The 55,442-nt window shown below is 69.9% G+C and carries 56 protein-coding genes and 2 rRNA genes (1 of these 58 running past the window's edge); 16 read left to right on the top strand and 42 right to left on the bottom strand.

What is annotated here, in order from left to right; genetic code table 11:
* A protein-coding gene (locus ABZW60_RS36365) for an MFS transporter (protein WP_355484770.1) crosses the window boundary here: on the bottom strand, positions 1–77 show its 5' portion. The gene continues 1,489 nt to the left of window position 1, outside the view; 77 of the gene's 1,566 nt are visible here — the first part of the coding sequence; its start codon is at positions 75–77; the stop codon falls past the left edge of the window.
* A gap of 94 nt (positions 78–171) precedes the next feature.
* Between ABZW60_RS36365 and ABZW60_RS36360 the strand changes: the two genes are divergently transcribed.
* Together ABZW60_RS36360 and ABZW60_RS36355 are read left to right on the top strand one after the other, a co-directional pair.
* Complete coding sequence (locus ABZW60_RS36360; RefSeq protein ID WP_355484768.1) at positions 172–603, top strand: MarR family transcriptional regulator; 432 nt, start codon at positions 172–174, stop codon at positions 601–603.
* Positions 604–606: 3 nt separating this feature from the next.
* Complete coding sequence (locus tag ABZW60_RS36355; RefSeq protein ID WP_355484766.1) at positions 607–1,755, top strand: pyridoxal phosphate-dependent aminotransferase; 1,149 nt, start codon at positions 607–609, stop codon at positions 1,753–1,755.
* Position 1,756: 1 nt separating this feature from the next.
* On the opposite strand, the gene ABZW60_RS36350 is transcribed toward ABZW60_RS36355, so the two are convergent.
* From ABZW60_RS36350 to ABZW60_RS36335, 4 genes are all read right to left on the bottom strand, one after another.
* Positions 1,757–2,107, bottom strand: a complete 351-nt coding sequence (locus ABZW60_RS36350) for an ArsC/Spx/MgsR family protein (protein ID WP_355484764.1) — start codon at positions 2,105–2,107, stop codon at positions 1,757–1,759.
* Between the two features lie 14 nt (positions 2,108–2,121).
* Complete coding sequence (locus tag ABZW60_RS36345; RefSeq protein WP_355484762.1) at positions 2,122–2,586, bottom strand: hypothetical protein; 465 nt, start codon at positions 2,584–2,586, stop codon at positions 2,122–2,124.
* A 95-nt stretch (positions 2,587–2,681) separates the two neighbouring features.
* Positions 2,682–5,303 carry a hypothetical protein gene (locus ABZW60_RS36340; RefSeq protein WP_355484760.1) on the bottom strand — a complete coding sequence of 874 codons (2,622 nt, stop codon included), beginning with the start codon at positions 5,301–5,303 and terminating at the stop codon, positions 2,682–2,684.
* Entirely contained in the window at positions 5,300–5,899 is a 600-nt protein-coding gene (locus ABZW60_RS36335) for a hypothetical protein (protein WP_355484759.1), read from the bottom strand. Before ABZW60_RS36335 ends, ABZW60_RS36340 begins: the two co-directional genes overlap by 4 nt.
* 254 nt (positions 5,900–6,153) lie before the next feature.
* Between ABZW60_RS36335 and ABZW60_RS36330 the strand changes: the two genes are divergently transcribed.
* Positions 6,154–6,597, top strand: a complete 444-nt coding sequence (locus tag ABZW60_RS36330) for a GNAT family N-acetyltransferase (RefSeq protein ID WP_355484757.1) — start codon at positions 6,154–6,156, stop codon at positions 6,595–6,597.
* Here ABZW60_RS36330 and ABZW60_RS36325 read toward each other — a convergent pair.
* The 5 genes from ABZW60_RS36325 to ABZW60_RS36305 form a co-directional block, all read right to left on the bottom strand.
* Positions 6,594–7,142, bottom strand: coding sequence for a hypothetical protein (locus tag ABZW60_RS36325; protein ID WP_355484755.1), 549 nt, complete (start codon positions 7,140–7,142; stop codon positions 6,594–6,596). The two genes, ABZW60_RS36330 and ABZW60_RS36325, sit on opposite strands and share 4 nt — an antisense overlap.
* Positions 7,143–7,217: 75 nt before the next feature.
* The gene (clpB, locus tag ABZW60_RS36320) at positions 7,218–9,797 is read right to left on the bottom strand and encodes an ATP-dependent chaperone ClpB (RefSeq protein WP_355484754.1); all 2,580 of its coding nucleotides are present in this window, start codon (positions 9,795–9,797) and stop codon (positions 7,218–7,220) included.
* A 169-nt stretch (positions 9,798–9,966) separates the two neighbouring features.
* Positions 9,967–10,473 (bottom strand): universal stress protein, encoded by a 507-nt coding sequence (locus ABZW60_RS36315; protein WP_355484752.1) that lies wholly within the window; start codon positions 10,471–10,473, stop codon positions 9,967–9,969.
* 11 nt (positions 10,474–10,484) lie between these two features.
* Positions 10,485–11,861: an MFS transporter gene (locus tag ABZW60_RS36310; protein WP_355484750.1), complete on the bottom strand. Its 1,377-nt coding sequence runs from the start codon at positions 11,859–11,861 to the stop codon at positions 10,485–10,487.
* Positions 11,858–12,337: an SRPBCC domain-containing protein gene (locus ABZW60_RS36305; protein WP_355484749.1), complete on the bottom strand. Its 480-nt coding sequence runs from the start codon at positions 12,335–12,337 to the stop codon at positions 11,858–11,860. The genes ABZW60_RS36310 and ABZW60_RS36305 overlap by 4 nt, the downstream gene beginning before the upstream one ends.
* Positions 12,338–12,510: 173 nt before the next feature.
* Between ABZW60_RS36305 and ABZW60_RS36300 the strand changes: the two genes are divergently transcribed.
* Positions 12,511–13,539, top strand: a complete 1,029-nt coding sequence (locus tag ABZW60_RS36300) for a LacI family DNA-binding transcriptional regulator (protein ID WP_355484748.1) — start codon at positions 12,511–12,513, stop codon at positions 13,537–13,539.
* 18 nt (positions 13,540–13,557) lie between these two features.
* Here ABZW60_RS36300 and ABZW60_RS36295 read toward each other — a convergent pair whose 3' ends face one another.
* The 5 genes from ABZW60_RS36295 to dnaK form a co-directional block, all read right to left on the bottom strand.
* On the bottom strand, positions 13,558–14,094 hold the full coding sequence (locus tag ABZW60_RS36295; RefSeq protein WP_355484746.1) for a GNAT family N-acetyltransferase: 537 nt from the start codon (positions 14,092–14,094) through the stop codon (positions 13,558–13,560).
* A 216-nt stretch (positions 14,095–14,310) separates the two neighbouring features.
* Positions 14,311–14,766 carry a helix-turn-helix transcriptional regulator gene (locus ABZW60_RS36290; RefSeq protein WP_355484745.1) on the bottom strand — a complete coding sequence of 152 codons (456 nt, stop codon included), beginning with the start codon at positions 14,764–14,766 and terminating at the stop codon, positions 14,311–14,313.
* On the bottom strand, positions 14,766–15,929 hold the full coding sequence (gene dnaJ / locus ABZW60_RS36285) for a molecular chaperone DnaJ (RefSeq protein WP_355484743.1): 1,164 nt from the start codon (positions 15,927–15,929) through the stop codon (positions 14,766–14,768). The genes ABZW60_RS36290 and dnaJ overlap by 1 nt, the downstream gene beginning before the upstream one ends.
* Positions 15,930–15,956: 27 nt before the next feature.
* Positions 15,957–16,652 carry a nucleotide exchange factor GrpE gene (gene grpE, locus ABZW60_RS36280; RefSeq protein WP_355484741.1) on the bottom strand — a complete coding sequence of 232 codons (696 nt, stop codon included), beginning with the start codon at positions 16,650–16,652 and terminating at the stop codon, positions 15,957–15,959.
* Positions 16,649–18,511 carry a molecular chaperone DnaK gene (dnaK, locus tag ABZW60_RS36275; protein ID WP_355484739.1) on the bottom strand — a complete coding sequence of 621 codons (1,863 nt, stop codon included), beginning with the start codon at positions 18,509–18,511 and terminating at the stop codon, positions 16,649–16,651. Before dnaK ends, grpE begins: the two co-directional genes overlap by 4 nt.
* A gap of 232 nt (positions 18,512–18,743) precedes the next feature.
* Between dnaK and ABZW60_RS36270 the strand changes: the two genes are divergently transcribed.
* A complete protein-coding gene (locus ABZW60_RS36270; protein WP_355484737.1) occupies positions 18,744–19,211 on the top strand; it encodes a GNAT family N-acetyltransferase in 468 nt (155 codons plus the stop codon).
* Here the strand turns inward: ABZW60_RS36270 and ABZW60_RS36265 are convergent, their stop codons facing one another.
* Complete coding sequence (locus ABZW60_RS36265) at positions 19,212–19,646, bottom strand: phosphoribosyltransferase family protein (RefSeq protein WP_355484735.1); 435 nt, start codon at positions 19,644–19,646, stop codon at positions 19,212–19,214. It lies immediately after the preceding gene.
* Positions 19,647–19,945: 299 nt separating this feature from the next.
* Here ABZW60_RS36265 and ABZW60_RS36260 point away from each other — a divergent pair, with 299 nt between their 5' ends.
* Positions 19,946–20,821, top strand: a complete 876-nt coding sequence (locus tag ABZW60_RS36260; RefSeq protein WP_355484733.1) for a type IV toxin-antitoxin system AbiEi family antitoxin domain-containing protein — start codon at positions 19,946–19,948, stop codon at positions 20,819–20,821.
* Between the two features lie 60 nt (positions 20,822–20,881).
* Here ABZW60_RS36260 and hutI read toward each other — a convergent pair whose 3' ends face one another.
* From hutI to hutH, 9 genes are all read right to left on the bottom strand, one after another.
* The gene (hutI, locus tag ABZW60_RS36255) at positions 20,882–22,045 is read right to left on the bottom strand and encodes an imidazolonepropionase (protein ID WP_355484731.1); all 1,164 of its coding nucleotides are present in this window, start codon (positions 22,043–22,045) and stop codon (positions 20,882–20,884) included.
* The gene (locus ABZW60_RS36250; RefSeq protein WP_355484730.1) at positions 22,042–23,352 is read right to left on the bottom strand and encodes a formimidoylglutamate deiminase; all 1,311 of its coding nucleotides are present in this window, start codon (positions 23,350–23,352) and stop codon (positions 22,042–22,044) included. The genes hutI and ABZW60_RS36250 overlap by 4 nt, the downstream gene beginning before the upstream one ends.
* Positions 23,349–24,536 (bottom strand): allantoate amidohydrolase, encoded by a 1,188-nt coding sequence (locus ABZW60_RS36245; protein WP_355484728.1) that lies wholly within the window; start codon positions 24,534–24,536, stop codon positions 23,349–23,351. Before ABZW60_RS36245 ends, ABZW60_RS36250 begins: the two co-directional genes overlap by 4 nt.
* Positions 24,533–25,456, bottom strand: a complete 924-nt coding sequence (locus ABZW60_RS36240) for an ABC transporter substrate-binding protein (protein WP_355484727.1) — start codon at positions 25,454–25,456, stop codon at positions 24,533–24,535. The genes ABZW60_RS36245 and ABZW60_RS36240 overlap by 4 nt, the downstream gene beginning before the upstream one ends.
* A gap of 79 nt (positions 25,457–25,535) precedes the next feature.
* Positions 25,536–26,186 (bottom strand): ABC transporter permease, encoded by a 651-nt coding sequence (locus tag ABZW60_RS36235; RefSeq protein ID WP_355484726.1) that lies wholly within the window; start codon positions 26,184–26,186, stop codon positions 25,536–25,538.
* Between the two features lies 1 nt (position 26,187).
* Entirely contained in the window at positions 26,188–26,844 is a 657-nt protein-coding gene (locus tag ABZW60_RS36230; RefSeq protein ID WP_355484724.1) for an ABC transporter permease, read from the bottom strand.
* A complete protein-coding gene (locus ABZW60_RS36225; RefSeq protein ID WP_355484723.1) occupies positions 26,841–27,839 on the bottom strand; it encodes an ABC transporter ATP-binding protein in 999 nt (332 codons plus the stop codon). Before ABZW60_RS36225 ends, ABZW60_RS36230 begins: the two co-directional genes overlap by 4 nt.
* Positions 27,840–27,977: 138 nt before the next feature.
* Positions 27,978–29,633: a urocanate hydratase gene (hutU, locus tag ABZW60_RS36220; RefSeq protein ID WP_355484721.1), complete on the bottom strand. Its 1,656-nt coding sequence runs from the start codon at positions 29,631–29,633 to the stop codon at positions 27,978–27,980.
* A 16-nt stretch (positions 29,634–29,649) separates the two neighbouring features.
* Positions 29,650–31,191, bottom strand: coding sequence for a histidine ammonia-lyase (gene hutH / locus ABZW60_RS36215; RefSeq protein ID WP_355484719.1), 1,542 nt, complete (start codon positions 31,189–31,191; stop codon positions 29,650–29,652).
* Between the two features lie 107 nt (positions 31,192–31,298).
* Here hutH and ABZW60_RS36210 point away from each other — a divergent pair, with 107 nt between their 5' ends.
* The 3 genes from ABZW60_RS36210 to ABZW60_RS36200 are packed head-to-tail and all read left to right on the top strand — an operon-like array spanning position 31,299 to position 33,157.
* Entirely contained in the window at positions 31,299–32,195 is an 897-nt protein-coding gene (locus ABZW60_RS36210; RefSeq protein WP_355484717.1) for a GNAT family N-acetyltransferase, read from the top strand.
* Positions 32,192–32,383 carry a hypothetical protein gene (locus ABZW60_RS36205; protein ID WP_355484715.1) on the top strand — a complete coding sequence of 64 codons (192 nt, stop codon included), beginning with the start codon at positions 32,192–32,194 and terminating at the stop codon, positions 32,381–32,383. Before ABZW60_RS36210 ends, ABZW60_RS36205 begins: the two co-directional genes overlap by 4 nt.
* A 15-nt stretch (positions 32,384–32,398) precedes the next feature.
* On the top strand, positions 32,399–33,157 hold the full coding sequence (locus tag ABZW60_RS36200; RefSeq protein WP_355484713.1) for an IclR family transcriptional regulator: 759 nt from the start codon (positions 32,399–32,401) through the stop codon (positions 33,155–33,157).
* Positions 33,158–33,654: 497 nt separating this feature from the next.
* On the opposite strand, the gene rpsN is transcribed toward ABZW60_RS36200, so the two are convergent.
* Both rpsN and rpmG read right to left on the bottom strand, forming a co-directional pair.
* Complete coding sequence (gene rpsN, locus ABZW60_RS36195; protein ID WP_355484711.1) at positions 33,655–33,960, bottom strand: 30S ribosomal protein S14; 306 nt, start codon at positions 33,958–33,960, stop codon at positions 33,655–33,657.
* Positions 33,960–34,127 carry a 50S ribosomal protein L33 gene (rpmG, locus tag ABZW60_RS36190; protein ID WP_355484709.1) on the bottom strand — a complete coding sequence of 56 codons (168 nt, stop codon included), beginning with the start codon at positions 34,125–34,127 and terminating at the stop codon, positions 33,960–33,962. The genes rpsN and rpmG overlap by 1 nt, the downstream gene beginning before the upstream one ends.
* Positions 34,128–34,230: 103 nt before the next feature.
* On the opposite strand from rpmG, the gene ABZW60_RS36185 reads away from it, so the two are divergent.
* Complete coding sequence (locus tag ABZW60_RS36185) at positions 34,231–35,304, top strand: GTP-binding protein (protein WP_355484708.1); 1,074 nt, start codon at positions 34,231–34,233, stop codon at positions 35,302–35,304.
* Entirely contained in the window at positions 35,301–35,546 is a 246-nt protein-coding gene (locus ABZW60_RS36180; protein WP_355484706.1) for a type B 50S ribosomal protein L31, read from the top strand. Before ABZW60_RS36185 ends, ABZW60_RS36180 begins: the two co-directional genes overlap by 4 nt.
* A gap of 61 nt (positions 35,547–35,607) precedes the next feature.
* On the opposite strand, the gene ABZW60_RS36175 is transcribed toward ABZW60_RS36180, so the two are convergent.
* On the bottom strand, positions 35,608–35,979 hold the full coding sequence (locus tag ABZW60_RS36175; protein WP_355484704.1) for a nuclear transport factor 2 family protein: 372 nt from the start codon (positions 35,977–35,979) through the stop codon (positions 35,608–35,610).
* A gap of 179 nt (positions 35,980–36,158) precedes the next feature.
* Between ABZW60_RS36175 and ABZW60_RS36170 the strand changes: the two genes are divergently transcribed.
* The gene (locus tag ABZW60_RS36170; RefSeq protein ID WP_355484702.1) at positions 36,159–37,580 is read left to right on the top strand and encodes an aromatic amino acid lyase; all 1,422 of its coding nucleotides are present in this window, start codon (positions 36,159–36,161) and stop codon (positions 37,578–37,580) included.
* On the opposite strand, the gene ABZW60_RS36165 is transcribed toward ABZW60_RS36170, so the two are convergent.
* From ABZW60_RS36165 to kdpF, 7 genes are all read right to left on the bottom strand, one after another.
* On the bottom strand, positions 37,577–38,419 hold the full coding sequence (locus ABZW60_RS36165; RefSeq protein ID WP_355484700.1) for a hypothetical protein: 843 nt from the start codon (positions 38,417–38,419) through the stop codon (positions 37,577–37,579). The two genes, ABZW60_RS36170 and ABZW60_RS36165, sit on opposite strands and share 4 nt — an antisense overlap.
* Positions 38,420–38,468: 49 nt before the next feature.
* Positions 38,469–39,146, bottom strand: coding sequence for a response regulator (locus ABZW60_RS36160; protein ID WP_134012015.1), 678 nt, complete (start codon positions 39,144–39,146; stop codon positions 38,469–38,471).
* Positions 39,143–41,710 carry a DUF4118 domain-containing protein gene (locus ABZW60_RS36155; protein WP_355484698.1) on the bottom strand — a complete coding sequence of 856 codons (2,568 nt, stop codon included), beginning with the start codon at positions 41,708–41,710 and terminating at the stop codon, positions 39,143–39,145. The genes ABZW60_RS36160 and ABZW60_RS36155 overlap by 4 nt, the downstream gene beginning before the upstream one ends.
* Before the next feature lie 12 nt (positions 41,711–41,722).
* The gene (gene kdpC / locus ABZW60_RS36150) at positions 41,723–42,340 is read right to left on the bottom strand and encodes a K(+)-transporting ATPase subunit C (RefSeq protein WP_355484697.1); all 618 of its coding nucleotides are present in this window, start codon (positions 42,338–42,340) and stop codon (positions 41,723–41,725) included.
* Positions 42,341–42,353: 13 nt separating this feature from the next.
* Positions 42,354–44,369: a potassium-transporting ATPase subunit KdpB gene (kdpB, locus tag ABZW60_RS36145; protein ID WP_355485053.1), complete on the bottom strand. Its 2,016-nt coding sequence runs from the start codon at positions 44,367–44,369 to the stop codon at positions 42,354–42,356.
* Between the two features lie 71 nt (positions 44,370–44,440).
* Entirely contained in the window at positions 44,441–46,102 is a 1,662-nt protein-coding gene (gene kdpA / locus ABZW60_RS36140; RefSeq protein ID WP_355484695.1) for a potassium-transporting ATPase subunit KdpA, read from the bottom strand.
* Positions 46,102–46,191, bottom strand: coding sequence for a K(+)-transporting ATPase subunit F (kdpF, locus tag ABZW60_RS36135; RefSeq protein ID WP_137256202.1), 90 nt, complete (start codon positions 46,189–46,191; stop codon positions 46,102–46,104). Before kdpF ends, kdpA begins: the two co-directional genes overlap by 1 nt.
* 248 nt (positions 46,192–46,439) lie before the next feature.
* On the opposite strand from kdpF, the gene ABZW60_RS36130 reads away from it, so the two are divergent.
* Complete coding sequence (locus ABZW60_RS36130; RefSeq protein WP_355484693.1) at positions 46,440–47,060, top strand: hypothetical protein; 621 nt, start codon at positions 46,440–46,442, stop codon at positions 47,058–47,060.
* Here the strand turns inward: ABZW60_RS36130 and ABZW60_RS36125 are convergent.
* Positions 47,057–47,863: a PhzF family phenazine biosynthesis protein gene (locus ABZW60_RS36125; protein ID WP_355484691.1), complete on the bottom strand. Its 807-nt coding sequence runs from the start codon at positions 47,861–47,863 to the stop codon at positions 47,057–47,059. The genes ABZW60_RS36130 and ABZW60_RS36125 overlap by 4 nt on opposite strands.
* Positions 47,864–47,989: 126 nt before the next feature.
* Between ABZW60_RS36125 and ABZW60_RS36120 the strand changes: the two genes are divergently transcribed.
* On the top strand, positions 47,990–49,087 hold the full coding sequence (locus ABZW60_RS36120) for a TIGR03118 family protein (RefSeq protein ID WP_355484689.1): 1,098 nt from the start codon (positions 47,990–47,992) through the stop codon (positions 49,085–49,087).
* Here ABZW60_RS36120 and ABZW60_RS36115 read toward each other — a convergent pair.
* Entirely contained in the window at positions 49,077–49,955 is an 879-nt protein-coding gene (locus ABZW60_RS36115; protein ID WP_355484688.1) for a bifunctional helix-turn-helix transcriptional regulator/GNAT family N-acetyltransferase, read from the bottom strand. The genes ABZW60_RS36120 and ABZW60_RS36115 overlap by 11 nt on opposite strands.
* A 28-nt stretch (positions 49,956–49,983) precedes the next feature.
* A complete protein-coding gene (locus tag ABZW60_RS36110) occupies positions 49,984–50,787 on the bottom strand; it encodes a class I SAM-dependent methyltransferase (protein ID WP_355484686.1) in 804 nt (267 codons plus the stop codon).
* A 74-nt stretch (positions 50,788–50,861) separates the two neighbouring features.
* Here ABZW60_RS36110 and ABZW60_RS36105 point away from each other — a divergent pair, with 74 nt between their 5' ends.
* Positions 50,862–51,494 carry a TetR/AcrR family transcriptional regulator gene (locus tag ABZW60_RS36105; protein ID WP_355484684.1) on the top strand — a complete coding sequence of 211 codons (633 nt, stop codon included), beginning with the start codon at positions 50,862–50,864 and terminating at the stop codon, positions 51,492–51,494.
* Between the two features lie 47 nt (positions 51,495–51,541).
* On the opposite strand, the gene ABZW60_RS36100 is transcribed toward ABZW60_RS36105, so the two are convergent.
* Positions 51,542–52,102 (bottom strand): cysteine dioxygenase family protein, encoded by a 561-nt coding sequence (locus tag ABZW60_RS36100; protein ID WP_355484682.1) that lies wholly within the window; start codon positions 52,100–52,102, stop codon positions 51,542–51,544.
* Positions 52,099–53,001, bottom strand: a complete 903-nt coding sequence (locus ABZW60_RS36095) for an amidohydrolase family protein (protein WP_355484680.1) — start codon at positions 52,999–53,001, stop codon at positions 52,099–52,101. The genes ABZW60_RS36100 and ABZW60_RS36095 overlap by 4 nt, the downstream gene beginning before the upstream one ends.
* A 116-nt stretch (positions 53,002–53,117) precedes the next feature.
* Between ABZW60_RS36095 and ABZW60_RS36090 the strand changes: the two genes are divergently transcribed.
* A complete protein-coding gene (locus ABZW60_RS36090; RefSeq protein ID WP_355484679.1) occupies positions 53,118–54,125 on the top strand; it encodes a LacI family DNA-binding transcriptional regulator in 1,008 nt (335 codons plus the stop codon).
* A 978-nt stretch (positions 54,126–55,103) separates the two neighbouring features.
* On the opposite strand, the gene rrf is transcribed toward ABZW60_RS36090, so the two are convergent.
* Positions 55,104–55,221: ribosomal RNA gene (gene rrf, locus ABZW60_RS36085) — 5S ribosomal RNA — on the bottom strand.
* 141 nt (positions 55,222–55,362) lie between these two features.
* Positions 55,363–55,442, bottom strand: a 23S ribosomal RNA gene (locus tag ABZW60_RS36080); the annotation flags it as partial.

The following is a 55,442-nucleotide window of genomic DNA, read 5'->3' as shown; positions in this document are numbered from 1 at the left end:
AGCACGGCCGACACGACCAGGATCGCGAGGATGCGGCGCTGATGGATTGAACCTTGTGGGGGGTCGATCGCAGACACGAAGTCTCCTATGATTGACAGGACCCTGACGAGGTTTCCCATCGTGCACCGATTGACAGGAACCTGTCAATCTCCTTTTCGGCAGAATGTGGGCATGGATCCGAACGACGAGACCGGCTGTGTGACGTTCCTGGTGCGGCATGCCTGGTTGAGCATGCGGTCCGCGCTCGCGGTCGCGCTCGACGAGCACGGGCTGTCGGTCCAGCAGTACGGCACGCTGCTGTGCGTCCGGGAGTCGCCCGGCCTCACCGTGGCCGAGGTCGGCCGCGTGGTCGGAACCACCCGGCAGTCCGCGAACGAGCTGATCACCGGGATGGAGCGCGCCGGCCTGGTCGAGCGGCGCCCGAACCCGAAGGACCGCCGTACCCAGCAGGTGCACCTGACCCCCGGCGGCGAACGCCGGCTCGCCGAGGCTGCCCCGGCGATCCGCAAGGTCGAGGAGGAGCTCGAGGCCTCCTTCACCGCGAGCGACCGCGCCACCGCGCGCGCCTGGCTTGCGCACATGGTCACGGCGGTCGAGGGTTAGACGATGCGCGCACACGCTGAGCGGTTGGACGGGCTGGGGACGACGATCTTCGCGGAGATGTCCGCGAAGGCGCTGGCGACCGGGTCGGTCAATCTCGGGCAGGGTTTCCCGGACCGCGACGGCCCGGACTCGCTGCTCGAGGACGCGATCGCCGCGATCCGCGCGGGCGCGAACCAGTACGCACCGGCGCGCGGGGTGCCCGCGCTGCGGCAGGCGATCGCCGACCACCAGCAGCGTTTCTACGACCTGGTGTACGACCCGGACACGCAGATCCTGGTCACCACCGGCGCGACGGAAGCCGTCGCCGCCGCCCTGCTCGCCTTCGTCGAGCCCGGCGACGAGGTGATCGCGCTTGAGCCGTACTACGACTCGTACGCGGCCGGCATCGCGTTCGCCGGCGGCCGGCGCGTACCGGTGACGCTGCGCGCGCCGTCGTACCGGCTGGATCTCGACGAGCTGCGCGCCGCGGTGACGCCGCGGACGAAGGTGCTGCTGATCAACTCACCGCACAACCCGACCGGCACGGTCCTCACCGACGACGAGCTGCGCGGCATCCGTGACGTCGCGGTCGAGCACGACCTGGTCGTCATCACCGACGAGGTCTACGAACACCTGGTGTACGACGGCACGCACCGGCCGCTGGCGTCGTACGACGGCATGGCGGACCGGACCGTGTCGATCAGCAGCGCCGGGAAGACGTTCGCGGTCACCGGCTGGAAGATCGGGTGGGTCACCGGTTCGCCGACGGTGGTGACCGCCGTGACGACGGCCAAGCAGTTCCTCACCTTCACCTCCGGCTCCCCGTTCCAGCCCGCCGTCGCGAACGCGCTTGCCCTGGGCAACGACTACTACGACGCGCTGCGCGCCGACCTCCGCTCCCGCCGCGACCTCCTGGCCGACGGCCTCGCCGACCTGGGCTTCGAGGTCCACCGCCCGGCCGGCACCTACTTCGTCACCACCGACATCCGCCCCCTCGGCCACACCGACGGCATCGACTTCTGCCGCATGCTCCCCGAACGAGCCGGCGTCGTCGCCATCCCCCACCAGGTCTTCTACGACAACACCGAAGCCGGCCGCCCCCTGGTCCGCTGGGCCTTCTGCAAGCAGCCCGACGTACTGCAAGAGGCCCTGAACCGCCTGCGCAAACTCTGAATCAGGAAAGGAACCTGGCGAGCGTTTCCGGGTCGCGGGCGATGGCGGTGGTCCGGTCGTCGGCGGTGATGATGGGGCGCTGGATGAGGATGGGGTCGGCGACCATCGCGGCGATCCATTCGGTGCGGTGCGCCGGGTCGCGAGGCAGGGTTTCGAGCGGCTTCGCGGCCTGCTCGTTGTGGCGGACGACGTCCCAGGGTTCGAGGTTGAGGCGGGTCAGGACGGTCGCGAGTTCCTCGGCTGTGGGCGGGTCGTCGAGGTAGCGCCGCACGGTGTAGTCGATGCCTGCCTCGTCGAAGGCGTTGGTGGCCGCCCGGCATTTCGAGCAGGCAGGGTTGATCCAGATCTCCACGGGGTCTCCCGGCGTCAGCGGTGGTTGAACCAGAGTTTGGTGGGTCGCTGGAGCAGGAGGATCAGCAGGGTCACGTGAACGGCGAGACCGAGCAGGCTGGCCGGCAGCGCCATGATCCCGCCCGCGATGCCCATCGCGCCGACGGCGATCAGCACGTAGCGGGACCACGGGCGGCGCTTGCGGAGATAGAGCGCGGGGATCAGGTACACGAGCGCGCACACGAGGGTGGCCGCGACCGCGACCGGCACGTTGCCCCGGGAGCCGGTGAGCACTTCGGAGATCTGGTCGCCGGCCGAGGTGAGCGTGAGGCCCGCGAGCAGCAGGCACAGCGCACCGAGCCCGATCGCGATCACCGAGGCGACGGTGACCTGCTTGGGCGTCGCCGTCTGGTAGCCGTACGTGTCCGGAGCGGCACCGAACAACCCGCTGTACGGCCCCGGCCCGTCCCGCGCCGGCTCGTCACCACGCTGCCCAGTCATCCAACGTCCTTCCACGACCCCCACCACCGATCCTCCCAGATCGGCAAAACAGCGCTGCCCGGGCCGGTCGGCATGACCGGCCCGGGCAGCGAACCTCAGGAGGTGGTGCGCCTGCGGAGGAGGCTGGTGGCGCCGATGGCGACACCGAAGACCGCCAGGCCGGCGAGCAGGCGGACCCAGCTGCGGTCGCCTTCACCGGTGGCTCCGGCCAGCTTGAGCGAGTACGCCGTTGCGCCGGTCGCACCCTCGGGGGCACCGAACGGCATCGACTCGGTCTTGGCGCGGTCGGCGGCGGCGGACAGCAGGCTGTAGCGGCGGCCGAAGTCGCGTGCGGTGTCGGCGCCGTTCTTGGCCAGGACCTTCGCGCCTTCCTTGGAGAGTCGGTCGGCACCGTCGGGGACGGCGGGCGCCTGTTCGGTGGCGGTGCTGAGACCGTCCGCCAGCTTGCCCGACCCCTCGGCTGCGGAGCCGATGCCGGTCGCCAGATCCTTGGAACCCTGCGCCAGCTGGTCCGAGCCGGTCTTGGCCTGGCCGACGCCGTCGGCCAGCTTGCCCGTACCACCGGCCAGCAGCTCGAGCCCGTTGCCCAGCTGCCCGGTGCCGTTCACCAGCACGCCGACACCCGCCTTGAGCTTGCCCGTGCCGCTGGACAGCGCACCCGCACCCGTGTCGAGCTGGTCAGCGCCGTCCGACAGCTGGGTGAGGCCGGCCAGCAGCGTCTTACCGCCGGCCTGGATCTGCCCGACACCGGTCTGCAGACCGTTGACCCCGCCACGCAGGGTCTTGTCGGCCGGCGTGTCCTTCGAGGTGCCGACGCTGCCCTGCACGCTGGCCACCACGCCGGACACCAGCTGAGTCACGCCGGCATCCACCGCCGCGAGCCCCTGCATCAGACCGGGCTCCGAGTCCGGGCAGCCCGAGACCCGGTTGTCGAGCCCGCACTGCAGCTGCGCGATCCCTGGTACGGCGCGCTGGGTCAGCCGGCCCTTCAGGTACGCGAGCGCAACCTGCAGCTTGGCGGAATCCGGCAGCGGCTTGTCGAGATCGGGCACCGGGTCACCCATCGAGCCCATCTGGGCGATCACCGAGTCGAGGATCATCTTCTTGACCGGGTTGGTCTCCGGCCCGACGTTCAGCGCCCCGGCCGGACCGTTCAGCTGCGCGGCGGCGGCGCCGTAACACGCCTCGTCGTACGTTCCGACCGGCTTGCCGTTGCTGACCGCGTTGAGCGCATCCGCCGCGCAGTGCACGCCACCGCGCATCTTGTCGATTCCCGGACCGGCCGCGGCGAGCTGCTTCTTCAGGCTCTCCAGTCCGCCGAGCAGCGTGCCCTCGGTTCCGACCGAGCCGATTCCGGCGCGGAGCTGTGCGATGCCGTCGTGCAGGGGTTTCGCCTTGGTGGGCAGTTGGCCAATACCGCCGTACATCTGACCGAGTCCGTCTTCGACGCTCTTCAGACCGCCGCTGACCTGGTTCAGCCCGTCGATCAGGGCAGGAGCCTTGCCGGTGGCTTCGTCCAGTCCGGAGGCGAGCTTGCCGGTGCCGGTCTTCAGCTTGCCGGCACCCGCGGCGAGGTCCTTCGCGCCCTTCTGCAGCTGGCCCGCTCCCTTGTCCAGCTTGTTCGCGCCCTTGGCGGCCTCGCCGGTCTTCGTACGCACGAGAGAGGCACCTGACTCGAGCTCGGCCATGCCGCCGGCCAGCTGCGACGCACCGCTGGAGAGCTTCGTGGCACCAGGCGCGGCCTGGTTGGCGAGGCCTTCGTTCAGGGTCTTCGCACCGGCATTCAGCTGGAGCAGGCCGGCGAGCAGCTTCTGCGCGCCGTCCCGCAGCCGGATCAGGTTCGAGTCGAGCGTCGTGCCGCCCTCGACCAGGTCGGCGCCCTTCTCCGCGCCGCTCTGGTAGCCGGACACCGCGGTCTTGAACGCCGGGCTCTCCAGCGGGCTGACCGGCAACGCGGTCAGCTCGGCCTCGGGGACGATCGCGTCCCGGACGTCGGCCGCCCAGCCGAACTCCGCGGTCGCGGCGCCGACCGGCGGGAACAGCGTCGCGGTGAAGCTCAGCTTCGTACCGCCCTTGCCGTCGCCGGCCTTGTTCGCCTCGGCCGAGGTGACATCGCCGAACTCGGGCGGCAGCACCGTGGTGAGCTGACCGACCATCGGGATGACGACATCGGCCTCCTCGACGACCTGCTTGCCGTACCCGTCGGTGATCGTCACCGACTCCTTCTTGGCCGAAGTGTTCTCCACCACGTAGTGCGCCTCCAGCCGGCCTTTCTTGCCGACGACGTCACTGGGCTTGGACAGCTTCTTGCCGTTCAGGGTGTAAGTGACGGCGACCTTGATCGGCAGCTTCCTCTTGTCGAAGTCACTGACGGTCCGGATCCGCTGCTCGCCGTCCACCGACAGGTCCACGGCCATCTTGCCGTCCTTGACCGAGAAGCCGCCGAAGCTGTCCAGGTTGCGCAGGCTGTCGGTCGACACCGGGTTGGCGACCTGCACCTTACCGGTGCCGACGAAGGCGAGCTGCTCGTAGACGCGGGCGCCGTGGACCTTTCCGCTGGGGTCGAGCCGGGCCTGAACGGTCTCGGTGTTGGTGATCGTGACGGGTCCGGCGGAGACCGCGCTGGACGTGGCCAGCGCCTGGGACGTCGACAGGACGAAAGCGGACGGGACGGCGACGGCGGCAGCCAGTCCCCGGGTGATGCGTCGGGCGGTCACGCACGGTCTCCTTCGGTCGAGGCAAGCTCACGGGTGTCGTCGGCAGGGACCCAGACGACTTCTTCGGTCGGCTCGTCGGGCGGCACCTCGGAACGCCCGGCGGCCGGCACCGGTCGTGGCCGCAGGAGCGAGGTCGCCAGGAACCCGAGCCCGGCCGACAGCAGTACGCCGGTGGCCGCCGACGGCGACTGGGCCAGGAAGGCCGGGCTGTCCGCCGTGTAGGTCTCCTCGTACACGGCGACCATCGCGGCCGCGCCGAGCAGCAAGGTCCACAACGGGATCCGCTCGGCCGAGCCGGCCGTGAACGCCACGCACACGGCCACCACGGCGACGGCCGCGACGGCCCGGCCGGACGCCGAGTCCGGCAGATAGAGCGCCCGGACGGCGAAGCCGAGCCAGGCGACGAACAGCCCGATCAAGAAGCCGGCCGCGCGCATCGCCGGAGTGCGATCCTGCACCAGCCCCACCACACCGCCCAGTGCCCCGCCGACCAGTGCCACGTGCTGCGTGTCCAGACCGAGAGCTTCCCCGACCAGACACAACAGACCCGCGACGACGGCCAGCAGCGCACCGGATAGCAAGGTACTGCGCTGCATTGAGTCCTCCACTCACACCGTCGGACTCCGGGGACCCCCCGCCGGAAAATCCAAGTTTCAGGTACTTGAACTACTGTTCAGTACTCAGCTGACGGACGTTCCTACCAAGCAGTAACCACTGGTTTCAAGAGCGGAGAGATACCGACTCGCTACGACCGCAAGTTCAAGTGTTTGAAGGCATTCGCGGCCAATGCAAACGCCGGGCCCGCAAAACTCCCTTGCCGGGTCGCGGCCGCGGACGGGACAGTCGTCGCATGGACACGTTCGAACTGCGGACCGGCTCGGACGCGACACTCGAGGAGCAGTTGGTCGACGGCCTGGTCGAGTTCAACAAGTCACGCTCGACGGTCGTCCGCGAGAGGTTCGAGCCGGCGAACCTGAAGTCGGAGCCGGTGCAGGCGTTCGCGCTCGACGGCGTACTGCTGGGCGGATGTGTGGGCCGGGTCGAGCGGGTCTGGCACTGGCTGACGATCGACACGATGTGGGTCGACGAGGCGTATCGCGGCCGCGGGATCGGTGGTGCGCTGCTCCGGGCGGTCGAGGACGAGGCGCGCGGACGCGGGTGCCGATGGGCCGAGGTGACGACGTTCGACTTCCAGGCGCCGGAGTTCTATCGCCGGGCCGGCTACGAGGAGTACGGCGTGAAGCGCGACTACCCACCCGGCCACGCGAACTACTTCTTCCGCAAGGACCTCTAGCCGAAGAGCGGGGCCAGGTGTGGCAACGGGAGGAAGTGGACCGTGGTGCCGGTGGTGCCGTCCGTGGGGATCGGCTCGAGGTCGGTGATGGGGACGCCGAGCTCGTAGCGCTGCGTCCACGAGCCGTTGGTACGCCGGTTGGTGTGGACCAGCCACTCGCTCGAAGCAGCCACCACGGACATGCCTCGGCGCGGGTGACCGTCCGGCAGCAGCGGCGCCTGCGGATCCTCGAAGAAACGCAGGTCCTTGGTCGCCATGACCGGCTTCTTCACGACATTGCCGTGCTCGTCGACGCGGGTGTCCGTGCCGCGCCCGTAGTCGGTGACCGCGATCGACCCGTCAGCGTGCAGCTCCACCGAGCACTCCGGGCGGCGCCCCGTCGACTCGGCTTCGTCGCCCGGGTACGCGAGCACCTCCAGCAGCAGGTGGAGCACTCCGCCCGGCGCATACAGCTCGGGCTTCGCGCGCACCAGCTCCAAGTGCTCGTGATCGACCGAAGCAGCCCAGTCGTGGGTGGTGTTGATCCAGTCGGCACGCGAAGTCACCCGGCCATTGTCCCCGAGCAACCCACCTGAGCCGAAGGGGCCCGGTCACGAATGACCGGGCCCCCGACCAACCTCTCAGACGGTGACGTCCAGCGCGTCCTTCGACTCGTTGAGCGTGACCTTGACGGTCTCACCGTCGCGGATCGAGCCGTTCAGCAGGCCGCGGGCGAGCTCGTCACCGATCGCGGACTGCACCAGCCGGCGGAGCGGGCGGGCGCCGTACACCGGGTCGTACCCGGTCATCGCCAGCCACTCCATCGCGCCCTCGTCGACCACGAGCGTGATCCGCCGGTCGGTCAGGCGGCGCTGCAGCGCGTTGATCTGCAGGCCGACGATCTGCGTCAGCTCCTCGCTGCCGAGCGCGTCGAACAGCACGATCTCGTCCAGCCGGTTGATGAACTCCGGCTTGAAGGACTGCCGCACCGCGGCCATCACCTGATCGCGCTTGACCTTGTCGTCCAGCGTGACGTCGGCCAGATACGCCGAACCCATGTTGCTGGTCAGGATCAGGATCACGTTGCGGAAGTCGACCGTCCGGCCCTGGCCGTCGGTCAGCCGGCCGTCGTCGAGCACCTGCAGCAGGATGTCGAAGACCTCGGGGTGCGCCTTCTCCACCTCGTCGAGCAGGATCACTGAGTACGGACGGCGGCGGACGGCCTCGGTCAGCTGACCACCCTCCTCGTACCCGACGTAACCGGGCGGGGCGCCGACCAGCCGCGCGACGCTGTGCTTCTCGCCGTACTCCGACATGTCGATCCGGACCATCGCTCGCTCGTCGTCGAACAGGAAGTCCGCGAGCGCCTTCGCCAGCTCGGTCTTGCCGACACCGGTCGGGCCGAGGAACAGGAACGATCCGGTCGGCCGGTCCGGGTCCGAGATGCCCGCGCGGGCCCGCCGGACGGCGTCGCTGACGGCCTTGACCGCCTCGCGCTGACCGATCAGCCGGCGACCCAGCTCGTCCTCCATCCGGAGCAGCTTGCCGGTCTCGCCCTCGAGCAGCCGGCCGGTCGGGATCCCGGTCCACATCGCGATCACCTCGGCGATCTCGGTCGGGCCGACCTCCTCGTTGACCATCGCTTCGGGGCCCTCGGCAACCTCTTCCTCGGCGTCGGCCTCCTCCAGCTCCTTGGTGAGCTGCGGGATCTCGCCGTACAGCAGCCGGGACGCGGTCTCCAGGTCGCCGTCGCGCTGGGCGCGCTCGGCCTGGCCGCGCAACTCGTCGATGCGCTCCTTGATCTCACCGACCCGGTTCAGGCCGGTCTTCTCCCGCTCCCAGCGGGCCTCGAGCGCACGCAGCTCCTCCTCGCGGTCGGCGAGGTCGGCGCGCAGCCGCTCCAGCCGCTCCTGCGACGAGGCATCCTCCTCGCGGGACAGCGCGAGCTCCTCCATCTTCAGCCGGTCCACGGTCCGGCGCAGCGAGTCGATCTCGACCGGGGACGAGTCGATCTCCATCCGCAGCCGGGACGCGGCCTCGTCGACCAGGTCGATCGCCTTGTCGGGCAGCTGCCGGCCGGTGATGTACCGGTTCGACAGCGTCGCCGCGGCGACCAGCGCGGAGTCGGAGATCGCGACCTTGTGGTGCGCCTCGTAGCGCTCCTTCAGGCCGCGCAGGATCGCGATCGAGTCCTCGACCGACGGCTCACCGACGAACACCTGCTGGAAACGGCGCTCCAGCGCCGGGTCCTTCTCGATCCGCGTGCGGTACTCGTCCAAGGTCGTCGCACCGATCATCCGCAGCTCACCGCGGGCCAGCATCGGCTTCAGCATGTTGCCCGCGTCCATCGCGCCCTCGCCGGACGCGCCGGCGCCGACGACGGTGTGCAGCTCGTCGATGAACGTGATGATCTGACCGTCGGACTCCTTGATCTCGGTCAGCACAGCCTTCAGCCGCTCCTCGAACTCACCGCGGTACTTCGCACCCGCGACCATCGCACCGAGGTCCAGGCTGATCAGCCGGCGGCCACGCAGCGACTCGGGCACGTCTCCGGCCACGATCCGCTGGGCCAGCCCCTCGACGACGGCGGTCTTGCCGACGCCGGGCTCACCGATCAGGACAGGGTTGTTCTTCGTACGCCGGGACAGCACCTGCACCACGCGGCGGATCTCGGAGTCCCGGCCGATCACCGGGTCGAGCTTGCCGTCCTTGGCCCGCTCGGTCAGGTCGACGCCGTACTTCTCCAGGGTCTTGGTGGTCCCCTCGGCCTCGGGCGACGTGATCCGGCGGTTGCCCCGCATCTGGTCGAACGCCTGCAGCAATGCGTCCGCGGTCACGCCGAGCGCACTCTGCGCCGCGCCCTCCACCGTCGCGAGCGCGATCAGCAGGTGCTCGGTGGAGACGTACTCGTCCCCGAGCCCGAGGGCCCGCTGCTCCGCCTGGTTCAGCACGTCACCGGTCTTGCCCGACAGGCTCGGCGCCTGCACGCTGCCACCGCTCGCCTTCGGCAGGCGGCTCAGCTGCTCGGCGGTCTTCCGGCGGACGGCGTCCAGGTCGCCACCGGCCGCTTCGAGCAGCCCGATCGTCGTGCCCTCGGGCTGCGCGAGCAGCGCGGACAGCAGGTGAATCGGTTCCACGGTCGGGTTGCCCGCCGCGGAGGTCTGACGGATCGCGACCGACAGGGTTTCCCGGGCCAGCGTCGTCAACCGCTGAACATCCATCTGGTTCCAGCCTTTCAAGTTCCAGCAACAACAGTCACTGGGTACAACCTATCCAAAGTTGAGTCCATTCCACTCAACTCTGAAAAAGCTGGGGGAAATCTCAGGGTTCCTCCGGGCACGACGGACCCCCGCCCGGCGGGGACAGGACGGGGGTTCGGCGGACGGCCGCTCAGGCCGGCGGGGCGTCCTCCGGTACGCCGAGGTCTCCCCCGGCCCCGGTCGGGCGGACGATCAGCACGTCACATCCGGCCCGCTTGGTCACCTCGGTGGCGACCGTGCCGAGCAGCCGGTCGATCAGCGAGCGATCCTGGATCGCGCCCAGCACGATCAGGTCGGCCGACCGCTCCTCGGCGGTGGTGAGCAACGCCATGGCGGGTTCGCCGTCGACCAGCAACGCCGCCGCGACACTCGCGCCCTCGTCCCGAGCGGTCACGGTCGCCGCCTGCAGCGCCTGTCCGGCCGCCGCCCGGCCGAGCACCTGCCCCAGCCGCGCATCACCGCCGAGCGTCGCCACGTTCCGGGCCTCGGTACGGCGAGGAAGCTCGCTGAACGCGCACACGACGACCAGATCCGCGTCGTCGCGGACGGCCAGCCAGGCGGCCCGGGCGATCACCTGATCCGCCAGCCCGGAACCGTCCGTGCCGGCGACGATGGTGTGGTAGTCCTTCATGCTCATCGCGGACCTCCTCAGTGCCCGGCGGCCGGCAGGTAGCCGACCTCGTCGACGTCACGGACGATCGGCGGCTCCTTGATCCAGAGCATGACGGCCGCAGCCAGCCCGAGACACACCCCGGCGAACCGGATCGCGTTGTTCGGGTTCTCGCCGAGCACACCGGAGTAGATCGCGCCGAAGGTGACCGACTGGATCAGCATCGGGATCACGATCATCATGTTGATGATCCCCATGTAGACGCCGTAGCGGGTGGACGGGATCATCCGGACGGCCATGATGTAGGGCACACCCATGATCGACGCCCAGGCGATGCCGAGGCCGATGATCGGCACGAACAGCAGGTACTTGTTCTCCACCGACGGGAAGACCAGCAGGCCGACGGCCGCCAGCAGCAGGCAGACACAGTGCACGAGCTTCGCCCCGCGCTTGCGGGCGAACGCGACCAGGCTGAACGCCACGCTGAAGGTGACGATGTTGTACCAGCCGTTCACCAGGCCGGTCCAGGCGACCGCGTCCTCCTTGCCCTGAGGAGTCGGCGGGAACACCGACTTCGCGATCGACAGCGCGACGAACTGCCAGTAGCAGACCATCCCGTACCACTGGAACAGGTAGACCAGGCCGAGCTTGCGCAGCTCCGGCGGCATCTCGATGATCGCCTCGCCGATCTCCTTCAGGGCCGGGCCGAAGCCGCCCTTCTTCGCCCGCAACTGGGCGAGCTCCGCCTCGGTCGGCGGGATCTCGGGGGTCCGCAGCACGGAGACCAGCACCGACCCGATCGAGCAGACGGCGCCGAGCATGAAGGATCCGAGCACCCAGTACGGGATGCCTGCCTCGGTGCCGCCTTCGATCAGCTGCTGGAACACGTACAGCGACACGTTGGCCAGCGTGATGCCCAGGCCGGTGAAGAACGACTGCGCCAGGAATCCCTTGCCCAGCTGGGACGGCGGCAACTTGTCCGCGATGAACGCCCGGTACGGCTCCATCGCGGTGTTGTTGCTCGCGTCGAGCAGCCACAGCAACAGGACCGCCATCCAGACCGCGGTGACGAACGGGAACAGGAACAGGCACACGCTGCAGCCGATCGCGCCGAGCACGAAGAACGGCTTGCGGCGACCCCAGCGCGGGCTCCAGGTCCGGTCCGACAGGGCGCCGATCAAGGGCTGGATGAGCAGGCCGGTGATCGGTCCGGCGAGGTTCAGGATCGGCAGGTCGGCCGGGTCCGCCCCGAGGAACTCGTACACCGGGTTCACGGCGGTCTGCTGCATGCCGAAGCTGTACTGGATGCCGAAGAAGCCGAGGTTCATCACCAGGATCTGCGGCATCGTCATCAAGGGCTTCTGCCGGACGATGGCCGTGTGCTGCAGGTCGGTCCGTCCTTCGACCGTGGTCATGCCACGGCTCCGTGCCCGTTGCTGCTCACCAGGTAGGCCTGCAGCCGGGTGAGCTCCCGCTCCCAGCCCTCCCCGTGCCAGCCGGCTACGTCGGGCTCGTACGGCCCCTGGATGACCCGGACCAGCGTGCCGTCCCGCCCGGTCTTGGAGAACTCGACCCGCAGCTCGAGCGGTACGTCGGGATCGATCCCCGGGTCGCCCGTGATCCGCTCGCGGGACACGAACACGTCGGGCTCGAAGTACTCGGTGTAGACGCCGTCGGTGCCGACCCGCGTCCCCGGATCGCTGTCGCGCACCTTGACGTGGTGATGGCGGCCGCCGAGCCGCAGGTCACCGCTGACCGAGTCCAGTTCCACGTGCCAGCCGGGCGAACCACGCCAGCGCGCGAGTTCGGCCGGCTCGGTCCAGGCCTTGAAGACCTGGGCGCGGGGGAAGTCGAACTGGCGCTCCACCGTGACGATGACATTGGCAGTCACAGCTCCTCCTCGGGGGGAGTACGGTAAAAGCGTTTTCACCCGGAGTGTGACATCCATCACTCACCTCGACAAGAGCGTGTCGACTTGACAGCCAAAGGTCCTTATTTTCTGACGCCTTCCCGGGGTTACGCTGGAGAGAACTGCGATGCAAGCGTTTTCACCAGGAGGGGTTCGTGAGCCCGGACCGGCCCAGCATTCTCGACGTCGCCGCGCGCGCGGGAGTGTCCCCCGCGACGGTGTCCAGGTCGCTGCGCGGGCTGGCGAAGGTCGCCCCGCAGACCCGCCGCCGGGTCCTCGACGCCGCCGCCGAACTCTCGTACGTCGCCTCGCCGCAGGCGGCCGGACTGGCCTCCGGGCGCACCGGCGCCGTCGCCGTGGTGGTCCCGTTCATCACCCGCTGGTTCTTCAGCACGGTCGTCGCCGGCGTCACCGACGCGCTCCGGGAGTCCGGGTACGACGCCGTGCTCTACCACCTCGGCGGCGCGGACCACCGGGACCGGTTCTTCGAGCAGATGCCGCTGGCCCGGAAGGTCGACGGCATCCTGTCGCTGTCGATGCCGCTGACCGAGGACCACACCTTGGCATTGCGTGCCCTCGACCTGCCGCTGGTCAGCGTGGGCTCGCACATCCCGGGCTCGCCGTCGGTGCGCATCGACGAGGTCGCGGCCGCGCGAACGGCGGTCAACCACCTGCTCAACCAAGGACACGAGCGGATCGGCTTCATCGCCGGCACCCCCGACGACCCGCGGTTCGGTTTCGTGTCCTCCGAGCTCCGGCGCCAGGGCTACGAGTCCGCGCTCAGCGCGGCCGGCCTCCCCCAGGACCCCGAGCTCGTCGCGAGCGGACCCCATGGGCTCGACGGCGGATCGGCCGCGATGACCCAGCTCCTGACCGGCTCCGTGCTGCCGACCGCAGTCTTCGCGGAGTACGACGAGTTGGCGCTGGGAGCCTTGTGGGCCTTACGGCGTGCGGGAATGCACGTGCCCGATGCGATGTCGGTCGTGGGCATCGACAACCATGAACTGGCCCCGCTCGTCGAGCTCACCACGGTCGCCCAGGACGCGCACGAGCAGGGCAACGTCGCCGCACACCTTCTGCTGCAGGCGCTCGGCGCTCCGGACGCTGACATCGGCGCCGACCTCGTGCTTCCCACCCGGCTCGTCCTCCGCGGCAGCACCGCACCGCCGCGACAGTTCCGGTGACCTGCGGCCGGCCGTCGTTCAGCGGGTGAACTCGGAGGCGCGGATGCGGTACACCTGCAGGTTCAGGTCGTAGTACTTGTCGGTCTCGCCGACCCACTCCATCCCGAGGCGTCGCGCGGTGGCGATCGCGCGCTGGTTGGCGGGCCGTGCGACCGCGAACAGCTCGTCGACCTCCCCGCCGCTGAACGCCCAGCGCATCAGCTCCCGGCTGGCCTCGGTCGCATACCCGTGGCCCCAGGCGCTCGGCCGCAGCTGCCAGCCGATCTCGAGATCCTCCTCGTACGGGGGCAGCAGCCGGATCAGCAACGCGCCGACGACCTCGTGATCGGTCCGGCGTTCGACCGCCCAGCGGCCCGCCGGGACGACGAAGTTCGGCTGCGCCTCGATCCAGGACTGCAGGATCATCCGCATCGTCGCGGTGTCCGGCACCTTGTCGATGGCCGGTGACAACCAGGGCGCCACGTCCGCGGATCCGAAGATCTCCAGCGCGGCGTCGGCGTCGTCTTCCTCCCAGTCCCGGATCAGCAGCCGGTCCGTCTCCAGCTTCAGGGTCACCCCGCCAGGGTATGCGGTGCGCGCCCCGGCGCAAGGGCGCAAACGAGAGCCGCAGGGCGGTCCTGGAACGGACCACCCTGCGGGGGCCGAGGGGCGCTGGGGGGATAGCGCACCCTCGACTCGTGGAGGCGTCGTGGGGGAACAACGACCTCCACCTGGCCGGAGGCTCCGAGGAGTGGGTTTCGGAATGCCTCCGGCGGCTTCGGGGGCGGGGGATCAGCGCGAGCCGAGTTCCAGAGGCTGGGTGCGGATCCACCGGGTCGTGGTCTGCTGCCGGCCCATGGCGATCACGTCGCCGGCGGGACCGGCAGAGAAGACCCGGCTGGCGGCGGGACGCCGGGAGGCGCCGACACCGCGCTGGACCTCTGCCAGTAGCTGGTTGACCCGCTGACGCAGGTCCTCCACTTCGGACTGTAGCGCGAGAATGTGCCGAATACCCGCCAGGTTGACGCCTTCTTCCTGGCTGAGGTGCTGCACGTAGCGCAGCTTCGCCACGTCGTACGCCGAGTAGCGCCGGCCGCGGCCGGACGCCCGGCTCGGCACCACCAGGCCGAGCCGGTCGTACTGGCGCAAGGTCTGCGGGTGCATACCGGCCAGCTGGGCCGCCACCGAGATCACGTAGATCGGGGTGCGGTCGTCCCAGGTCGGCACCTGGCTGAACGGGATGCCCATCACGAACTCCCGAACAACCCGGCCCGCAGATCAGGCTGGTCCGACGCGGAGCTGAACTCCTGCAGCTTCTCCTTCTGCTCGTCGGTCAGCTCGTGCGGCACCTGCACCTCGAGGCTGAGCAGCAGGTCGCCCTTGGTCCCGTCCCGGCGGACCGACCCCTTGCCACGGACGCGCAGCTTGCTGCCGTTCGCCGTACCGGCCGGGATCCGGACCGTGACGGGCATGCCGTCCAGGGTCGGAACCTTGATCTCGGCACCCAGCGCCGCCTCGGTGAAGCTCACCGGGACGTTGAGCGTCAGGTGCTCGCCCTGACGGCCGAAGATCCGGTGCGGCTTGACGTGCACGGTGACGTAGAGGTCGCCCGCGGGGCCACCCCGTTCGCCGGCCGCGCCCTTGCCCTTCAGCCGGATCCGCTGACCGTCCTGCACGCCCGCGGGGATGCGGACCTGCATGGTCTTGCTCGACGTACCGCGGCCGGAGCCGTGGCAGGTCTCGCACGGCTGGTCGACGACCAGGCCGCGACCCTTGCACTCGGTGCACGGCTCGGTCATCGCGAAGACGCCGCCCTGCACCGAGGTCTGCATGCCGGTGCCCTCGCACTTGAGGCAGACCTTCGGAACGGTGCCGTACTTCGCGCCGGTCCCGCGACACGTCGGGCACGGCTCGTCGCTGGTCATCCGGAGCCCGACCGTGACACCGTTCACGGCCTCGGCGAACTCGATTGTCGCCTCGGTCTCGATGTCCTGACCGCGCCGCGGACGGGCGGTCGTGCTGGTCGTGGTCCGGCCGCCACCGCCGAACATCCCGCCGAGGATGTCGCCGAGCCCACCGCCGGCACCCTGGCCGCCACGGTTGAACAGGTCGCCGACGTTGAAGTCGAAGCCACCGCCCTGACCGCTGCCGCTCGGCATCCGGAAGCCGCCGCTGCCGAACAGCCGCCGCGCCTCGTCGTACTCCTTGCGCTTCTTCGGGTCACCGACGACGTCGTACGCCTCGGAGACCTCCTTGAACTTGGCCTCCGCCTTGGTGTCCCCGGCGTTGGAGTCCGGGTGGTACTGCCGGGCCAGCTTGCGGTACGCCTTCTTGATCTCGTCGGCCTCGGCGGTCTTGGAGACGCCGAGAACCTTGTAGAAGTCCTTCTCGATCCAGTCCTTCGTACTCATCTGGCGCCTCCCCTCCCGTCGTGTCGACTACTCCGCAGACTTGTCCGCGGCCTGTTCGTCATCAGTGCTCTCCACCGGTGCGTCGGCCTTCGCGGCGTCGGCCGGCAGTTGTTCGGTCGGCTCCGACACGGCCACCCGGGCCGCCCGGAGGATCCGCTCACCGTGCCGGTAGCCCGGTTGCATGATCATCGTCGCGGTCGGACCGTCGACCTCGTCGGAGTAGTTGTGCAGCAGGGCCTCGTGGATCCGCGGGTCGAAGGGATCGCCCTTCTCGCCGTACTTCACCAGGCCGAGCTTCTCGGTGACCCGTTCCAGCGATTCGGCGACCGCCTTGAACGCGCCGTCCAGTTCACCCGCCTCGCGAGCCCGGCCGACGTCGTCCAGGATCCCGAGCAGCTCGGCCAGCACGGTGCCGATGACGAGCTCGCGGGACGCTTCGCGCTCCCGGTCGACGCGGCGCTTGTAGTTCACGTACTCGGCCTGCAGTCGCTGCAGGTCCGCCGTACGCTCCGCGAGCGCCTCGGTCAGCAGGGCCTCCTGGGCGGACGGACCGATCAGGTCGGAGGGGTCCCGCGGCGGCTGGGCCGCGGGGCCACCGGCCGCGGGGGCCCCGGACAGGTCCGAGGGCTCCCGCAGCTTGCCGGTTTCCGGGTCGATCCGGCGCTTGTCGCGGATGACGGGCTCGCCGTCACCGAACTCGCTGCCAGTCGGTCGATCCGTCACTTGTCCTCCGTCTTGTCCTGCGGCCGGTCCTCGTCCACGATCTCGGCGTCGACGACGTCGTCGTCGTTGCTGCCCGGGGTCGCGTCCTCGGAGGTGGCGCCGTCGGTCGAGCCGCCGGCGGCCTGGGCGTTCGCGTACATCGCGGCGCCCATCTTCTGGCTGGACTGGGCGAGCTTCTCCGACGCGGCCTTGACCGCCTCGGCGTCGTCACCCTCGAGCGCCTTCTTCAGCTCGGCGACGCCGTCCTTGACCTCGGTCTTGACGTCGTCGGGGACCTTGTCCTCGTTCTCCTGCAGGAACTTCTCGGTCTGGTAGACGAGGCTCTCCGCCTGGTTGCGGTTCTCCACCGCCTCGCGGCGCTTGCGGTCCTCCTCGGCGTACTGCTCGGCGTCGCGGACCATCTGGTCGATGTCGGTCTTCGGCAGCGCGGAGCCACCGGTCACCGTCATCCGCTGCTCCTTGCCGGTGGCCAGGTCCTTGGCGTTCACGTGCACGATGCCGTTCGCGTCGATGTCGAAGGTGACCTCGATCTGCGGCACGTTCCGCGGCGCCGGCGGCAGGCCGGTCAGCTCGAAGTTGCCGAGCGACTTGTTGTCGCGGGCCATCTCGCGCTCGCCCTGGTAGACCTGGATCATCACCGACGGCTGGTTGTCCTCGGCCGTGGTGAAGATCTCCGAGCCCTTGGTCGGGATCGTGGTGTTGCGCTCGATGATCTTGGTGAACACGCCGCCCTTGGTCTCGATGCCGAGGCTCAGCGGGGTCACGTCGAGCAGCAGGACGTCCTTGACCTCACCCTTCAGCACACCGGCCTGCAGGGAGGCGCCGACCGCGACGACCTCGTCCGGGTTGACGCCCTTGTTCGGGTCCTTGCCGCCGGTGAGCTCCTTGACCAGGTCGGCCACCGCGGGCATCCGGGTCGAACCGCCGACCAGGATCACGTGGTCGATCTTCGACACGTCGATGCCGGCGTCCTTGATGACGGCCTTGAACGGGGCGCGGGCGCGCTCCAGCAGGTCGTTGGTCATCTTCTGGAACTCGGCCCGGGAGAGCTTCTCCTCCAGGTGCAGCGGGCCGGACTCGGTCAGGCTCAGGTACGGCAGGTGGATCGTGGTCTCGGCGGCGCTGGACAGCTCGATCTTGGCCTTCTCGGCGGCCTCGTTCAGCCGCTGCATGGCCATCTTGTCGCCGGACAGGTCGGTGCCGTTCTTGTTCTTGAACTGGGTCACCAGCCACTGGACGATCCGGTTGTCCCAGTCGTCACCGCCGAGGTGGTTGTCACCGCTGGTGGCCTTCACCTCGAAGACGCCGTCGCCGATCTCCAGCAGGGACACGTCGAACGTGCCGCCACCGAGGTCGAAGACCAGGATGGTCTGCTCGGTGCCCTTGTCCAGGCCGTAGGCGAGCGCGGCCGCGGTCGGCTCGTTGACGATCCGGTGCACCTTCAGGCCCGCGATCTCGCCGGCCTCCTTGGTCGCCTGGCGCTGCGCGTCGGAGAAGTAGGCCGGCACGGTGATGACCGCGTCGGTGACCTGCTCCCCGAGGTACGCCTCGGCGTCCCGCTTCAGCTTCTGCAGCACGAACGCGCTGATCTGCTGCGGGGTGAACTTCTTGCCGTCGATGTCCACGCTCCAGGCCTCGCCCATGTGGCGCTTGACCGAGCGGATGGTGCGGTCGACGTTCGTGGTGGCCTGGCGCTTCGCCACCTCGCCGACCAGGACCTCGCCGTTCTTGGCGAAAGCCACCACCGAGGGCGTCGTGCGCGCTCCCTCGGCGTTGGGGATGACGGTGGGCTCGCCACCTTCCAGTACGGCGATGACGGAGTTCGTCGTACCGAGATCGATACCGACCGCGCGGGCCATGCTTTACCTCCACAGAGTTGAGTGATGCAGACTCAATGTTGCCGTTCGTCCGCCTCGGTTTCAAATCCGTGACTGAACAAACTTGAGTTCACTGGACTCAACATTGCACAACCGTCAGGTCATTCCCAAGGGCGGCCCCCGATTTCGGGGGCCCGGCCAGGGTGACGCCAGGGAGACCCCTCCCGAAGCAAACGTTTACCGTGCGATCCTGATCACTGTGAAGCTCCGCCCGATGACCGCTGCCGACGTCGCCGCGGTTCTCGCGCTGAACGCCACCGCCGAAGGTCTCGTCGAGCCGCTGGGCCCCGACCGCCTGGACTGGCTCCGGCTGATCGCCGCGCACGCCGTCGTCGTCGACCTGGACGGCACCCCGGCCGGTTTCGTGCTCACCTTCACCCCCGGCTCGGCGTACGACGGGCTCGCCTACGAGGCGTTCACCCAGACGTACGCCGACCGCTTCCTCTACATCGAGCGGATCGTGATCGCCGCCGAGCACCGCCGCCAGGGCATCGGCTCGAAGGTGTACCGCGCGATCGAACGCGCCGCCCACCCCTTCGACCGCACCGTCGCCGCCGTCTCCACCGGCACCCCGGCGCATGCGTTCCACACCGGCCGCGGGTACGTCGAGATCGCCAGCCGCCGCCTCCCCGACGGCACCGCCATGTCCCTGCTCGCCAAGGACTTGACCGGCGCGGGCTGATCAGAGCTGGCGGATGTCAAGGAGTGAGCGGACCGGGAGGTCGTGCCGCAGCCGCGGATCGGTGAGGGCGTCGACGATGCAGGCCGCGCCGATCCAGTGCGCCCCGCAGTCCTCCACCAGCGCCCGCGCCGTCCGCGCGGTCGCCCCGGTGTCGATCCAGTCGTCGACCATCAACACGCGGTCCTCGGCCCCGACCAGCGTCCGCCGGAACCCGAACACCACGTGCCGGTCCTGGTAGTCCGGCCCCGTCGTACGCCGTACCCACCGATCACTGTCGACGGAGGAACCCGCGTGCTTGCGCATCTCGACGAACCCGACCCCGACCGCGGCCGCCGTCAACGCCCCGACCAGCGACCCCCGCGACACCGGCCCGAGCACGACCGTGGGCTCCACGTCGTACAACCCCGCGAGCGCCGGCCCGATCTCCCGCAACAACTCCGCGTCCCGCCACCACCCGGTGACGTCCGCATAACTGCTTCAGACGCCCCGATCCGTCCGCCACCGAAACGCGCTCCGAAGCCGTGCCCTCGTGTCCATGCCTCCAGGGTCCCTTGTCCCCGTGGCCGGCGCATTTGGTTTTTGCGGACCGCCACCACTCACCAAGGTGCCGGAACGCGCATCTCTCTCGCCCCGTTGAGCGTGAGCGCGGGTCGCGCGGCCTGCTTACTGGGTGGTGGCGGTCCGCCTGTGGACAACGCGCACCCCGCGCCGCGCGAATTCACCATGCTGGATTCATGGCAGATGTGGCCGAGGTGATCGGCAGGCGCGGCGGATCCGCGACGTTCGCGGATCTGCGCGCGGTGGTGTCCGCACGCGCCATCCGCAACGCGCTCACGTCGGGAGTGATCGACCGGGTGGCGAAAGGTGTCTACGCGTTGCCTGCCGCACCGCCGGCACTGACCGCGGCCCGAAGCCACGGCGGTGTCGTCTCGCATCTCAGCGCTGCGCAGCACTGGGGTTTCGGGGTGATCAACCCGCCCGGCCTGCCACACGTCACACTGCCGCCCGGCCGGGCCCGACGCCGCAGCGGGCTGCCCTGCGTCGCACACTGGGCGGAGGTCGCCGCGCTCGACGACGTCACCACCCCGCTTCGGACTGTCCTGGACTGCCTGCGTACCTTGCCGCCCGCGGAAGGGCTCGCCGTAGCGGACTCGGCCTTACGCACGGGCTGTGTCGAGCACGACATGCTTCTCGACGCAGCGTCTCGGCTTCGAGGGCCACACCGTCGGCGGATTCAGCAGATGGTCGCGTTCGCCGACGGTCGAGCGGAATCGGTGCTGGAGTCCGTCCTGCGCTACTTGCTGATCGAGCGGGGAATCGAGGGTTTCACTCCTCAACTGCTGGTACGGGACGAGGAGTTCTCCGCTCGCCTCGACCTCGGTCACCCCCGCCTGCTGCTGGGCCTCGAGGCGGACGGATTCGCCTTCCACGGGACGCGGCGAGCTCTGGTCAAGGACTGCCGCAGGCAGGCGAACCTCACGGTCCGAGGCTGGCGAGTGCTTCGCTTCAGCTGGGAGGACATCATGTACGACCCCGATTGGGTGGTCGCCACGATCGAACGGGCAGCCGGACTCCCGTCACTCAGCAAGCACCTGCTGCGCGCCGCCTGACGCGGCCGCTGAGCGTGCGGTGGGCAGGTGACGCGAGGCTGGTGAGTGATGGCGGTCCGCCTACACCGGCCGTCCGCTGACGAACGTCTGGGTGACGAGGGGGACGGCGGGGCGGTACGCGAGGTGGAGGTATGACGGGGCGTCGACAACGGCCAGGTCGGCTTGGGCGCCGGGGGTCAGGTGGCCGAGGTCGGGGCGGCGGAGGGAGGCGGCGCCGCCGGCGGTGGCGGACCAGAGGGCCTCGGCGGGAGTCATGTGCATCTCGCGGACGGCCAGGGCGATACAGAAGGGCATCGACGACGAGTAGCCGGAGCCGGGGTTGCAGTCGGTGGCGAGGGCGACGGTGACGCCGGCGTCCAGGAGGCGACGGGCGTCGGGGTACGGCGACCTGGTGGAGAACTCGATCGCCGGGAGCAGACCGGCGACGACGCCGCTCGAGGCGAGTGCGTCGACGTCCGCGTCGGTGAGATAGGTGCAGTGGTCGGCCGAGGCAGCGCCGACCTCGGCAGCGAGCTGGACACCGGGTCCCTCGCCGAGCTGATTGGCGTGTACGCGAGCCTGCAGCCCGCGCGCGATCCCGGCCTGTAAGATCGCGCGTGCCTGGTCCTCGTCGAACGCGCCGCGCTCCACGAAGACGTCGACCCACTTGGAGTGCCCAGCGGCCGCGTCGAGCATCGGCCCGGTCACCAGCGCCACGTAGCCCGCCGGGTCGTCGGCGAAGTCGGCCGGCACGACGTGGGCGCCGAGGTACGTCGTCTCGTCGGTGAACTGGCGCGCGATCCGCAGCGCCCGCGCCTCGTCGGCGACCGTCAGCCCGTACCCGGACTTGATCTCGACGGTCGTCGTGCCCTGGCGGCGCATCTCGGTCACCAGACGGGCCACGTTCGCGGTCAGCTGCTCGTCGGTGGCCTTGCGGGTGGCGGCCACCGTGGTGCGGATCCCGCCGGCCGAGTACGGCGTACCGGTCATCCGGGCCGCGAACTCCTCGGCGCGGTCGCCGGCGAACACCAGGTGCGAGTGCGAGTCGACGAACCCCGGGATCACCGCCCGGCCGCCGACGTCGATCGATCCGTCCGCTGCCGGGGCCGCGGTTCGTTGCCCGACCCACGCGACTGTGCTGCCGTCGATCACGACGGCCGCGTCGTGGAGCTCGCCGAGCGGTCCGCCGTGCGTCGGGTCGTTGGTCACCAGGGAGCCGATGCCGGTCAGCAGGAGCGAGGTCATCGGGTCACCGCCGCGATCGACGTGGTCAGCTGCGCCGCGACGTCCAGACGACTGTGTTTGCCGTCAGCAACCACATGCTTGCCGGAGACGACCACGTCCGAGACGTCCGCCGCCGTCGCCGCGAAGACCGCTGTTTCCAGCGTGCCGCCGGTAGCCGCTGTGCGGACGGTGTCGGTGCGGACGGCGACCAGGTCGGCGCGGGCGCCGGGGGCGATCGCTCCGGCGTCGTCGAAGCCGATCGAGCGGTGGCCGTCGGTGGTGGCTGCTTTGAGGAGCTCGGCGGCCGACCAGTGGCCACGCTCCTGCGACGCCAGGCGTTCATTCAGCTCGACGGCGCGCATTTCCTCGAACAGGTCGATCACCGCGTGGCTGTCCGATCCGAGCGTCAGAGGCGAGCCCGCGTCCCGCAGCCGCACCGACGGGCCGATGCCGTCCGCGAGGTCGCGCTCGGTGGTCGGGCAGAAGCAGGAGTACGCCGCGGAGCTGCCGAGCAGACCGATGTCGACCGGGGTCAAGTGCGTCGCGTGCACCGCGCTCGTGCGTCCGCTGAGGAAGCCCGCCTCGTCGAGGATCTGGGTCGGGGTTCGGCCGTACGCCTCGAGGCAGGCCGCGTTCTCGGCGACCTGCTCGGACAGGTGGATGTGCAGCGGTACGTCGGGGAAGGCCGACGCGACCGCGCCGAGTTGGTCGTGTGGCACGCCGCGCACCGAATGCGCCGCCGCGCCGATCACGACGTCGTCCGCGCCCTTGAGCTGCGCGACCCGGGAGGCCCAGGCGGTGGCGTCGCCGTCGCTGAAGCGCTGCTGGACCTCGTTGAGCGGCTGGTCGATCCCGCCGGCCACGTAGCAGGTGTCGAGCAGCGCGATCCGGATCCCCACGTCCCGGGCGGCCTCGATCAGCGCCGTCCCCATGGCGTTGGGGTCGTCGTACCGGCCGCCGCCGGGGGCGTGGTGCAGGTAGTGGAACTCGCCGACCGCGGTGACGCCGGCGAGCAGCATCTCGGCGTACACGGCGCGGGCGAGCTCGTAGTACGTGTCGGGGGTGAGCGCGGCGGCGACGGAGTACATCTGGTCGCGCCAGGTCCAGAACGTGCCGCGCTCGGTCTGCGTGCGGCCGCGGAGCGCGCGGTGGAACGCGTGGCTGTGACAGTTCGCGAGGCCGGGGATGACGAGGCCGGGCAGGACGTGCGCGTCGCCGGGGTCCGCACCGGGCTCCACCGAGGTGAACCGGCCGTCCGCGACGGTCACCAGGACACGCTCCGCGATGCCGGTGGGAAGAAGAGCGGTCGAGCACCAGTACGACGTCACTTGGCGAGGTCCTTCAGTACGGCGGCCAGCGCGTCGACGCCGGCCAGGCAGTCGTCCATCTCGGCGTACTCGGCCGGGGAATGCGAGACGCCGGTCGGGTTGCGGACGAACAGCATCGCGGTCGGGATCCCGGCGTCCGAGAACACGCCCGCGTCGTGCCCGGCGCCGGTCGGCAGCACGGGTGCGCCGTCGAGCACAGTCACCAGGCGGTCGCGCAGACCGGCCGGGAAGTCGACGATCGGGGAGACGGATTCGGGTGTCACCTCGAGGGTCGTGCCGTCGCGCTCGGCGCGCTCGGTCGCCTGCTTGGTGATTGCCGCGAGCAATGATTCGAGGATGGCGGTGTCGGCGGCGCGGGCGTCGAGCCAGGCCGTGACGCGGGACGGTACGGCGTTGGTGCCGTTGGGCTCCACCGAGAGGCGGCCGAACGTCGCGCGAGCGCCGGCGAGGCGGGCCTGCTTGTTGGCGGCGAGGGCGGTCATCGCGTAGGTGAGCATCGGGTCGTGCCGGTCCTCCATCAGGGTGGTGCCGGCATGGTTGGCCTCACCACCGAACGTGAACCGGTACCGCCCGTGCGGCCAGATCGAGCTGGCCACGCCCACGGGTGCCGTCAGCCCTCGGCCTTGCTCCACATGCAGTTCGACGAAGGTCCCCATCCTCTGCAGGAGCGGCGAAGGCCCGACTCCCGCTGGATCAATTCCGGAGGTTTCCAAGGCTTGACCGAGGCGCACCCCCGCCCTGTCCGTCAGCTGAAGCGCCTTCTCAGCCGACAGAACCCCGGCCGCGACCCGAGACCCCAAACAGGGCATCCCGAACCGCGACCCTTCTTCCTCCACAAAGGCCCCCACCCCGATAGGCACCCCGGGTTCGAACCCCTCCGCCCGCAACCGATCCACAGCCGCCAGCGCAGACACCACCCCCAGAGGCCCATCAAAAGCCCCACCATCAATCACCGAATCCAGATGACTACCCGTCACCACACCCGGCGCGTCACCGGCACCCCACCAGGCGATGAGGTTGCCGATTCCGTCGGATTCGACGGTGAGGTTGCGGGCGGCGCACTGGTCGAGGAACCAGTGCGTCGCCTCGCGTTCGGTGGGGGTCCAGCCGCCGCGGGTGTAGCCGCCGGTGTCGGGGTTGCGGCCGATGGCGGACTGGTCGGCCCAGAGGGATTCGAAGCTCAAGACAGTGGGTTCTTCGCCAGCCAGTCCTTGGCGACCGCGTCCGCGCTCTCCTTGCCGGCGTCGATCCGCTTGACCAGGTCGGTCAGCGCGTCCGTGGTCAGCTTGGCGTCGACGGCGTTCAGCGTCGCCACGATGTCGTCGGACTTGTGGTCGGTCCGGATCAACGGAACGATGTTGTTCGGCGGCAGGATCTGCTCCGGGTCGTCCAACTGGACGAAGCCCTGCTCCTTGATCACCGACTGGGTGGTGAACAGGTTCGTCACCTGGATCTGGTTGTCCTCCAGCGCCTTGATGCTCAGCGGACCACCCGCGTCCAGCGTCTTGTACTCCTTGAACTCGACGCCGTACTTCTCCTTCAGCCCCTTCAGACCCGCCGACCGGACCTTGAACTCCGAGCTACCGCCCGCGATCAGGTTCTTGTCCTTCAGGTCACCCAGCGACTTCAGGCTGTACTTGTCCGCGGTCGCCTTGGTGACCACGATCGTGTCCTCGTCCGCGGCCGGCGACTTCTCCAGCACCTCGAGCCCGGACGGCAGCGCCTTCTTCAGCGCGTCGTACGCCTTGTCCGCGTCGGTCTCGGTGGAGTTCTTGTCGAAGTACGCCAGCGCGGCGCCGGTGTACTCCGGCACCAGGTCGACGGACCCGTCCTTGATCGCGGCCATGTAGGTCTCGCGGTTGCCGATGTTCGGCTTCTTCTTCACCTCGATGCCCTTGGCGGCCAGGGCCTGGCCGTAGATCTCCGCCAGCAGCTGGCTCTCGGAGAAGTCGGCGGACCCGACGGTGATGCTGCTCACCTTCGACGGCGCGGGCGAGGACCCCGCGTTGTCGTTGCCGAGCTGGTCGCCCCCACCCCCACAACCGGCCAGGCCGAGCACCGCCACCCCGGCGATCGCAGTACGGATGAGTGTGGATCTCAACACGAGAGCCTCCAGTGTTCTCGTTCAGCCACCGGCCGGTGCCGATGGATGTGTCTCAAGTTCATCAGGTACCCCGGACAGTTCAGCCGATCTTCAGTCCCGGCGAGACGGTGACCCGTCCGATCAGCGCGAACAGCGCGTCCAGCAGCAGCGCCAGCAGCGCCACCAGCAGCGCGCCGGTGAACATCTGCGGGAAGTCGCGCAGCTTCAGCCCGTCGATGACGTACCTCCCGAGGCCGCCGAGCGACACCAGCGCCGCGATGGTCGCGGTCGACACGATCTGCAGGGTCGCGCTGCGGATCCCGGAGATGATCAGCGGCATCGCGATCGGGATCTCCACCTTGGTCAGGATCTCCTGTCCGGTCATCCCCATCCCCCGGGCGGCGTCGATCGTGGCCGGATCGACACCCGAGATCCCGGCGTACGTCGAGGCGAGGATCGGCGGGATCCCCAGCGCGACCAGCGCGATCAGCACCGGCAGGAACCCGATCTGGTCGGTCAGCAGCACCGCCAGCATCAGCAGCCCCAGGCTCGGCAGCGCCCGCGCCGCGTTGCCGGCGTTGATGGCCAGGAACGCGCCGCGCCGGGTGTGCCCGATCCGCAGCCCGATCGGCAGCCCGATCGCGGTCGACAGGCCGAGCGCGGCAAACGTGTACCAGAGGTGTTCGAGGATGCGCGACCAGATACCTTCCGGGCCGGACCAGTTGTACGAGTCGGTCAGGTACTCCCACATGTCAGGCCACCTCTCCCACCGGGGTTGCGACACGGGCCCACGGGGTCAGCACCCGCTGCAACGTCACGAGGACGACGTCGGCGAGCAGCGCGAGGGCCAGCGACAGTACGACACCGACCACGACCGGGGTCAGGAAGTCCTTCTGGAAGCCGAGTGTGAACAGCTCGCCGAGGCCGCCGATCCCGATCACCGCGCCGACGCTCACCATCGAGATGTTCGCGACCGTGACGACGCGCAGTCCGGTGAAGATGACCGGTACGGCGATCGGCAGGTCGACCGCGACGACCCGATGCAGAGCGCCGTACCCGACCGCGATCGCGGACTGCCGGACGTCGGGCGGCACGGAGCGGAGTCCGTCGATCACGTTCCGGATCAGCAGCGACACCGTATAGATGGTCAGCGCCACGATGATGTTCACCGTGGACAGCACCTTGGTGCCGAGGATCGCCGGCAGCACGATGAACAGCGCGATCGACGGCAGCGAGTAGAGGATGCCGCCGAACGCGACCAGCGGGTTCGCCAGCCACGAGTAGCGCGTCGCGACGTACCCCAGCGGCACCGAGATGATCAGCCCGAGGATCACCGGGACGATCGCCAGGTACAGATGCTCGACCAGCTGGTCCCAGATCAGCCCGAGGTTGTCGCCGATCCAGGTCATGACCGGAGCGCCTCTGCGACCGTTGCCTGGTCGATCACGCCGATCGCCTTGCCGTCGTCGTCCACGCAGACACCGCAGCCGGTCGGCGAGGTGAGTACGGCGTCGAGCGCGGCGCGCAGCGAGTCGCCGCGCTTGAACACCGCGCCCAGCGGAAGCAGCTGCTGCGAGCCGTTGCGCCAGCCGAGCGGTACGCCGTCCTGCAACGCGAGCGCGTCCGGCAACGGTCGCACCGGCAGGTCTTCCGGATGCACGAACGTCAGCGCACGGTAACCCCGGTCCCGCCCGACGAAGTCCCGGACGAAGTCGTCGGCGGGCTCGGCGAGCAGCTCGGCCGGCGGTGCGAACTGGGCCAGCTTGCCGCCGACCCGCATCACCGCGATGGTGTCGCCGAGCTTGATCGCCTCGTCGATGTCGTGGGTGACGAACACGATCGTCTTGCCGATGTCGCGCTGCAGCCGGAGCAGCTCCTCCTGCAGCTGGTTACGCACGATCGGGTCGACGGCACTGAACGGCTCGTCCATCAGCATGATCGCCGGGTCGGCCGCCAGCGCCCGCGCGACGCCGACTCGTTGCTGCTGGCCACCGGACAGCTGGGCCGGGTACCGCTCGGCGAGCTTGAGGTCCAGGCCGACGCGTTCGAGCAGCTCCATCGCCGTACTGTGCGCCTTGCGCTTGTCCCAGCCGAGCAGCTTCGGCACGGTGGCGACGTTCTCCACGACCGTCTTGTGCGGGAACAGGCCGGCGTTCTGGATCACGTACCCGATGCCGCGCCGCAGTGTGACCGGGTCCTTGCCGTTGATGTCCTCGCCGTCGATCGAGATCGTCCCGCCGGTCCGCTCGATCGTGCGGTTGATCATCCGCAGCGACGTGGTCTTCCCGCAGCCGGACGGGCCGACGAACACGGTGATCTGGTTGCTCGGGATCCGCAGGGACAACTCGTCGACGGCGACGGTGCCGTCCGGATACCGCTTGGTGACGTCCTCGAACTCGATCATGGCGCCCCTTCGCGCTCGTCGTCGGTCGCCCGATCGACCCTAGCGGAACGAAAGACCGAAGCCACGCGATCGCGGGCTTTCTCGCTCCTTGGGAAAGTGCACCGTAGCAGTACAGATTTCCACGGTCGCACTCCGCAGTCAGGACTCCCGCATCGGAACCCTGACACCCTTCTCATCGGCAACTTCGACCGCCTTGTCGTAGCCCGCGTCGACGTGCCGGATCACACCCATCGCTGGGTCGTTGCTGAGGACCCGCTCGAGCTTCTGCCGCGCGAGATCGGTGCCATCGGCAACCGATACCTGGCCGGCGTGGATGGACCGGCCGATACCGACGCCGCCGCCGTGGTGGATCGACACCCAGGACGCGCCGCTGGCCACGTTCACCATCGCGTTCAGCAACGGCCAGTCCGCGATCGCGTCCGAGCCGTCCAGCATGCCTTCGGTCTCCCGGTACGGCGAGGCCACGCTGCCGGTGTCGAGGTGGTCGCGGCCGATCACGATCGGCGCCTCGAGTTCACCGGAGGCCACCATCTCGTTGAACCGGACGCCGGCCTTGTCGCGCTCGCCCTGACCGAGCCAGCAGATCCGCGCCGGCAGGCCCTGGAACGCGACCCGCTCGCCGGCCATCTTGATCCATCGGCCCAGGTGCTCGTTGTCCGGGAACAGGTCCAGGATCGCCTGGTCGGTCTTCGCGATGTCGGCCGGGTTGCCGGACAGCGCCGCCCACCGGAACGGGCCCTTCCCCTCACAGAACAACGGCCGGATGTACGCCGGTACGAAGCCGGGGAAGTCGAACGCGCGGCTGTAGCCGGCCTTGCGGGCCTCGTCCCGGATCGAGTTGCCGTAGTCGAAGACCTCGGCGCCCGCGTCCTGGAACCCGACCATCGCGGCGACGTGCCGCGCCATCGAGGCCCGCGCGCGCTCGGTGAAGCCCTTCGGGTCCTTCTCCCGCTCGGTCGACCAGTCCGCGAAGTCGATGCCCACCGGCAGGTACATCAACGGGTCGTGCGCCGAGGTCTGGTCGGTGACGATGTCGATCGGCGCACCCAGCTCCAGCAGCTCCGGCACGATCACCGCGGCGTTGCCGAGGACACCGATCGACAGCGGCCGGCGCGCCTTCTTGGCCTCTTCCGCCAGCCGCAATGCCTCGTCCAGGGAGGAGGCCCGGACGTCGAGGTAGCGGTGCTCGATGCGGCGCTGGATCCGCGACTCGTCGACGTCGACACAGATCGCGACGCCGTCGTTCATGGTCACCGCGAGCGGCTGCGCGCCGCCCATGCCGCCGAGGCCGGCGGTCAGCGTGATCGTGCCGGCCAGCGAGCCGCCGAACTTCTTCTCCGCGACCGCGCCGAACGTCTCGTACGTGCCCTGCAGGATGCCCTGCGTACCGATGTAGATCCACGAGCCGGCCGTCATCTGGCCGTACATCGTCAGGCCCATCGCCTCGAGCTTGCGGAACTCCTCCCAGGTGGCCCAGTCGCCGACCAGGTTCGAGTTCGCGATCAGCACCCGCGGCGCCCACTCGTGCGTCTGCATCACGCCGACCGGGCGGCCGGACTGGACGAGCATCGTCTCGTCGTCCTTCAGCGTGGTCAGCGTGCGCACCATCGCGTCGAACGAGTTCCAGTCGCGGGCGGCCTTGCCGGAGCCGCCGTACACGACGAGCTCGTCGGGGTGCTCGGCGACCTCGGGGTCGAGGTTGTTCTGGAGCATCCGCAGCGCGGCCTCCTGCTGCCAGCCGCGGGCGGTGAGCGTGGTACCGCGGGGTGCGCGGACAGGACGTGGTCCGGACATGGGTGATCCAGCCTTTCTAGGAGAGCGGGCCGGTGACGGCCTCGGCAACGGTGACATAGGTGCTGTCGGCAACAAGCCGGACGGAGTGCTCGAGCTCGGGCGCGAGGAACCGGTCGGTGGCCGGCCCCTCGACGTGCTCCCGCAGGGCGGCCCGGACGGCGGCGGTGGCCGGGGCCGGGTCCAGCGGCGCGCGCAGGTCGAGCGCCCGCGCGGCGGTGAGGATCTCGATCGCCAACACCCGCTGCAAGCCGTCGACGGCCCGGCGCAACTTGCGTGCGGCCGACCAGCCCATCGAGACGTGGTCCTCCTGCATCGCGCTGCTCGGGATCGAGTCGACGCTGGCCGGTACGGCGAGGCGCTTCAGCTCGGAGACGATCGCGGCCTGGGTGTACTGCGCGATCATGTGGCCGCTGTCCACACCGGGGTCGTCGGCCAGGAACGCGTTCAGCCCGTGGTTGCGGGCCACGTCCAGAAACCGGTCGGTACGGCGTTCGCTGATCGACGCGAGGTCCGCGACGGCGATCGCCAGGAAGTCCAGCACGTACCCGACCGGGGCGCCGTGGAAGTTGCCGTTGGACTCGACCCGGCCGTCCGGGAGCACGACCGGGTTGTCGATCGCGGCGGCGAGCTCGCGGCCGGCGACCGTCGTCGCGTGCGCCGCGGTGTCGCGGGCGGCGCCGTGGACCTGGGGCGAGCACCGCAGCGAGTAGGCGTCCTGCACCCGGTTGCAGTCGGGGCCGCGGTGGCTCGCGACGATCGCGCTGTCCTTGAGGATCGCGCGCAGGTTGGCGGCGGCCGCGGCCTGGCCGGGATGCGGCCGCAGGGCCTGCAGGTCCGCGGCGAACACCCGGTCGGTACCGAGCTGCGCCTCGACGCTCATCGCGGCGGCGAGGTCGGCGGTCTTGAACAGCCGGTCCAGATCGGCGAGCGCGAGCAGCAGCATGCCGAGCATGCCGTCGGTCCCGTTGATCAGCGCGAGGCCTTCCTTCTCGGCCAGCACGACCGGGGTCAGGCCGTGCGCCGGGAGCGCCTCAGCCGCGTCGAGAAGGTTGCCATCGGCATCGCGGACCTTGCCTTCGCCCATGATCGCGAGTGCGACATGGGACAGCGGCGCGAGATCACCCGAGCAACCGAGGCTGCCGTACTCGTGGACCACCGGCGTCAGGTGCGCGTTCAGCAGACCGGCGTACGCCTGGGCCGTCTCGACCTTCACGCCGGTACGGCCGGTGGCGAGCGTCGACAGTCGCAGCAGGGCCAGCGCCCGGACGACCTCGGTCTCCACCTCGGGACCCGAACCGGCCGCGTGCGAGCGGATCAGGCTGCGCTGCAGTTGCGCGCGGAGATCGGGCGCGATGTGCCGGGTGGCGAGTGCGCCGAACCCGGTCGAGACGCCGTAGTGCGGGGTGTCCGCGTGGGCCAGCGCCTCGATCGCGGCACGCGACTTCGCGATCTCCTCGAGGGCCTGGTCGTCGATCCGTACCTGCGCGCCGTACCGCGCGACCGCGACCACCTCGGCCGGGGTCAGCGGTCCGACGCCGACTTTCACTGTGTGTTCCACCCGAACATTGCACCTCGCCGGATCGGTCCCCGACAGCAGCGCCGCCCTACTTTCCGTCTCGGATCTGAGACAGGGTTGGCGACCCTCGGTAGCCGTAGAGTCCTGCCATGGTGTTCGAGATCCGGACGGCGCGGCCGGAGGATGCGGTCGGGGTCGCCCGGGTCTGGGCCGCGGTGATGCCGCAACTGGTGAAGACCGCGCGCGCGATCGAGTTGCAGCTGCGGCACGGCCGGAGCCTCGAGGTGCTGATCGCCGTCGACGGGCCGGACGTCGTCGGGTACGCGAACATCTATCTGCCGCCGCCGGACGCCGCGGCGCCGCGGGTCCGGGTGACGATCCAGGTGCCTCCGGAGTACCGCCGCCGAGGAATCGGCAGCGCGTTGCTCGCCGCGATCACCGAGCGGGCCGTGGAACTCGGCGCCGGACGACTGCTCGCGGTCGTGGCCGACGACGACGATTCGAAGGCCTTCGCCGCGCAGCGCGGATTCACGATCGGCCGGCGGATGTCGCACTCCGCCGCCGACCTGACCACGGCGCGTGAGCCGCTCGCTGCTCCGGACGGGCTGCGCGTGACGACGTACGACGAACTCGACCCACGGCAGCTCTACGACGCCGAGGTCCAGGTCCGCGACGACGACCCGAGCGGGCTGTCGGGCGGACCGGCGTACGAGGAATGGGTGCGGACGTCGTGGGAGAACCCGGACACGAGGTACGACCTGAGCATCGCCGTACTCGACGGGGATCAGGTGCTGTCGTTCGTGACCACGACCGCGGACCCGGACCGCAAACTCATCTGGTCGAACCTGACCGGGACGATCCCCTCGGCGCGCGGCCGCGGGCTGGCGAAGGTGGTGAAGTCCGTGGCACTCGCCCGGGCGCGGGACGCCGGGTTCACGGTCGCGTCGACCGGGAACGACGCGGCGAACGAGCCGATGCTCGCGGTGAACCAGTGGCTCGGCTACCGGGAGACCTCGGGCGCGTGGACCGCGGAGAAGGCGCTGTGAAGCGGCTCGCGACCTCGCTGACGTTCTTCCTGGTGCTGTCGCTCGTCATCGGATACCTCGTGTCCGGGCCGGGCTTCATGGACTGGGGCGTGGCCGGCGGGCTGTTCGCGGTCGCGATCGCCGGCGAGTGCTTCCGGTTCTGGCTGCGCCGCAACCGCGCGAAGAAGCGGGACTCGTCGAGCGTGTGAGGTTACGCTGCCGTTGTGAGCGGCAACGTTCCCGCGTCGACCCGCACGTTGCGTGTGCTGACGTTCCTGGCCACCCAGCCGGGACCGGTACCGATGGAGCGCATCGCGTCCGCGGTCGGGCTGCCGCGCTCGTCGACGTACCACTTGCTGCGGGCAATGATCGACGAGGGTTTCGTCGTCCATCTGCCCGAGGAGAAGCGGTACGGGCTCGGGGTGGCGGCGTTCGAGATCGGGTCCGCTTATCTGCGGCATGATCCGCTGGAGCGGCTGGCGCGGCCGTTGCTGGCGCAGCTGGTGCACGAGGTGGGGCAGACGGCGCATCTCGGCGTGCTGCACGGGCGGGAGCTGGTGTACCTGCTCAAGGAACAGCCGCCACGGCCGGTCACGCTGGTCACCGATGTCGGCGTACGCCTGCCTGCCACACTCACGGCGTCCGGCCGCGCCCTGCTCGCCGAGCTCCCGCCTGCGCAGGTGCGGGCCCTCTTCCCCACCCCTGAGTCCTTCGTCCGCCGCACCGACTTCGGCCCGCAAACCCTCACCCAGCTACGCCGCCTGCTGGCCGACGAGAAACGCCAGGGGTACGCGGTCGAAGACTCGTTCATCACCCCCGGTGTGGCGTCCGTCGCCAGCGCCGCGGTGGACCATGCCGGCCATCCGGTAGCCGCGATCAGCGTCACCTTCCGCACCGACACCGTCCCCACCGCGGACCGGCCTGGCCTGGCGCACAAGATCCGGCTTGCCGCGAAGGCGCTCACCAGGCGGCTGCACGGGTAGTACTGGAGGTGGTAGACGTGGGGGTAGTCAAACCCACGCGTGCTACGCGGCCGCTTACCTCGTCGCTCCGCTCCTCAGCGCGTCCACTCCACACGCTCCCACCCACCCCCGGCTTAGCGCCGGACCATCCACTTCCGGCTAGCGCCGGGGGGTTCCGGCTGCCGCCGGGAGTTGTCGGCTGGCGCCGACGGGTTGCGCGCTGGCGCGCGCGGGTTCGCGCTGGCGCGCGGGTGCGTGCTTGGCCGGCGTATGGCGTGAAACGCCCGGCGGGCAGGCGGACAGGCGGACAGGCCGGTGGGCAAGCGGGCTGGCGGGCTGGCGGGCTGGCGGGCTGGCGGGCTGGCGGGCTGGCGGGCTGGCCAACCTAAAGGAACCGCCTGTGGGACGCGACGGGTGTCGAGCCACCACCGCACGACAAGCAGCCAGACCGCGCCGGATCCCGGCAAAGCAGGAGCCCCCTCCGGTCCATCTGGATCGGAGGGGGCTGCGTGGCTCGGTTACCAGGAGGACTTGGTGATGCCGGGGAGTTCGCCTCGGTGGGCCATGGTGCGGAAGCGGATGCGGGAGATGCCTGCCTTGCCGATGTAGCCGCGGGGTCGCCCGTCGACCACGTCTCGGTTGCGGATGCGGATCGGGCTGGCGTCTCGGGGGAGCTTCTGGAGCTTCAGTTGGGCGTCGGCGCGCTCAGCGGCTGTCGACCGCGGGTCGGCGATGATCGCCTTCAGCGTGGACCGGCGCTCGGAGTAGTGGGCGGCGGTGTTCCGGCGCTGGTTGTTGCGGGCGATCTTCGCCGTGGTCGCCATCAGCGCTCTTCGCGGAAGTCGACGTGCTCGCGGAGCTTCGGGTCGTACTTGCGGATCACGATCCGGTCGGGATTGTTCCGGCGGTTCTTCCGCGTTACATAGGTGAAGCCGGTGCCCGCCGTGCTGCGGAGCTTGATGATCGGGCGGAGGTCGTTGCGCTTGGCCATGCTGTCCTTTCTCTTACTCAGCTGAACGCCGGCCGGGTGGCGGCTATTCCGCCCGTCAGGGTACTTTGTACTGGTTATCGTTTTCAACAAGACAGGAGAGTCGATGCTGCCGGTGACCTTGCTGACGGGGCTCGACGACGGGTTCCGCGGCGCCGCGGCGGGGAATCTGCTGGCCGCCGCCGGGCCTGCCGGTGTCCTGGTGGAGTACGACGTGAGCAGGCTGGCCGGCGGCGAAGTCGTCCGCACGGCCCGGGCCGCCGCGGGGGTGATCGACCGCGAGGTGATCACGATGGACCACCCGTGCGTCTCCTGCGCGATGCGCGGCTCGCTCGTGCAACTGCTGGCGAGCATCGCCGCCGTCGAGCGCTACGGCGTCGCGATCGTGAACGTCCCCGCGGCCGGCGACACGCACGCGATCGCGACCGAGATCGACCACGACACCGACCTGGCCGTCGACGCCGTCGTCACCACCGTCGACACGAGCACCGTGACCGCCGATCTCACCGGCGACCAGCTGATCCGCGAGCGAGGCATCCCGACCGCGGCCGAGGACGGCCGCGCGATCGCCGAGGTCGTCGTACGGCAGCTGGAGTCCGCCAACGCCGCTGTCCTGAGCAGCGAGGACGACACGGTCCGCAGACTGCTGCCGGCGATCAACCCGCAACTGCTGGTCAGGACCACACCGGCCGGGCTGCTCGGCCTCCACCAGAGTGTTCCCAAGGTCGAGCCGGGCTCGATCGCCGCACCGTCAGAACACACGTTGGTCTGGCAGTCGACCCGACCCTTCCACCCCGAGCGGCTGTACGACGCCCTCGAGGACCTGGTCGCCGGCACGGTCCGCGGGCGCGGCACGCTCTGGATCGCGACACAGCACCGCAACCGGCTGAGCTGGGACAGCTTCGGCACGAACATCTCGATCGGCATCCTCGGGCCCTGGCTCGCCGACCTCCCGGCGGACCGCTGGGCGAGTGTCGGGCAGCAGCACCAGACCCGGTCGGCCCTCGAATGGCACCCCGAACACGGCGACCGCGCGTCGTACCTGTCCCTCACCGGCCCTGATCTGGACGAGCGGGAATTACGCGAGCGCCTCGACGGTTGTGTCCTGCGTGCGGACGAAGCGGTCCACCCCCTGACCGATCCGTTCGCCCCCTACTTGGAAGGAAGTACCGCAGCATGAAGAAGGACATCCACCCCGACTACCGCCGGGTCGTCTTCCGGGACAAGTCCGGCAACTTCAGCTTCCTCACCGGTTCGACCCGCGAGAGCACCGAGACCGTCGTCTGGGAGGACGGGAACAGCTATCCCGTCGTCGACGTCGAGATCTCGTCCGCGAGCCACCCGTTCTACACGGGCCAGCAGCGCGTGATGGACACCCAGGGCCGCGTGGAGAAGTTCAAGAAGCGCTACGGCCAGTCGTAAACCCTGGCAACACCACCAGCCCGTCACCCCCACCGAGGGTGACGGGCTGTTTGCTTGCCACTCAAGCAGCAACCGTCGCCTTGTGGCAGAACGCCTGCAGCCAGCGACCATCCGAGCGAACGTAGACCTGGCTGATCCACTCTTCGATCTCGTACGGCGTCGCGTCCCAGGTGCCGGAGCTCGCCTTCCGGGCGGTGAGGACGACGGTGTCGCCCACCCGGGCGAGCCGCTCGCCGCCGACAGTGGTCATCGTGTGATGCTGCAGCCGGCCTGACGCGATCCAGCCGATGATGTCGGCCTTGGAGGTGACTCCGGTGGCGTCGACGGCCACCCAGTCGTCGGTCCAGCAGCTCGCGATCAGCTCGGCGTCGTTGCCGATCAGCACCGCGTCCGACGACGCTGCCTCGGCGCGTACTTCGTCCTTGACTGTCATGCACCCGATTCTCACCCGGCCGGAGCCCGCGCGGGCGCGGCGCCTGCTCCACAGGTCTGGGGAGGATTTGCTGCCCGATTCGGCACGCGATCCTCCCCACGCCGGACGTGTCTCGGATGCGAGACGGCCGATCGGCGGCGGTGCTGTCGGACAGCGGGTGGGCGGATCACACTGTGCGCATGGAACCGGTGGAGCTCACGGGCGCCGGGCTGTCGCCGTTGGAGGCGGTCGCGCTCGGGCAGCGGCGCACGGCGGTGCGGCTCAGCGATGACGCCCGGAAGCGGATGTACGAGTCCGCGCAGGTGGTCGCCGACGTGGCCGGGCGGCGGCCCGTGTACGGGCGGACCACGGGCGTCGGGGCGAACCGGGACGTGCTGACGTCCGACCCGGAACACGGCGCGCGGCTGCTCGGGTCGCACTCCACGACCGGTACGACGTCGTACCCGAAGGACGTCGTACGGCTCGGGCTGCTGATCCGGGTGAACCAGCTCGCCGCGGGCGGATCCGGGCTCGAGCCGGCCGTCGCCGACGCGATCGTGGACCTGCTCAACGACGACGTCCTGCCGAACCTGCACCGCGGCGGCGCGATCGGCACCGGCGACCTCGGCCCGCTCGCCGAGCTCGGCCTCGCGCTCGGCGACGTGATCGACGGGACGAGCGCGCTCCCCCTGCTGTCCAGCAACGCGTTCACGCTCGCGGAATGCTGCTTGGCGTACGTCGAGGCGTCCACGCTGATCAACGTCGTACCGCTGGTCGGCGCCCTGTCCCATGTCGCGCTGCGCGGCAACGCCGAGGTGTACGACGTTCGCGTGCACGAGGCCCGTCCGCAGCCCGGCCAGGTGCGGGTCGCGCGCCGGATGCGCGAACTGCTCGACGACCTGCCGCTCGCGCCCGCGCGGGTCCAGGATCCGTTCGGGCTCAGGGCGTTCGCACAGGTCCTCGGCCCGGCCGTCGACCATTCCGATGCCCTCGGCAACAGTGTGCGGATCGACATCAACGCGGCCGCGGAGAACCCGCTGGTGGCCGGCGACACCGTGCTGCACAACGGCAACTGGCACGCGATGCCGATCGCGCTCGCGCTGGACTCGCTGCGGCTCAGCCTGCACAGTGTCGCGACCCTGTCGACCACCCGGGTGGCGAACCTGGTCGACCCGGACTACACCGGCCTCAGCCGGTTCCTGGCCAGCGGGGCGGAGGCGAGCTCGGGCGTGATGATGATCGAGTACGTCGCCCACGACGCCCTCGCCGCGGTCCGCTCAGCGGCGCAGCCGGCCACTCTCGGTACGGCGACCCTGTCGCGCGGCGCCGAGCTGCACGCCAGCTTCGCCCCGCAGGCCGCCGTACTCACCAAGCAGCTGCTCGACGCCCTCCGCGAGGTCATCGCCAGCGAACTCGTCACGGCCGTCCGCGCGATCCGCCTGGCCGGCCTGACGCCGGACGACCTCGCCCCGGCCGCCGTCGGCCCGTGGCTGGCGGACGCGTTGGCGGCCCTCCCGGGCGACCTGGCCGACCGCTCGCTCCGGGAGGACCTGGAGATCGCCCGCGGGCTCCTCACCCAGTGGGGCGACCGCCAGGTCGAGCACCCGGCGGAGTCCGGCTAGATCCGGTTGTACGCCTTCAGGGTGCGCAGGGCGCCGACGGTCACGATGCCGCGGTACTCGAGGGTCGCGGCCGGGCCCGGCGGCTCCCAGGTGATCGCCCAACCGCCGTCGTCCTGCTGGTCCTCGATCAGGCGGTCCAGGTGGGCCTCGAGCTGGGCCTCGGTGAAGAGCGGGCGCCAGAAGCTGTCCGGCGTCGGCGCGAACTGCAACGGCGTCACGCCGTACGTCGGGTCCGCGGCGTCGGCACGGAACCACTGGAGCTTGGGCAGCCAGTCGCGCACGCGATCGAGGTCCACGTCGGGAGTGTGCTCCAGGAATTCCAGCGCCTCGTGCAGGCCGTGCGCGTCCTCCGGGAACCCGTTCGCCAGCTCGGCGGCGCACCAGGCGCCGGCCTTGTCGCGCCACGGGTGCTCGACGCCGAGCTTGTGCAGCCGGCCGACCAGGCCCGCGGTCGGGTTGATGCCGGGCTGGTAGGTCCACTCAGTGATGTGCTCGGCGCGCGGGTACCCCTCGACCGCCGGACCACACAGCGGCACCGCGCCGTCGGGGGTCGCGACCGAGTCGAGCCAGTCGACCGCCCGCCGGATCATGTCGTCGTCGCGCGCACCGGCCGCGAGCAGCGTGTCGAACGCGACCTCCACGTCCAGCGGCAGGCTGTCCGGACACCGCTTGTCCGGCTCCAGCCCCTGCCCGAACCCGCCGTCGGCGTTCTGGAAGCCCCGCAACGCGTCGACCACCCCCTGCGGGTCGGCCCCCTCGAACACCGAGGCGAAGAGCCGCCGCTCGAGCACCCGAGCGTCGCGCCGTACGAAGTCCCGTCCTGCCGTGAAGATGTCCATGCCCCCACCCTGACCCATCCGCGCCGGCAGGTCTTGAACGAATCGGACGTCAGGGCTCGAAGCGGTAGCCCATGCCGGGCTCGGTGAGCAGGTGTTTCGGGCGGGCCGGGTCGGGTTCGAGTTTGCGGCGGAGCTGGCCCATGTAGAAGCGGAGGTTGCCGCCGGCGGTCTCGTAGCCGGGGCCCCAGACCTCGGTGAGGAGCTGGCGCTGGGACATCAGCTTGCCGGGGTTGCGGACCAGCACCTCCAGGAGGTGCCACTCGGTCGGGGTGAGGCGGATGTCCTCGCCGTTCTCCAGCGTGACGCGCTTGGCGGCCAGGTCGACGACGGCGCCGCCGACCGTGACGACCGGCTGGTCCTGGGCGACGTTGCTGCGGCGGAGTACGGCGCGCATCCGGGCCAGCAGCTCGTCGATCCCGAACGGCTTCGTCACGTAGTCGTCCGCGCCCGCATCGAGCGCCTCGACCTTGTCGGTCTGGTCGGTCCGCCCGGACAGCACCAGGATCGGCGCGTCGGTCCAGCCGCGCAGCCCGCGGATCACGTCGACGCCGTCGAAATCCGGCAGCCCGAGGTCGAGGATCACCAGCTCCGGCGGATGCTGCGCGGCGACCTTCAACGCCGACGTACCGGTGCCGGCCAGGTGCACCTCGTACCCGCGGGCCTTCAGGTTGATCTGCAACGCCCGCACGATCTGCGGCTCGTCGTCGACCACCAGGACTCTCGTCACTCCTGCTCCGATCGTTCGCGGGCGCCCGGCACCGGTGCGTCGGGGCGGAGAGTCGCCGTCGGGATGGCGACCACCATGGTCAGTCCACCACCCGGGGTGTCCTCGGGCTGCAAGGTGCCGTGCATCGCCTCGGCGAGTCCCCGGGCCAGCGCCAGGCCGAGCCCGACGCCGACCGTGTTGTCGGTGTCGCCGAGTCGCTGGAACGGCGCGAACACCCGGTCCCGGTCCGCCCGCGGGATCCCCGGGCCGCGGTCGACCACCCGGATCTCCACGGTGTCGCCGAGCGCGCTCCCGGTGATCAGCGGGGCCCGGCCGGGCGGCGAGTAGCGGATCGCGTTGGCGAGCAAGTTCGCCACGACGCGTTCGAGCAGTGCCGGGTCCGCCTCGACCAGCGGCAGCGTGTCCGGGACGTCGACGGTCACCTGGTCGGCGTCGTCGCCCAGCTCGGACAGTACGCCGGGGAGGATCTCGTCGAGCGCCATCGGCCGGGTGAAGACCGGCAGTACGCCGGCCTGCAGCCGACTCAGGTCGAGCAGGTTGTCCACCAGCCGCGAGAGCCGGTCGAGCGACTCGTCCGCGGTCTCCAGCAGCTCTTCGCGCTCGGACTCGCTCCACTCCACGTCATCGCTGCGCAGCGACGTCACCGACGCCTTCGCCGACGCCAACGGAGACCTCAGGTCGTGGCCTACGGCCCGCAGCAGCGCCGTACGCAGCTTGTCGGCCTCGGCCAGCGGCTTCGCCTCGGCGGCGGCCTCACTTAGCCGGGCCCGATCGACGAGGGCCGCCGCGTGGGCCGCGAACGCCCCGACCAGCCGCCGCTCGTCCGCCTCCAGTTGATGGCCCTGCAGCACCAGCACCAGGTCGTCGCGGGCCGGGATCTCCGCGTCGGCCTCCTCCGGCCGGGTGCAGGTGAGCGTCCCGGCCGACGCCACCGGGCGCCAGACCTCGGTCAGCTCGTCGTCGTCCACACGCTCCATCAGGCACGCCCCGGTCATGCCGAAGGCCTCGCGGACCCGCTCCAACAGGGCGGGCAGCGCGGTCTCGCCCCGTAGGACCGACCCGGCCAGCGTCGCGAGCGTCTCCGACTCCGCTGCCGCCCGGGCCGCCTGCCTCGTACGGCGGGCCGCGCGGTCGACGACCGAGCTGACCATCGCCGCGACCATCACGAAGATCGCCAGCGCGAGCGCGTTGTTGACCTCGGCGATCGTGAACGTCCGCGTCGGCGGGGTGAAGAAGTAGTTGAGGACCAGCGAACCGCCGATCGCGGTGACCATCGCCGGCCACATGCCGCCGACCAGCGCGACCACGACCACCGCGAACAGGAACGCCAGCACGTTGCTCGTCAGGTTCAGCGTGTCACCGCCGAGGCCGAGCAACAGCGCCAGCAGCGGCGGCAGGACGATCGACAGCACGAAACCCTGGATCTTGCGGCGCCGGGAGAGCGCGCCACGCAGCCGCGGCAGCCGGCCGCGGCCCATCTGCGAGTGGGTGACGAGGTGGACGTCGATGTCGCCGGAATCGCGGATCGTGGTGGCGCCGATGCCCGGGCCGGTGAACAGCGACCCGAGCCGCGAGCGGCGGCTGCCGCCGAGCACCAACTGGGTGGCGTTCTCCGCGCGCGCGAAGGTGAGCAGCGCGGCCGGGATGTCGTCGCCGACCACCTGGTGGTAGGTGCCGCCGATCTTCTCGACCAGGTTGCGCTGCTCGGCGAGCTTGGTCGGGTTCGCGCCGGTCAGGCCGTCGGAGCGCGCGACGTGCACAGCCAGCACGTCACCGCCGGCGGACCGGGCGGCGATCCGGGCGGCGCGCCGGATCAGCGTCTCCCCCTCGGGGCCGCCGGTGAGCGCGACCACGACCCGCTCCCGGGTGTCCCAGGTCGAGTCGATGTCGTGCTGGGCACGGTACTGCTGCAGGCCGGCGTCCACCCGGTCGGCGAGCCACAGCAACGCCAGCTCCCGCAGCGCGGACAGGTTGCCGACTCGGAAGTAGTTGCCCAGGGCAGCGTCCACCTTGTCGGCGGCGTAGATGTTGCCGTGCGCCATCCGCCGGCGCAGCGCCTCCGGCGTCATGTCGACGAGCTCGATCTGGTCCGCGGCCCGGACCACCCGGTCCGGGACTGTTTCCTGCTGCGGTACGCCGGTGATCTTCTCGACCACATCGTTGATCGACTCGAGGTGCTGGATGTTCAGCGTCGAGATCACGTCGATCCCGGCGGTCAGCAGCTCCTCGATGTCCTGCCAGCGTTTCTCGTTCCGGCTGCCCGGGACGTTGGTGTGCGCCATCTCGTCGATCAGCGCGACCTCCGGCCGCCGGGCCAGGACCGCGTCCAGGTCCATCTCGGTGAAGCTGGCGCCGCGGTGGTCGAGGATCCGCCGCGACACCGTCTCCATGCTGTCGAGCATCTCTTCGGTGTACTTGCGGCCGTGGGTCTCCACCAGGCCGACCACGACGTCGGTGCCCCGGGCATGCCGGCGACGGCCCTCGCCCAGCATCTTGTAGGTCTTCCCAACGCCGGGCGCGGCCCCCAGATAGATCCGCAGATGCCCGCGGCCGCTCCTGCTCATACGCCCATGCTCTCAGAGTGCCGCGAGAGCGCTGTTGAGCTTCACGACGTTCACGCGAGGCTCACCCAGGAAGCCGAGGGTGCGACCCTCCGTGCTCTCCTTGACGAGTTCCTGCACCTTCGCCACCGACAGGCCCCGCTCCCGCGCGACGCGGTCGACCTGCAGAGCGGCGTACGCCGGGCTGATGTCCGGGTCGAGACCGCTGCCACTGGCCGTGACCGCGTCCGGCGGGACCTGGGCCGGGGCGACGCCTTCCAGCGCCGCGACCGCCTGGCGCCGCTCGTCGACCGCGGCGACCAGGTCCGCGTTGTTCGGGCCGAGGTTCGACCCGCCGCTGGCGGCCCCGTCGTAGTCGCTCGCGGACGGGCGGGTCTGGAACCACTTCGGGTCGGCGACCATGATCGGCTCGCCGTCGGAGTCCTTCTTGCCGCTGTCCATCGTGTACACCTGGCCGATCAGGTCCGAGGCGACGTCCTTGCCGTCGACCTTCACGATCGAGCCGTTCGCGTTCCCGTGGAACAGCACCTGCGAGACGCCGGTCATCACCAGCGGATAGGCGATACCGAGCACCACGGTGAAGAACAAGAGCACTCGGACCGCTACGCCGAACCGGCGGAAACTGCTTGTCATCGACAACTACCTTTCAGCGCAGACCCGGGATCAGCGAGATCACCAGGTCGAGGAGCTTGATCCCGGCGAACGGGCTGATCAGGCCGCCGACGCCGTACACCAGCAGGTTGCGGCGCAGCATCGCCGACGCCGAGGACGGCCGGTACCGGACGCCGCGCAGCGCCAGCGGCACCAGCAGCACGATGATGAGGGCGTTGAACACGATCGCCGACACGATCGCCGACTGCGGCGAGTGCAGGCCCATGATGTTCAGCTTGTCCAGCCCGGGGTATGCCGCCGCGAACAGCGCCGGCAGGATCGCGAAGTACTTCGCCACGTCGTTCGCGATCGAGAACGTGGTCAGCGAACCGCGGGTGATCAGCAGCTGCTTGCCGATCTCGACGATCTCGATCAGCTTGGTCGGGTTCGAGTCGAGGTCGACCATGTTGCCGGCCTCCTTGGCCGCCGACGTCCCGGTGTTCATCGCCACCCCGACATCGGCCTGGGCCAGCGCCGGAGCGTCGTTGGTGCCGTCGCCGGTCATCGCGACCAGGCGACCGCCCTCCTGCTCCTTCTTGATCAGCGCCATCTTGTCCTCGGGCGTCGCCTCGGCCAGGAAGTCGTCGACCCCGGCCTCGTCGGCGATCGCCTTCGCGGTCAGCGCGTTGTCGCCGGTGATCATCACGGTCCGGATGCCCATCGCGCGCATCTGGTCGAAACGCTCCCGCATCCCTTCCTTGACGACGTCCTTGAGGTGGATCACGCCGAGCGCACGGGCCGTCCCGTCGATGCTCTCGGCAACGACCAGCGGGGTGCCGCCGGAGGCCGAGATGCCGTCGACGATCTCGCCGAGCCGCGGGTCCGTCGTACCGCCGTGCCGGGTGATCCAGGTGTTCACCGCACCTGCGGCGCCCTTGCGGACCTGCCGGCCGTCGACGTCCACGCCGCTCATCCGGGTCTGCGCGGTGAACTCCACGAACGTTGCGTGCGGCAACTCCCCGGTGTGCCGTTCGCGCAAGCCGTACCCGGTCTTCGCGAGTACGACGACGGACCGGCCCTCCGGCGTCTCGTCGGCGAGGCTGGACAGCTGCGCCGCGTCGGCCAGCTCTGTGTCGGACACGCCGTCCACCGGGATGAACTCGGCCGCCTGCCGGTTCCCCAGCGTGATGGTTCCGGTCTTGTCCAGCAGCAGGGTGTTCACGTCCCCGGCGGCCTCGACCGCGCGGCCGGACATCGCCAGCACGTTGCGCTGCACCAACCGGTCCATACCCGCGATCCCGATCGCGGACAGCAGCGCGCCGATCGTGGTCGGGATCAGGCAGACCAGCAGGGCCACCAGGATCACCAGACTCAGGTTCGTGTGCGCGTAGTTCGCGAACGTCGGCAGCGTGACGGTCGCGATCAGGAACACGATCGTCAGGCTCGCCAGCAGGATGTTCAGCGCGATCTCGTTCGGCGTCTTCTGCCGCGACGCGCCCTCGACGAGCGCGATCATCCGGTCGATGAAGCTCTCGCCGGGTTTGGTGGTGATCTTCACGACGATCCGGTCCGAGAGCACCTTCGTGCCGCCGGTGACCGCGCTGCGGTCGCCGCCGGACTCGCGGATGACGGGCGCCGACTCGCCGGTGATCGCCGACTCGTCCACACTCGCGACACCCTCGACGACGTCACCGTCGCCGGGAATGATCTGTCCGGCCTCGACGACGACCAGGTCGCCGAGCCCCAACTGGGTGGCCGGGACCTGTTCCTCGTCGCCGTCCGCCGTCAGCCGGCGCGCGGTCGTCTCGGTCTTGGCGCGGCGCAGCGTCTCGGCCTGGGCCTTGCCCCGGCCCTCCGCGACCGCCTCCGCGAGGTTCGCGAAGATCACGGTCAGCCAGAGCCAGACCACGATCCACCAGACGAACACGCTGGAGTCGGTGACGGCGAAGATCGTCGACGCGACCGCGCCGACCTCGACCACGAACATCACCGGGTTCCGCACCATCACCCGCGGGTCGAGCTTGCGCAGCGCGTCCGGCAGCGAGGTGAGCAGCATCTTCGGGTCGAACAGGCCCGACGGCGCCTTCTTCGGGGCCGCCGCCGGTTTCGCGACGGGCGGCGTGGGTGGGATGGTCAGCGTGGTCACAGTCCCTCCGCGAGGGGTCCGAGAGTCAGTGCGGGGAAGTAGGTCAGGCCGGTCACGATCACGACGACGCCGACGAGCATCGTCACGAACAAGGCCTTGTGGGTGGGCAGCGTGCCCTGGGTCACCGGGACCGGCTGCTGCTGGGCGAGCGACCCGGCCAGGGCCAGCGCCAGCACGATCGGCACGAACCGGCCGAGGAGCATCACCAGGCCGAGGGCAGTGTTGTAGAACGGGATGTTCCCGCTCAGTCCGGCGAACGCGCTGCCGTTGTTGTTACCGGCCGACGTGAAGGCGTACAGCACCTCGGAGAACCCGTGCGGGCTGTCGGTGTTGAGGATCGAGGCCCGCGCCACCGCGAGTCCCATCGCGATCGAGGCGCCGACCAGGACGACGGTCGGCGTCGCGAGGATGTACATCGAGACCAGCTTCATCTCGCGGGCGGTGATCTTCTTCTTCAGGTATTCCGGGGTGCGCCCGACCATCAGGCCCGCGACGAACACGGTGAGGATCGCCAGGATCAGCATCCCGTACAGCCCGGTGCCGGTGCCGCCCGGCGACACCTCGCCGAGCATCATGTGGAACAGCGTCGTCCCGCCGCCGAGTGCGGTGTACGAGTCGTGCATCGAGTTCACCGCGCCGGTCGAGGTACCCGTCGTCGAGGTCGCGAACAGCGCCGACGCCCATTCGCCGAAGCGCGTCTCCTTGCCCTCCATCGCGGCGCCCGCGGCCTGGGTCGCCGTACCGGCTCCCTGGTTCTCGAAGAACGTGGCGGAGAACGTGAACGCCGCCCACAGCGTGCCCATCACGCCGAGGATCGCGTACCCCTGCCGCTTGTCCTTCACCATCAGGCCGAAGGTCCGGGTGATGCACACCGGGATGACCAGCAGCAGGAAGATCTCGAACAGGTTGGACAGCGGATTCGGGTTCTCGAACGGGTGCGCCGAGTTGGCGTTGTAGTAACCGCCGCCGTTGGTGCCGAGCTCCTTGATGACCTCCTGGCTGGCCACCGGGCCGCCCGGGAGGTGCTGGGTCTGGCCGACCACCGACGTGACCTCGTGCCCGCCGGAGAAGTTCTGGACGACACCCGTCGCGACCAGCACGACGGTGCCGACGACCGCGATCGGCAGCAGGATCCGCAGCGTGGTCCGGGTCAGGTCGACCCAGAAGTTGCCGAGCCGGTCGGTCTTCGCACGGGCGAACCCGCGGATCAGCGCGACCGCGACCACCATGCCGACGGCCGCCGACAGGAAGTTCTGGACGGCGAGACCGGCGAACTGGACCAGGTGGCCCATGACCGCCTCGGGCACGTAGTTCTGCCAGTTGGTGTTCGAGACGAAGGACGCGGCAGTGTTGAACGCCAGCCCGGACTCGACGTTCGGCAGCCCGAGCGACAACGGCAGCCAGTGCTGGAGCCGCTGCAGCAGGTACAGCAGGACGACGCTGACCGCGGAGAACGCGAGCAGCGACCGGGCGTAGACCGCCCAGGTCTGGTCGGCCTTCGAGTCGACGCCGAACAGCTTGTACGTCGCCCGCTCCACCCGCAGGTCCTTGTCGGAGGTGTAGACGCGAGCCATGTACCCGCCCAGCGGCCGGTAGACCGCCGCCAGGCACAGGATCAGGAGGCCGACCTGCAACAGGCCGGCCGCGGTGTCGGACATCAGAACCTCTCGGGGAAGATCAGGGCGGCGATCAGATAGAGGACCAGAGCAGCGGCCACGACCAGGCCGGCGATGTTCTCGGCGCTCACAATTTCTCCACTCCGCGCAGCGCGAACCAGACGGCCGCGAACACGACGACGGTGAGTGCGAGGTAGACGACGTCACCCATGACGACCCGACCTCACGATGAAGGTGCTCATGGGTTCAACTGGACACCGCTAGCTGCCCGGTCAGGAGGGTTCTCGCAGGGCTCTCACACCCGCTGACACAGCTCTCACAGGCTTCTCACATACTTACGCCTGGCACATCAGTCGACAGATGAGGGAAGAACACGCACGTGACTGAACTGGACATCCCCGCCCCCGCCGAGCAGTTCTTCTCCGCGGAGACCCGGACCGCGCTCGCCGACGCGAGCCGCAAGCTCGCCGAGCGGCTCCAGGCACACACCGACGCGCTGCTCGCGATGACGGGCGACGAGGACCACACCACGCTGTTCGAGCACAACGCCGCGCTCGAGGGCGTGGTCGAGGACTGGAACGACGCGGTCTTCGAACACACCGGTACGGCGCCGCTGCTGCTCGACGACACGGTCGACGACGAGGACGAGGAGGTCGAGCAGGACCAGGCGATCAGCGTCGTCTCACGGTTCGACCTGCGCGTGGTCGACCTGGACGCGCTGCTGGAGGCCGGTCGCGCCGCGCAGGAGCGGCACCCGGCCGAGCTGGACGAGTCCGGCGACCGCGAGCCGGTCGACTCCGCCGAGCAGGCGATCTACGAGATCAGCCGTGAGGTCGGCGAGGCCTGGTTCGAGCTGCCCGGTATCGAGATGGTCGCCGGCGCCCGCGCGTACGTCGTCCCCGAGGCGCCGTTCGAGCCGCTCGACGCGGACGCCGAGGACGTCGTCACCGAACTGATCGCCCCGAACGGCGTGGCCACCCACGCCGAGACCTGGGCCTAGAGCAGTAGCTCACCGTCCAGCACCGTGACGGCCCGGCCCTTGAGGTAGACGCGGTCGCCGGCCGGTACGACCTGGACGACACCGCCTCGGGCGGACGCCTGGTAACCCACCAGCTCGTCCCGCCCGAGGCGCTCGGCCCAGTACGGCGCCAGGCTCGTGTGCGCGCTCCCCGTCACCGGGTCCTCCGGGATCCCGCTCGCGGGCGCGAAGAAGCGCGACACGAAGTCGTACTCGGACCCCTGTGCCGTCACGATCAGCCCGCGGAGGCTGTCGCGCTGCGTGATCTCGGCGATCGCGTCGTAGTCCGGTACCGCCGCGAGCACCGTGGACTCGTCACGGACGACGACCAGCAGGTCACGGAGCTCGCCGGTGACGTAGACCTCGCCGGGCTCCACCGCCAGCGCGGCCGCGAGCCCGTCCGGAACAGGGACCTCGATCGGCCGGTTGACCGGGAAATCCAGGGTGATCCCGTCCTCGGCGATATCCGCCACCAGCACGCCACTCAACGTCGCGAACGACGTCTTCCCGGACACCTTCCCGTCCGCCGCCAGCACGTGAGCGGTCGCCAGCGTCGCATGCCCGCAGAGCACCACTTCCTTCGTCGGCGTGAACCAGCGCAGGTCCCACTCCGCCGCGGCCCCCGCCGACGGCCGGACGAACGCGGTCTCGGCGTGCTTCATCTCGGCCGCCACGGACCGCATCCAGTCCTCGTCCGGCCACTCCCCGGCCTCGAGCACACAGACCCCGGCCGGATTTCCGGTGAAGGGCCGGTCGGCGAACGCATCAACCACGCGGATCCTCATCCCCCGACGCTAACGAGTCCAGCCGGGCCGCTTCCATAACCACTTTCCCGCCGAGTGGCCTTGAACCGCTTCGGCGTACGGGACGTATCGACTGGTGTCCCGCATACCTATCGAGGGGGAAGTGTCATGTCACTGCGCTCGAAAGGCCGTCCGCTCGCGGTCGTGACCGCGCTGGTCAGCGGTCTCGCGCTGATCGCGCCGGCCACCGCCGACGCACACCGGTCCCGTCCGCCACTCGCCGTACAACAGGTCAACCTGGTCTCCGACCAAGCCGGCAAGGCCGCGCTCCAGGACGCCGACCTCGTCAACCCGTGGGGCCTGTCGCTCGGCGCGACCACCCCGTTGTGGTCGTCGAACAACGGTACGGACTCGTCCACGCTGTACTCGTCCGCACCGGGCTCCAGCACCGCGACCAAGGTGCCCACCGTCCGGGTGACGCTGCCGGCGCCGACCGGGCAGGTGTCGAATCCGGGCACCGGCTTCGTACTCAGCAACGGCACCACCAGCGCGCCGGCCCGGTTCATCTTCGCCACCGAGACCGGTCAGATCGCCGCCTGGAGTCCACAGGTCGACGCGTTGATCGGCCCGGCCGAGATCAAGGCCACGACACCCGGCGCGAACTACAAAGGGCTGGCGCTCGCGACGACCGGATCAGGGGACCGGTTGTACGCCGCCAACTTCGCGCAGAAGCGGATCGACGTCTTCGACAGCTCGTTCCAGCCGGTGAAGCTGCCGCGCTGGGCGTTCCGCGACGTCCGGCTGCCTCGGGGCTACGCACCCTTCAACGTGCAGACGCTGAACGGACGCATCTTCGTCGCCTACGCGCTGCTCGACCCGAAGACGGACGACGAGATCGCCGGCCCCGGTCGCGGGTTCGTCGACGTGTACACGGTCGACGGCAAGCTGATCACCCGCGTCGCGTCCCGCGGCACGCTGAACGCTCCGTGGGGTCTCGCCCTGGCCCCGGCCGCCTGGGGTCTGCCGACCGGCACGCTGCTCGTCGGCAACTTCGGCGACGGCCACATCACCGTGTTCCGCCCGGGGCGGTACGGCGGCTATCACTTCGCCGGCCAACTCCGCGGCGCCAACGGCAAGACCCTGGCGATCGACGGCCTCTGGGCCCTCCTCCAAGGCACCGCCACCACCGGCGGCACCGACGTCCTGTGGTTCTCCGCCGGCCCCGACGACGAAACCCACGGCCTGCTCGGCCAGCTCAGACGATGAGCGCTTTCTCGAACCAATGGTGGGCGTAGGGCTCGTTGTTGAAGGGCGGGACTTCCTGGTATCCCGCTGAGCGGTAGAGCGCGATCGCCTCAGTCAGGTGGTGGTTGGTTTCCAGGCGTACGGCGGGTGCGTGATGCGCAGCCGCCGTACGCTCGAGCTCGGACAGCAGGCGGCGGCCGAGCCCCAGGCCGCGTGCATCCGGAGACACCCACATGCGCTTGATTTCGGCTGGTTCGTCGCCGTGCAGTTTCAGGCCGCCGCAACCGACCGGCTCCGCGTGCAGCGTTGCTACGAGCAACAAGCCCGCGGGCAGGGTCAGCTCGGCGTTGCCGGCGGAGATGCTGCGAGCCGGGTCGAAGCCGGCGTCGAACCGTCGCGCGAGCTCGGCGAAGTACTCCGACAGGCAGTACTGCGCCGCCGGCAACCGTGGATCCATCACCTCCACCCGGACCATCGACGCCGTCAGCAACCGCGTCACCTCGTCCATCGCCACGACCAGCCGCTGACGTTGGCCCTCGCTCAGAGGCTCCAGGATCGCGGTGGCGAGCTGGTCCGAACGCTCGTCCAGCACCTGCCGCTCGGCGAGTCCCTTCGACGTCAACCGCGCCATCCGGACCCGCGCGTCCGCCGTACTCGGCTCGACCCGGACCAGCCCGGCGCGTTCCAGCGACCGCAGCAGCCGGCTCACGTACCCGGAGTCGAGATCTAGGCGAGCACGCAGCGATCGCACGTCGCACCCGGCGGCCCCGATCTCCCACAGCACCCGGTCCTCCCCGAGCGGCCGGCCGCGCGCGAGGTAGTCCTCCTGCAACGCCCCGACGCGTTGCGTCACCATCCGGTTGAACCGCCGGACCTCCGCGACATCCATTCTCTGACTTTAGTCAGATATCTCGCGGCTAGCGAGCCCGGGCGATCGCCTGGATCGCCCGGAGGCGGCCGTCACCCAGAGCCGCGGTCAGGTTCTCGAGACGCCGGCGGAAGTCGGGGACGAACGCCTGGAGGCCGAGCGGACTGGGTGGCAACGACTGGATCGTCCGCATCACGGGCCCGATCTGCTCGGTCAGGTCGACCCAGTGCTCGACTGTGAAACCCGCTGCTTCGAGAGCGTCGCGCAGCTCGGCGGGCGTACTGAGGTGCGTGTGCCCGGGTCCATCGGCCCACGGCAACGGATAGTCGAGCTCGCCCCCGCCACCGGCCGTGATGTCCCACAACGCCAGTTGGCCGCCGCTGCTCAGAACCCGCCTCGCCTCCCCGTAGAGGCGACCCTTGTCGGCCACGTTCATCTGGACATGCTGGCTGAACACGGCATGGAACGAGGCGTCGTCGAAGGGCAGCGCGGTCACGTCCGCCTGCCGTACGGCGATCTTGCCCTCCAGGCCGACCAGGTGATCGAGCCAGTCGGCGATCTCGCAGTACTCGCCGGACAGGTCGGCAGCCGTCACGGCGCAACCGAACCTCGCGGCGAGATAGCGCGCCGTACCGCCGATACCGGCACCCGCATCCAGCACCGCACTGGTCTCGGTAAGGCCGACCAGGTCAGCCAGCTGGACGGTCGCAAGCCGGCCGCCCGTGTGGAAATCCTCCAGCAGCGCGAGATCCTCGGCTCGCAGGTCGGTCAGATCTTTGCCCGCGGCCACGAGCGCCTGCTCGATGCCGGTCCGGGCCCTGCCCGTTCGGTACGGGATAGCGAGGTCGGTCATCTTCTCCCCCTTTGTGGACACTGTCCACATTAGCTCGCGCAAGTGGACAGTGTCCACATTGTTATCCTGAGCCGATGAGCGAGCCGGAGGTAGCGCCCCCGCGGCGTCGGCGCCCGCGGGGCGATGTCCGGGCCGGCCTGGTCGCCGCCGGGATCGAGCTGGCGCGCACCGGCGGGCCGGACGCCGTGGTCCTGCGTGAGGCGACGCGGATGGTCGGCGTCGTCCCGAACGCGGCGTACCGGCACTTCGCCGATCGCGACGAGCTGCTCGCCGAGGTCTGCACCGCGGCGATGAACGAGCTGGCCGACCGGATGGCGGCCGGGATCGGCCGGGTCCGCGGCGGGCGCGGGAACCCCGGCGCGGCACAACGCCGGCTGGCCGCGATCGGAACGGCGTACCTCGAGTTCGCTCGTGCGGAGCCCGGCCTGTTCGCCACGGCCTTCGCCGTACCGCAGCGGCACGCCTACGCCGCGGGCGCCGAGAATGCTCGCACTCCGCTGGGCCTGCTCCGTGATGCGCTCGACGAACTGGTCGAGGCCGGCGTTCTCGACCGGCAACGACGCGAGGGCATCGAGTACCCGATCTGGTCGATCGTTCACGGCACGGCCGTGCTCACCGGTCAGGGCCCGCTCCGCGACGCGCCGGCGGCCGACCTCCGCCGGATCGAGGCTCAGACGCTGGCCTTCATCGGCACCGGCCTCACGTGACGCGAGGCCGGACCCAGAAGGGGCCCGGCCTCGGTGTTGTGGCTCCGTCAGTCGATGGGGCGGAGCTCGTCGGCGTACGAGACGGAGACCCGGCGGAGCACGCCGTCCTTGACCGAGTACTGCCCCATCCGCCACAGCGGCGGGCTGTACGCGTGAACCGTGACGCTGCCCTTGTCGAGGCCGGTCAGGCGGTGGATGTGGTCGGGGCCGAAGCCGTACACGTCGCCCGCCTCGACCTCGGTCTCGATCGAGTCGGTGCCGATCGCGAGGTTGTGCTCGACGAGCTTGCCGCGGGCGACCGCGACCGCGCCGGACGAGACGTCGTGGTCGTGCCAGCCGGTGTCGTTCACGGGAGTCCAGCAGATCAGCCAGACGTCGACGTTCGCGTCCCGGTGCAGCGAGGCGAAGACCCGCTCCTCGTCGCTGTACGCGACCTGGTCCTCCCACAGGTGCGGCTGCGCGGCGATCGACGCCGCCAGCTCGGACAGCTCCGCGGGCGTCAGGTCCCGCCCCGGAAGGTCGTCCAGCGACAGACAGTTGTTGAGCTCCACGAGCCGGCTGGCCTGACGCGCCGGGACGTCGGGAACGTCGATGGGCTGAGCAGTCACTGCACTCCCCTCTCAGGAGTAGCTGAACCGGCGCCGAACAGCAGCCGGTACGGATTGTCGTGGCGGATCACCGCGGTCGCGGCGTCGCCCTGGCGGAGGTCGGCGGCATCGGCGTACGGCCGGTCGGTGCCGTGCACGACCTGGTCGATGCCGAGGACCCGCGCGACCGCGTCGATCCCCTGCGGGCCGTAGCTCGAAGTGTCGACGTACAGATTCGGGTCGATGGTGCCGAGCCGGCCGCCGCGCGCGGTCAGCCGCTCGTGATGCACCGGCGCGAGGCCGGCCGCGGCGACGAAGCACAGCCGCAGCTCGGGGAACGAGCGTCGCCCGCCGAACGCGTGCCACGCCCACCAGGCCGCCTGCAGCTGGGTCGTGTAGTCGACGACAGGCGCCCACCACCCCGGCGCCTCGGTCGAACGTGCCTTGCCGGGGTGCACGAGGATCGGCTTGCCTTGCCGCTCGACGGCGCGCAGCAGTTCACCCTGGGCCTCCCAGCCGGCTGGCGTCGTGAGCACGTGGGCGGGCAGCTGCAGACCCAGGAAGCCGTTATCCAGAAGGTCTTCCAGCCCTGCGACGTCAGGCTCTCGCAGATCCACCGAAGCCCAGGCGCGGAACGGCTTCGGGAACTCAGCGGCACCCTCATGCCAGGCAGCAAGCAGGTCGGCGTCGCCGAGCTCCTCGACACCGAGCGGGCTCGACAGCGAGACGGCGGCCAGCGCCGTACCGGCGTCCTGCTCGATCGCGGCCCGCTTGCCGAGCTCGTGCGCGGCCGGATCCACCTCGTACGGCACTTCGGTCGTGCAGTGCAGCGTCCAGCCGTCGAGGTACGGCGGCTCGCGGCGGGCCCGGAGCCGGTCGACGAACGCCTCCGGCCAGAGGTGCTGATGGACGTCGATCATCGCGCCCTCCTCTCGCCGGTTTGATCAGATTGAAGCGCTTCAGGATGGTTAGAGTGAAGCGCTTCAAAGGAGCGTCTGTCAAGTTTCTGTCCACGGCGGGAGTTAGGGTCTTGGACATGTCCGGAACCGGCCGGAGGCCAACCCTCAAGGACATCGCCGCCGAGACCGGGCTCTCGATGGCCGCCGTGTCGTACGCACTGCGTGGTCTGCACGGCACCCCCGAGACCCGTCAGCGGGTCCAGGACGCCGCCGAGCGCCTCGGCTACCAGGCCGATCCGGTCGCCCGCGCGCTCGCGTCGGGGCGCAGCGGCTCGGTCGGCGTCCTGTGCGCCTCGCTCGAGGACCTCTGGCAGCAACGCGTCGCCGCGGCCCTCGGCCGCGAACTCCTGGCCCCGGACCGCAACGCCTGGATCATCGACTCCGCCGGCGACGCCGGTCGCCAGCTCGAGCTCGCCCAGCACCTCGTCGACCACCGCGCCGACGCGATCGTGGTGATCCCGATCGACCCGGCCGCGAAGGCCTGGGCCGACATCGCCCGCGAGGTCCCGGTGATCGCGATCGGCGACGAGCTGCCCGGCGCCAAAGCCAAGTCCGAGGTGATCCTCGACAACGAGACCGGCGTGACCACCGCGCTGCACCGCCTCGCCAACGCCGGCCACCGCGACATCGCCGTCCTGAGCCCGACCCGCCGCCTGGAGGTCGAACGCCCCGCCGAGGTCATCGCACAACGCGTGGCTCTCGACCTCGGCCTGAAGCTCCGGCTCCTGCAGTGCCCGCACGACCTGCCCGGCGCGACCGAGGTTGCCCGCTCCCTGCTCACCGGCGACGGCCGCCCGACCGGCATTCTCGCCCTCGCCGACTCGATGGCCTTCGGCGTGTACGCCGCCAGCGGCGAACTCGGCCTGCGCATCCCGGAGGATCTGTCTCTGCTCGGCTACGACGACCAGCCGATGTCCCAGCTCCTCACGCCGCCGTTGTCGACCTTCCACTGGCCCCTCGACGACCTGGTCAGCCACGTCGTCTCCCGCGTGACCTCGGCCGTAGACACCAACCGCCGAGTCCGCCGCACAACCCTCACGCCAACCCTCATCGAACGCGGCTCGGTAGCCACCCCACCCACCTGAACAGGGCAGCCACCGATACGCGACAGATTCCACCCGACCGAAACTAAACTAATTCACTGCACTTACTACCCGACGTCCAAGATCCGGACGACCCCGCATGCGATGCGGCCAGCCTCACCCGCAACTCGGCGCCGGCGCCCACGCAGCGCCCGCAGCCCGGCGCCAGCTCAGCCACAGCGCGCCCGCGGCCCGGCGGCAGTTCAGCCGCAGCACGCCCAGGGCCCGGCGGCGGCTCACCCCGCAGCTCGGCCGAAGCTCACCCTGCGGCTCGGCGGCAGTTCAGCTGCAGCGCGCCTGGGGCTCGGCGCCAGCGCGCCGCAGCTCGGCGGCGGCTCGGCCGCAGATCACCCCGCCGCCCGCCCGCAGGTCACCGCAGCTCACCCCGCGGCTCAGCCGAAGCTCACCCCCGCGGCTCAGCCGAGCTCGGCCGCAGTTCAGCCGCGGGCTCGGCGGCTCAGCGCGCCCGCGGCTCGGCAGCAGTTCAGCCGCAGCGCGCCTGGACTCGGCGGCGGCTCGGCGGCGGCTCGGCGGTGGCTCGGCGGCTCGGCCGCACCTCACCCCGCAGCGCGGGCGTCCAGGCGCCACGTCTGCTCACACCGAGGCCTGGTGCAACGGCCCGCGTCACCAAGATCTGAGCCGGAAGTGCATCGGCACCGGCGGACCGCCACAGCACGGTGCTCGGGCACCCAGCCCAGCGACTCGCGCGCAACGACCCCACCCATGGTGTCTCAGGGTCTTGCTGCAAACCCGCAGCGCGGATACTAGCCCTCGGCGCCATATCCGACCTCCAGGACCCGGCTCGTGCGCTGGCAGGTGCTGCGGGCGCGGCTTGATGCTGCAGGCCCGGCCTGATGCTGGGGCCTCGTGCCGTGCGGGAAGGCGCCGGCACAAAAATGTGGGCACAGAATTTAGGTACAGAGATTAGGTATAGAAATGTTAAGGGCCACCCCTAGTGGGGTGGCCCTTAACAGTGTGAATGTCCGGCGGCGTCCTACTCTCCCACGACCTCCCGGTCGCAGTACCATCGGCGCTGGCGGGCTTAACTTCCAGGTTCGGAATGGAGACTGGGTGTTTCCCCGACGCTATGGCCACCGAAACTCTATAGAAATATCAAATCAAACACACACAAGCCACGAGCGGCTGGGGTTTGACCGTATTCCGGGAACCGTACAGTGAACGCGAAACCTTCTGTTACTTGTAGCGCAGCCAGCGACCCACAAAGAAGTATTTGTTGGTGTGTGACAAGCCCTCGGCCTATTAGTACCAGTCAGCTCCACACCTTACGGCGCTTCCACTTCTGGCCTATCAACCCAGTGG

Source organism: Kribbella sp. NPDC003557 (genome assembly GCF_040610805.1).
GTDB lineage: Bacteria > Actinomycetota > Actinomycetes > Propionibacteriales > Kribbellaceae > Kribbella.
This window is presented reverse-complemented; position numbering and strand designations above follow the sequence as displayed.

What these genes read in the sequence shown, in the direction of transcription:
- ABZW60_RS36360 (WP_355484768.1), top strand. Translation starts at nt 172, where the DNA reads ATGGATCCGAACGACGAGACCGGCTGTGTGACGTTCCTGGTGCGGCAT.
- ABZW60_RS36355 (WP_355484766.1), top strand. Translation starts at nt 607, where the DNA reads ATGCGCGCACACGCTGAGCGGTTGGACGGGCTGGGGACGACGATCTTC.
- ABZW60_RS36345 (WP_355484762.1), bottom strand. Translation starts at nt 2,586, where the DNA reads ATGACTGGGCAGCGTGGTGACGAGCCGGCGCGGGACGGGCCGGGGCCG.
- ABZW60_RS36335 (WP_355484759.1), bottom strand. Translation starts at nt 5,899, where the DNA reads ATGCAGCGCAGTACCTTGCTATCCGGTGCGCTGCTGGCCGTCGTCGCG.
- ABZW60_RS36330 (WP_355484757.1), top strand. Translation starts at nt 6,154, where the DNA reads ATGGACACGTTCGAACTGCGGACCGGCTCGGACGCGACACTCGAGGAG.
- clpB (WP_355484754.1), bottom strand. Translation starts at nt 9,797, where the DNA reads ATGGATGTTCAGCGGTTGACGACGCTGGCCCGGGAAACCCTGTCGGTC.
- ABZW60_RS36315 (WP_355484752.1), bottom strand. Translation starts at nt 10,473, where the DNA reads ATGAGCATGAAGGACTACCACACCATCGTCGCCGGCACGGACGGTTCC.
- ABZW60_RS36310 (WP_355484750.1), bottom strand. Translation starts at nt 11,861, where the DNA reads ATGACCACGGTCGAAGGACGGACCGACCTGCAGCACACGGCCATCGTC.
- ABZW60_RS36290 (WP_355484745.1), bottom strand. Translation starts at nt 14,766, where the DNA reads ATGGGCATCCCGTTCAGCCAGGTGCCGACCTGGGACGACCGCACCCCG.
- dnaJ (WP_355484743.1), bottom strand. Translation starts at nt 15,929, where the DNA reads ATGAGTACGAAGGACTGGATCGAGAAGGACTTCTACAAGGTTCTCGGC.
- dnaK (WP_355484739.1), bottom strand. Translation starts at nt 18,511, where the DNA reads ATGGCCCGCGCGGTCGGTATCGATCTCGGTACGACGAACTCCGTCATC.
- ABZW60_RS36270 (WP_355484737.1), top strand. Translation starts at nt 18,744, where the DNA reads ATGACCGCTGCCGACGTCGCCGCGGTTCTCGCGCTGAACGCCACCGCC.
- ABZW60_RS36260 (WP_355484733.1), top strand. Translation starts at nt 19,946, where the DNA reads ATGGCAGATGTGGCCGAGGTGATCGGCAGGCGCGGCGGATCCGCGACG.
- hutI (WP_355484731.1), bottom strand. Translation starts at nt 22,045, where the DNA reads ATGACCTCGCTCCTGCTGACCGGCATCGGCTCCCTGGTGACCAACGAC.
- ABZW60_RS36235 (WP_355484726.1), bottom strand. Translation starts at nt 26,186, where the DNA reads ATGTGGGAGTACCTGACCGACTCGTACAACTGGTCCGGCCCGGAAGGT.
- ABZW60_RS36230 (WP_355484724.1), bottom strand. Translation starts at nt 26,844, where the DNA reads ATGACCTGGATCGGCGACAACCTCGGGCTGATCTGGGACCAGCTGGTC.
- ABZW60_RS36225 (WP_355484723.1), bottom strand. Translation starts at nt 27,839, where the DNA reads ATGATCGAGTTCGAGGACGTCACCAAGCGGTATCCGGACGGCACCGTC.
- hutU (WP_355484721.1), bottom strand. Translation starts at nt 29,633, where the DNA reads ATGTCCGGACCACGTCCTGTCCGCGCACCCCGCGGTACCACGCTCACC.
- ABZW60_RS36210 (WP_355484717.1), top strand. Translation starts at nt 31,299, where the DNA reads ATGGTGTTCGAGATCCGGACGGCGCGGCCGGAGGATGCGGTCGGGGTC.
- rpsN (WP_355484711.1), bottom strand. Translation starts at nt 33,960, where the DNA reads ATGGCGACCACGGCGAAGATCGCCCGCAACAACCAGCGCCGGAACACC.
- rpmG (WP_355484709.1), bottom strand. Translation starts at nt 34,127, where the DNA reads ATGGCCAAGCGCAACGACCTCCGCCCGATCATCAAGCTCCGCAGCACG.
- ABZW60_RS36185 (WP_355484708.1), top strand. Translation starts at nt 34,231, where the DNA reads ATGCTGCCGGTGACCTTGCTGACGGGGCTCGACGACGGGTTCCGCGGC.
- ABZW60_RS36180 (WP_355484706.1), top strand. Translation starts at nt 35,301, where the DNA reads ATGAAGAAGGACATCCACCCCGACTACCGCCGGGTCGTCTTCCGGGAC.
- ABZW60_RS36175 (WP_355484704.1), bottom strand. Translation starts at nt 35,979, where the DNA reads ATGACAGTCAAGGACGAAGTACGCGCCGAGGCAGCGTCGTCGGACGCG.
- ABZW60_RS36170 (WP_355484702.1), top strand. Translation starts at nt 36,159, where the DNA reads ATGGAACCGGTGGAGCTCACGGGCGCCGGGCTGTCGCCGTTGGAGGCG.
- ABZW60_RS36165 (WP_355484700.1), bottom strand. Translation starts at nt 38,419, where the DNA reads ATGGACATCTTCACGGCAGGACGGGACTTCGTACGGCGCGACGCTCGG.
- ABZW60_RS36155 (WP_355484698.1), bottom strand. Translation starts at nt 41,710, where the DNA reads ATGAGCAGGAGCGGCCGCGGGCATCTGCGGATCTATCTGGGGGCCGCG.
- kdpC (WP_355484697.1), bottom strand. Translation starts at nt 42,340, where the DNA reads ATGACAAGCAGTTTCCGCCGGTTCGGCGTAGCGGTCCGAGTGCTCTTG.
- kdpA (WP_355484695.1), bottom strand. Translation starts at nt 46,102, where the DNA reads ATGTCCGACACCGCGGCCGGCCTGTTGCAGGTCGGCCTCCTGATCCTG.
- ABZW60_RS36125 (WP_355484691.1), bottom strand. Translation starts at nt 47,863, where the DNA reads ATGAGGATCCGCGTGGTTGATGCGTTCGCCGACCGGCCCTTCACCGGA.
- ABZW60_RS36120 (WP_355484689.1), top strand. Translation starts at nt 47,990, where the DNA reads ATGTCACTGCGCTCGAAAGGCCGTCCGCTCGCGGTCGTGACCGCGCTG.
- ABZW60_RS36115 (WP_355484688.1), bottom strand. Translation starts at nt 49,955, where the DNA reads ATGGATGTCGCGGAGGTCCGGCGGTTCAACCGGATGGTGACGCAACGC.
- ABZW60_RS36110 (WP_355484686.1), bottom strand. Translation starts at nt 50,787, where the DNA reads ATGACCGACCTCGCTATCCCGTACCGAACGGGCAGGGCCCGGACCGGC.
- ABZW60_RS36105 (WP_355484684.1), top strand. Translation starts at nt 50,862, where the DNA reads ATGAGCGAGCCGGAGGTAGCGCCCCCGCGGCGTCGGCGCCCGCGGGGC.
- ABZW60_RS36095 (WP_355484680.1), bottom strand. Translation starts at nt 53,001, where the DNA reads ATGATCGACGTCCATCAGCACCTCTGGCCGGAGGCGTTCGTCGACCGG.
- ABZW60_RS36090 (WP_355484679.1), top strand. Translation starts at nt 53,118, where the DNA reads ATGTCCGGAACCGGCCGGAGGCCAACCCTCAAGGACATCGCCGCCGAG.